The organism is Adhaeribacter arboris, assembly GCF_003023845.1.
In the GTDB taxonomy this organism is placed as follows: Bacteria; Bacteroidota; Bacteroidia; order Cytophagales; family Hymenobacteraceae; genus Adhaeribacter; species Adhaeribacter arboris.
In genome coordinates, this window is record NZ_PYFT01000001.1 from 5,181,128 (window position 1) to 5,238,798 (window position 57,671).

Here is a 57,671-nt window from a genome sequence, read left to right on the forward strand (position 1 = left end):
TATTGAGTCCGGCTTAGATATTCCGAATGCCAATACTATAATAATAAACCGGGCGCACATGTTTGGGCTGAGCGATTTGCATCAGATGCGCGGGCGCGTAGGCCGCTCGAACAAAAAAGCGTATTGCTATTTGCTCACGCCTCCGGTGTCCAGCTTACCTTCCGATGCCCGCAAGCGTTTGAGTACTTTAGAAGAATTTTCGGATTTGGGCGATGGGTTTAAAGTAGCGATGCGCGACTTGGATATTCGGGGGGCAGGTAACTTACTGGGCGGCGAGCAAAGCGGCTTCATCAACGATTTGGGTTTTGAAATGTACCACCAGATTTTGGATGATACGATTAAAGAACTAAAAGAAACTGAATTCCGCGATTTATTCCTGGGTTCTGAAAAAGATTTAAATCAATTCCTGGACGTAGTGCGCGAATGTACCGTGGAAACCGACCTGGAAATACTTATTCCGGATACTTACGTGAGCAATATTTCCGAACGTTTGAATTTATACAGCAAACTCGACCGGGTAAAAGATTTACCGGCTTTAGAAAAAATTCAAAAGGGTATCATCGATCGGTTTGGGCCTTTACCAGAATCGGTAGAAAAATTAATTCAGATTGTAAAGTTACGCTGGAAAGCCCAGGAAATAGGTTTTGAAAAGCTCACGATTAAGCGAGAAGTAATGAAAGGTTATATTCCTTCGGAAAACAACGATACCTATTTTCAGTCGGAAACTTTTGGCCGGATTTTGAAATACGTGCAGCAACACTCCCGCCATTCGCGCCTGAAAGAAAGCAAAGACAAACTGACCGTTATTTTCGACAACATTAAATCGGTAAACGCCGCCTGCGATGTATTTGAGCAGTTAACGGAAGGGTAAATATAAAAAAGAGAAACTATTATTTTTGTGGTTTTTAGCCTTAAGTAAATAGCTAGGATAGATATGGAACTGTAAAAATCATTTTCAGACCTATTTTCTTAAATTTATAGCTATTGACCTTAAAAGTATTCGTAGTCAAACCCACTTAGACAATTTAATCTTAAAAAATGGTAACTATTATAAAAAGAGGCACTGACAAACAAGAGATAGAAAAAATTTTGGCTAATCTGGAAAGCACGAAGAAATTTGATGCTTATAAATATTGCGGAGTAGTTAAGCTAGATAAAGACGCACTGGATATTCAGAAAATAATGAGAGATGAGTGGAAATAGTATTTTTATTGACGCAAATATTATTCTCTATCTGCTTGCGGGAGATACTACCATTGCTACATTACTTCACAACAAAATAATTTTTATTTCATTCATTACCGAATTAGAGCTTTTAGGATACAAGAAATTAAGCGAATAGAAGATTTTCTAACAGAAGTAATAATAATAGATATAAACTCAGAAATTAAGAAGGTAACTATAGGACTGAGAAAGTCTTGTAAACTTAAACTTCCTGATTCCATAGTTGCAGCATCTTCCTATTATTTAAACCTTCCTTTTCTAACAGCAGATAAAGAATTATCTAAATTGTCAGATTTTAATATTCTGCTTTTTGAGAAATAGTAGTTTTAAATAGTTACAGACGACTGTACAGAATTTACAGCAAGTCAATTAATAAAGGTTCAATAGATTATAATAACCTTACCGTGGACAATGGACCATCGTCGATGGACTATGGTCCATCGACTAACTCACACATTTCCCAGCCAAACTTTTGCTTCTTCAATGTCGTCGAAAGTTTGGATGTAATCGGGATGGTGGGCGTGGGTTAAAGTTTTATCCGTGGATAAACGGCTGAGCATACTCGGCGAATAAACCCAGGCAAAAGCCTGCAAGCCATGCGCCCGTAAATCCGGGAACCAAACATCGGCTCCCCATTTGGCGGCCCCAGACCACATGCCTTCTACTAAGGTATTATCGTTTAAAATTTTGGTACAGGCCTCCGAAATCATATATTCCAGTATTTTACCGCAGCCATCTTTCACGGACTGCGTGGTCTGAAAACCAATCCAATTAACGTAAAGCCAGCTGTGATGCGTATCGTAAAAAATTTCGATTTGATCTGTATAGTATAGTTTCTCCATTCCGTAAGAGCGGCTCGCCGGCAAGTTCTCCTAAAGACCTGACGTAGCGTATTATTCGTTAAAAAATTAAGTTAAAGCAAAGGCTAAAAACAGCAAAGTAAGTACGAACCAGCTTTCTGCTCTAGATGAATATCCTTTGTTTTTGTTCACCCGTATTCCTTTACCCGCGCTTATTTTACTCAGGCAAAGTGAGATAGTAAAGATATAATCCGACAGTTAGCAAACTTATTTGTTTCGACGTGGTCAAGCTTGAAAAAAGACTATTTAAATCAATCCTTGTCCACGATAGCCAGCACAATTTTAATTTAAACGGCGGAGGCTGTTATCTGGTTTAAGAAAAAAGAAGCAGGAAAGGACTAAATTTAAATTTTACCTCTATAAAATTATTAGTATTGGCCGTACAGGTAGTTAATTTTTTAATTTAGCGCCATTTCTTTTTTACGAATGATACTTCCTTCAAAATTACCCCAGATTGGCACCAGCATTTTTACGGTAATGTCGCAGTTGGCGCAGCAACACGGCGCTATTAATCTCTCGCAGGGCTTTCCTGATTTTAATTGTCCGCCGGAACTCACCGATTTGGTAAGCTACTACTTGAAACAAGGCTATAATCAATATGCTCCCATGGCTGGAGTTTTAAAATTACGCGAACAGATAAGTAGTAAAACCGAAAAAATGTACGGGTTTTCGCCGAACCCGGATACCGAAATAACCATTACCTCGGGCGCTACCGAAGCCTTATACGCTGCTCTGGCAGCTATTTTACGTTCCGGCGACGAAGTAATTGTACTCGAACCGGCTTACGATTCGTACGTACCGGCTATTTTGCTCAACGGTGGCAAACCCGTTTTTGTACCGCTGCAAGTGCCTTCTTTTAAAATAGATTGGCAATTAGTAAAAGCTGCGATTACGACCCGCACCCGGGCCATTTTACTTAACTCGCCGCATAATCCATCGGGAGCCATTTTAAGCGCTTCGGATTTAACAACTCTGGCCGAGTTGGTAGGTGATACAAATATTGTAATTATCAGCGACGAAGTGTACGAGCACATGGTTTTTGATAGTCAGCCGCACTTAAGTTTGCTCACCCAGCCTGAACTGGCAGGCCGCAGCTTTGTTATTTCTTCGTTCGGCAAAACCTACCATGCTACCGGCTGGAAAGTAGCCTATTGCGTGGCTCCGCCAACCTTCACCACCGAGTTCCGGAAGGTACACCAGTATCTTACTTTTAGCACGGTTACTCCTATTCAATACGCCCTCGCCGATTTTCTGGATAATCAGGAACATTACCTTACTTTACCGGCATTTTACCAGGCTAAACGCGATTTATTTCATCACTTACTACAAGATTCCGGTTTTACTTTAAAGCCTTCGGCGGGGACGTATTTTCAGTTGGTTAGCTACGAAAATATTACTCAGGAAAGTGACCTAGAATTTGCCCGTAGGTTAACTACTGAAGTAGGTGTAGCCGCTATTCCCATTTCGGTGTTTTACCACCAGCAAACCGACCACGGTTTGCTTCGGTTTTGTTTTGCTAAAAATGAAGACACGCTCCAAGCCGCCGCGGAAAAACTATGTCGCTTATAAAGTTTAACCATTCAGTTTTACTGTGCCCAAACTATTTACCTCTTAAACCATGCAGGATCTTACGATCACGTTAATTCAAACGCCCCTTTACTGGCACGAGCGGACCCTGAATCTGGAAATGCTGGCGCATAAAATAGAAGAAATTTCTTCCCCTACGGATTTAATAATTTTGCCGGAAATGTTTACCACTGGTTTTAGCATGCAGGCGCCGGAACTGGCCGAAACTATGTACGGACCAACTTTTCTCTGGCTGCAAAATATGGCGGCAACGGCTAAAGCCGTAATTACCGGCAGTTTCATTATAAAAGAAGAACAGCATTATTATAATCGTTTAATCTGGATGCAGCCCGATGGTACTTACTCTTATTACGACAAAAAACACTTATTTAGAATGGCCGGTGAAATGCAGGTATATGCTGCCGGAACGCGTAAAGTAATCGTTAACTTAAAAGGCTGGAATATTTGTCCTCTGATTTGTTATGACCTGCGCTTTCCGGTTTGGAGCCGTAACGTGCAAAACGAATACGATTTACTGCTCTACGTAGCGAACTGGCCGGCGAAACGAGATATTGCCTGGAAAACAGTATTGCCCGCCCGCGCCATTGAGAACGTTGCCTACGTAGCTGGGGTAAACCGCGTGGGTGAAGATGGCAACGGCCATTTATACAACGGAGATTCGATGGTCGTTAATTTTAAAGGCGATATTTTATTTTCGGCAGAAAGTGATGAAAGTACTCGAACTATTACCCTTAGCCGCCAGGAATTAGCAGAATTTAGGCAAAGTTTTCCAGCTTATTTGGATGCGGATGCTTTTACGATATTGTAATAGCATCGGTAAGATTCAGTTGTTTTTTAAGATCAGTTAATAGCTTAATAACATCTTATCTTTGGAGCCTTTTCCAGTCTCCGGGGATTGGTGCTAATGCGGTGGAAAAGTACCCTGTTTGCCTCCTGGCCGGCGGTCCTCGTTTGGCTCTCTCGGACGGTCTAAGCTTGTTTTCCTCCTACGCCGGAATGCTCCGCACCACAACCTTAGAAGGCTCTCCATCGCCAAACGGGTGTCAATTATTCTTAGGGAGCTATTTTAACCAATAATAAGGTCACTATGGCGCGGATTTACTTCCGTGTCTTGCCCACAACTACCTTTGCTGCTTTGTAAAGTGTTATGATACCAATTTGTCGGCTTTAGAAGGAAAGTCACGGAAGTAAATCCGCGTCATAATGGTTTAAATTTGAAATTAATAGAAAAAGTAAATTTGCCTTACTTAAACCAAATCGCATTTATCAATTGCCATAAGGGGCTGATTAAACCTGGCAGGTTTTGAAAACAGGTTTGTCCGATTTGTTTTCCTTTCTTCCGTCCTCCTGAAAGGACCTAACCGGCACAAAAGAAGAACTGTACAGAAGTACTACCGGTAATTACCTGTTGAAAATAATAAATAACCTTATAGGATGGCCCCAACCGTCGCTTTAAACCAGTTAGATCCTTTCAGGAGGACCGAATAGAGAGTGCTATGAGAGCAGTTGATTGGTTTTGAGCCGGAATTTTATACAATCCTGTTTTGAAAACCTGCCGGGTTTGCTTCCCTTTAGAATGCTGCTAGGATTGTTAGTAAATACTATCTGGTATTATTTACCTTTTGGTATAGCTTTTCGGAACAGAAAACTTGTTTCGCATTTTAAAGCATTAGCTATATAAATCTTTCAGATACTGAAATAACAGTTGTTCTCCGGGATTTTTAAAAAAAGTAAGCTGCGCTCGATTAGAAAACAGCCGTTCTAAGCGTTGGTGCTCGCCATTTAAGATAACCAAGTTCTTTTGTTGACGGCGAATTAGAACTTCGACCAGGCGGATAGTAGAACCTAAAGAAATTTCCGGGTCCGGACTGTTAAAGTAAATGCCGCAACGATCAGCTTGTTCGATCAACTGGCAGGCTTGCGAAACTAAAAATTCTTCGGAATAGGCATCCACATCCAGGGAATTTACTTTTGGAAAACTGCTCTTTATTTTTGTTAAAATTGGTTTTTGATAAGTGTAGGCTGAATCGGGCTGCAACTCCGCGTAAATAAAAACCAACATGTTATTGGCTAATTAATAAGCGGTAACCCGCCGTTTTTCCCGCTGAAGTTTGTACCTGCACGTAATACAAGCCAGCTGCTAAACCCGCTACATTAAACTGATGCTCCCGGGCGTAACCGGAATGGCTGGAACGCACTTTTCTTCCTTCGGAGCTATATAAATTAACTACCATTTTCTCTGGTCCCGTAATGGTTACTTCTTGCGTAGCCGGGTTTGGAAAAACCGAAACTGCTAAAGTTGAGCTAGGTTTCTCCTCGTCTACACCTGTTCCGTTGCGTAACTGTTGGGTCAGGTAAAACAAGCCACCGCCCGAGTTGCCCGCAATAATTTCGGGCTGCTTGTCGCCGTTTAAATCGGCGGCAGCCAATGCTGTGTGAGCCCCCAGACGAGTGGCCACGGCCTGGTTACTGATGGAATTAGCCAGTAATGCCGGAGTTTCCTGAAAGGTAGCATTTAAATCAGCCATAAAATCAGCGTAGATCTTAATCACGCCCCGGTTATCTACGGTTAGTAATTCCGGCGAATTATCATTGTTTAAATCGGTAATAAGGGGATAAAGGGTGCGGATGGCCTCTTCGCTGTACGGAATATTACCAAAACTTTCGTTTGCCAGTGTATACACCGGTTTGGCGGCCGTACCGGTATTGCGGTAAAAAAGCAAAGGTCCGCTGGTTTCTGTAATGGGCAAACTAGCCCCGATTAATACATCCTGGTCGCCGTCGCGGTCTAAGTCGTAAAAAAGAGCAATATCGCCCACATTCTCCCCTATGGACAGGGACTCTACTTTGGCTACATCAAAATTAAAAGCCTGACCCGCCTTCGCTTCATTTAAGATATATTTATTGCTGCCGGTAGGACTGTTTATAACGGTAAAAGTAAGATCCAAAGCATTGTCGCCGTTTACATCGGCAAAACGAGGCTTTATTCCCTGCAAACCCAGCGAGGACAAATTGGCATAATCATCCGATTTAAAACGAAATTCAGGTTCGGTAGCCGTACCCATATTTTCGTACAAACTCACGCTACTAATGGCATTATCGTCGCGCATGGTGGCGTAATTACCCAGTAGCAAATCTAAATCGCCATCGGCATCCACATCGGCAAAAGCCGGCGCACTGTCTTCGCCTACATCCAGAGCGTTATCTTGTAAAAAGTTATTTTGCTCAAACGAAAATACCGGGCGGGCAGTAGCGGTGGCCGTATTGCGGTACAACCACACCGATTGATTCGTGTTAATACCATCGATATTGGCCGGCAGGTACGGCGAAACCAGTAAATCCGGAACGTTATCGAAAGTTACGTCTTCGTAGTACGCGCCCAAAAACTGGCGAAAATTGGCGGGAGTAGTGTTAGATGGAAAAATTTTTGACACCCCGGAACTACTCATTACGGCTTTAGCGGGCGTGCCCTGATTGGTAATCCGGACCAGTTCGCTGCAAGGATCGCCGCCCAGTAAAACGTCTTTATCCCGGTCATTGTCTAAATCAAGGGCCAGAATAGTAGCCGGTACGCTGTGCTTGGTGCCCGTAGTACGGCACGCCGAATTAAAAACGTAATGGCCGCAATCATCTTCGCATTTGGTTAACTTGCCCCACCAGGCATCTTCGAGTTTATACCGTAAACTGTCGGTTGCCAGCTTGTCTTCGGCCTGTAAATTTTTGTACAACTGAATGGTGTGCCCCGAAGCAAAGTCGAAACACAGAATATCTAAATCGCCGTCGTTATCCAGATCTTGAATGCCGGGCAAATCATCCCCGCTTACTTGAATGTTCACGCCATTGTTAAACCGGATAAAATCTTCGGCCAGGGTAAATTGCAGCGTACCGTTCGGGGGAGTAGCATTTCGGTATACTTTTATACCCAAATTAGTTTTAGTAAAAATATCTTTGCGGCCATCCTGGTTGTAATCGCGTAGTACCACCCAATCCTGCAAGCTATCCGGAAACAAAACTTCGTATTCGGGTTGATGTTGCCAGGTCCATTGGCCATTTACCTGGTGCGCCAGATAAGTAGTAATTTTATTTTGGGTCCGGTCGAAAACAAATAAGTCTTCCGTTTCGTCGTGGTTTAAATCAATCTTAGAAAAAACGGCGCTGTTCAGGCCACCCGCCCAAGGGTTAGCAAAAATTTTCGTTCCTACGGTAATCTTTACATTATTTTGGTAACGAAATTCATAATATTGCTGTCCGAAACTTTGGCGGGTAAAAATCCCGAAACTTATTACCAAAAAGCAGAATAAAAACCTTGTCATACAAATAAAGTAACGCTGAAAGCAGTTCAATCTATACAAATATATGGCAGAAACCATACCCTTGCTTTACGAAAAATATCTGGAATGTTCGGCGGTGAGCACCGACTCAAGAGCCAGCCAAGATAACAGCTTATTTTTTGCTTTACCCGGACCCAACTTTAACGGCAACCAATTCGCCGGGCAAGCCTTAGCCAGAGGGGCCCGGTTTGCCGTAGTGGACGATCCAAGCCTGGCCAGTGAGCAGATAATAGCCGTGCCGGACACCTTGCAAGCCTTGCAGGATTTGGCGCGCTTTCACCGGCAAAAGCTCACTATTCCGGTAATTGGCATAACGGGTTCTAACGGTAAAACTACCACCAAAGAATTAATAAATGCGGTTTTAAGCCAACGGTTTAATACGCTATTCACGCAAGGAAATTTAAATAACCACATTGGGGTTCCGCTCACTATCTTAAAGATTAAACCCGAACACCAGATTGCCATAATTGAAATGGGCGCCAACCACATCGGCGAAATTGAACAGCTTTGCCGCATTGCGGAGCCTACCCACGGCATTATCACGAACATTGGCAAGGCCCACTTAGAAGGTTTTGGCAGTTTAGAAGGCGTGGCCCGCGCGAAGAGCGAACTATACATGCACCTTTTGCAAAACCGAGGAACTGCTTTTGTTAATTCGCAGAACGAACATTTACAGCGGATGGGTAGCCGGCTTTTTACCAAAATTACCTACCCGGCTCCCGGCGATTTTTTTCATTGTAAATTAATCTCAGCCTCGCCATATGTGGTTTACGAATCAGAAAACGGTGAAATTATTACTACTCAGATTATTGGCGAATACAATTTTGAAAACATTGCGGCCGCTTCCTGCATTGGCAAATACTTTAATGTACCCATTTCTAAAATCAACGCGGGTGTAGCCAGCTACGTACCGACCAATAACCGCTCCCAAATTATAAAAAAAGGCAGCAATACCATATTGCTCGATGCGTACAATGCCAATCCATCCTCGATGGCTGCTTCGGTAAAAAACTTTGCCCAAGCTGAAGCTACGCACCGGGTAGTAATTCTGGGCGACATGCTGGAACTAGGTACTGCCAGCGCCGAGGAACACGCCCAATTAGGCAAACTGCTAGCTGGTTTACCTTTTGATCAAATACTGCTGTGCGGCCCCGAAATGGAGAACGCCAGCGCCTACGCTCCGGCGGCCTGGCATTTTACTACCAAACCCGAACTGCAGCAATGGCTACAGGAAAATCCGGTACAAAATAGCATTGTTTTAATTAAAGGCTCCCGCGGGATGAGCTTAGAAACTTTAGTAGAAAGCCTTGAAAATTAGATGCAAATTAGAAAGGAGCCACTTTTATTATTTAAAATATTGACCCTGCCGAATATTATTTTCTTCTATTACTGTAAAAGTGTTTTGTAACTTGATTGTATTTTCTTGAACAAGTTGCTGTAATAACTTACCGGCAAAATCGGGAGTTGTACCTTTATATCTAAAGAAAACAACTGCGGGAGGACTACTCAAATTATACTTAAATATCAACTCTCCATAGTTTTTGTCGAAGGTCAAAATAATAAGACTCTCACCTTGCGCTATCTCTATAACTTGCTTGTCAGTAATTCCAGGAGAATCTTCCGTAATGCTTTTCACCAGTAGGCCTGTTGCGCGCAATTCTCTAATGCTTGGCATTGGGAAATTCTCATTAGCAAGAAAGTGCATCAGGCTGATTTTGGTAAAGGGAAAAACAATTCCTGCTGTATACAATCTTTTAGATAAGCAAATACGGTTTTCATACTTTGCTCGGTAAGTTGCGGATAGCTCTCCAGAATTTGTTTTTCGGTCCAGCCACTTGCCAATTCATAATCTAAAAATACGGAGTTAAAGAAAAATAAACCTAAAATTAACCTACAACTTGATTAAGTGCTTAAATGTCTTTTGAGAAAATTACTGTCCACAAAACCTTGGCGAAGTAAATCCATAGGTCAATAATTACAAGAAATCAAGAATACTCTTACCTAGCTATTCCCATTAATTTTATTCTTATATCTAACCTAAAATCCCGAATCTAAGTCCTGTAATCTGGGTAAAATCAGGTCTTTGGGGGAGAGGATGGGGTCTGTTAGATTCCAATTAATATCGAGGGCCGGATCGTTCCAGAGGAGCCCGCCTTCTGCGGCTGGATTATAGTAGTGGCTGCATTTGTATAAAAAAATGGTATTATCGGTTAGAGCAGCAAAACCATGGGCAAATCCTTCCGGAATAAAAAACATATTATTCTTATCGGCGTCGAGTTCACAGGCGATGTGCTGGCCGTAAGTAGGCGAATTTTTGCGAATGTCTACGGCAATATCTAAAGCCCGGCCCGCCGCTACCCGCACGAGTTTGGCTTGAGCATAAGGGGGTTTCTGAAAATGAAGTCCGCGCAAAACGCCCCGCTGCGATACCGATTGGTTATCCTGGACAAATTCGGTGGAGATGCCATTTTCCGCAAAAATACGGTAGCTATACGATTCAAAAAAGTAACCCCGGGCATCTCCCAACCGGCGGGGAATAATTTCCACCGGACCATCCATCAGAAAGCGTTTAAATTCCATAGAGCGTATTGTATGTAAAAATTGGTTTATGCTGTTTTAAAATTTGAAGGAGAAATTACGATTTATTTAAAATTGCTTTAGAAAAGCCTTCTTGGAGAACACTTGTTTCTTCCAAGTTTCCTACTTGCTTATTTTAGTTTACCGGCCTTGGTTGCTACCGTATTAATCACCGCCAGGTATTTATCAATCACAAACTGCTCATCAAATTTGGTTACGGCTAACCGACGACTGGCTTTCCCCATTTGCTGTAATTGATCATCGGCTAAGGAATACACTTGTTCCATTTTAGCCGCTAAATCGGTAGCATTGCGCACTTCGCAAAGATAGCCGTTTTCGCCGTCGATGACTGTTTCTTTGCAACCCGGCACATTGGTGGCTATAATGGGTTTACCCAAAGCCGCCGCTTCCAGTAAGGTTTTGGGAGTACCTTCGCGGTAAGAAGGCAGTACCACACAATCCGATTTTAAAATTACCGCCGCCACATCATCGGTGGTACCTAAATACTCCATAACTCCTTCGGTTACCCAAGCCATAAAGGTAGTTTTTTTAATGCCAATGTTACCCGCTTCGTCCAGCCCGCCTAGCAGTTGGCAGCGTACGTGGGGATATTTTTGTTTTATTATCCGGCTGGCTTCCACATATTCAACCACTCCTTTTTCGTAAAGCACGCGGGCAATCATTAAAAAAGTAAATGCGGGATTGCGCGAAAATACCGGTGCGGGGACAAACTTTTTGGTATCAATGCCCGAACCGGGCAGCACATCCGTTAGGCAAAGCTTCACCAGTTTGTAATGAACAAACAATGCTTGGTCGTCGTGATTCTGGAAAAATACTTTTACAGGAAACCGGAAGGCTAAGCGGTACAAACCTAAAGCTACTTTCGAAACCAGGTTGCGCACAATAAACACCGTACCCAACCCGGACACATTATTGATAGTAGGAATACCCGCTAATTTTGCCGCCAGAGTACCGTAAATGTTAGGTTTGATGGTGTATTGCAAAATTATATCGGGCTGCACTTTTTTATAAATAGAGTAAAACCGTTTTACTAAAAGTGTATCCTGTAGGGGACTGGTGCCTTTATTTTCCATTTGGATAGGAACGTACCGGCAACCAGCCGCTATTAAATAATTGGAATAAGCATCGGGTGGGGCAATGGCTACTACTTCGTGCCTTTCTTGTAAAAGCGCTTGCACCAGGCTCATCCGAAAATTGTAAATATTCCAGGAAGTATTAATAACAATGGCAATCCGCATACCTGCTTTTGTTTGGCCTGTTTTAGCGCGCTGCAAAGATAGAAAGTTCCGGCCAGAGTTTCAGGTAATCCCATGGTTAAACCTTCCGGGTTTTATTATTTTAAAATTGTTCAATAGAAATATCTTGTTTGATTACGGCATTCTCTATTTTCAAATAGAACTGATTCAAAAAAGTGGAAGAGAGACAGAGAGGAATGTTCCGGTAGAATTAGAATTAATTTATCGCCTAAGCTATTTCATGCTAATACTATAAAATTGTTAGCCAGTTAATTAAATCAAGAACTAAAATAGCCCTTAATTTTAAAGTGCAGTTAACCAGCGTAAAATCTGCATAGTACTTACTTTAGTGGCCATTTTCCGAAAATAATCGTACACTTGTTATTTTAGTTTCAGATATTTCTCCATGGCCAAAAAATTACATGATACCGCCAAAGTGCAGGAAACCGCCGTTTTGGTTGCCGTTCCTACTAAAACACAACCCGACGAAAAAACCGAAGAATACTTGCACGAGTTGGCCTTCCTGACGGAAACAGTTGGGGTAGAAGCCATCAAGCGTTTCGTTCAGAAACTCGAAAAGCCCGACATTCGCACGTACGTGGGTAAAGGCAAGCTCGAAGAAATTAAGGCTTTTGTCGAGGAATTTCAAATTGACATGGTGATTTTCGACGACGACCTGACTCCTTCGCAGGTGCGCAACCTGGAAAGTGAGCTGAAGGTAAAAATTGTAGACCGCAGTTTATTAATTCTGGATATTTTCGTGCAACGCGCCAAAACGGCTCAGGCCCGTACGCAGGTAGAAATGGCGCAGTATCAATACTTTCTGCCGCGTTTAACTAACCTCTGGACGCACTTATCGCGGCAGAAAGGGGGCGTGGGCATGCGGGGCCCCGGGGAAACGGAAATTGAAACGGACCGGCGGATTGTGCGGGATAAAATTGCCTTACTCCGCGACAAGCTCGAAAAACTCGACAAGCAAAATTTTCAGCAGCGAAAAGCCCGGGCCGAAATGGTACGCGTGGCGCTGGTAGGTTACACCAACGTGGGTAAATCCACGCTCATGAACTTGCTTTCTAAATCAGATGTTTTTGCCGAAAATAAACTGTTTGCGACCGTAGATGCTACCGTGCGCAAAGTAGTGATTAAGCAGATTCCGTTTTTGTTATCCGATACAGTAGGATTTATCCGCAAATTACCTACCCGCCTCATCGAAAGTTTTAAATCTACCCTGGACGAAATCCGGGAAGCCGATTTGCTGGTGCACGTAGTAGATATTTCGCACCCTTCGTTTGAGGAGCACATTGAGGTAGTAAATAAAACTTTAAAAGAAATTAACTCCGCGGAGAAGCCGGTATTGCTGGTGTTTAACAAAATAGACCAGTACCGTACCCAGGAAGTAGAAGAACTAAACGATATGGGCGAAGGTGCCGAACGCCCCACCATTGATGAACTGCGGCAAACGTACATGGCCAAAATGCACAATCCGGCTATCTTCATTTCGGCCACCGACCGAACTAATATGGCTACCCTCCGCGACGAGTTGTTCGCGCGGGTAGCCGCCATTCATTACGAACGTTACCCCAATGTATCACCTCCCTCCGAAGAAGAACTACACACCCCAGATAGGCATGAAAGGCAGTGATTTAAATTTTTTCGAGGTTTTTATTAGAAATTTTTTCAGGCATCCGGCTAACGGCAATTAAGATTTGTACATAGTACCGATAACCGGAACGAGTTCCGGTTATCGGTTATTTTTTAGGAGGATATATGGAATAACTCCGTATATCCACGAGTTGTGGTACATTAAAATGACAGAAGAACAAAAATATTTACCTTCCGAAATCATAAATAAGTCAACTTTAAACAGTCACGAATATGGCTGGAAAAGAAAAGATTTTAAAGAAGTTGTAGACTACGCTGTAAAAGCTGGACTTGGAGTAGTAGGTGGACAAGTTCAGTTTATGTTTCCTGATGGAACGTGTGAACTGTACTGGCACAAGTATGATACGAAAGAAAAACTAGCAGGTGAAAGTTGGTTAAGTTACTGTGAAAGAACTAAACAGGAATGTCTTGAGCAGTTTGAAGCTCTACCTAATAACCTAAGGTTAATAGAAGAAGGAATAGAAAAATTTAGGTTCTTAAGAGAGAAATCTGAACAAGGAGTAGAACTTGAAAACTACTTGATATTCATTCTTTACTTTGATAACTCTGAAACAGAGATAGCTAAAAAGGAAAAATAACGATACCACAACAACACCTTTACGGTAGCTACGCCACCGCAAAGCCCAGAACGTTAGCGGTTATTTAAATTTAGATAGAATGAAGATTGTTTTAACCTTATTACTCCTATTATCCATTAGTAGTCTGCATGGTCAGGGATTAGATAGTTGTGGGGTTGACAATAAGCCACGTCTAAATCGCTATGAATCTGAGTTATTGAATGAGTATCTAAAGAATCATAAAGGAAACTTCGATTTCACAAATAAGAATGTAGTATTTGTGACTGGTAGCAGCGGTTCCATTATTGCAACCAAGAAATCCTACTTTACCAATATCAAGGACTGGAATAAGAAAAACTCAAGAATTGCTACATCACTAATTGTTTTATCTGAAGAGGAAAAAGTAGAGTCTGGAGGTTATGACGCTATGGTCACTTATTGGGTAAAGGTATTAGGTAGTAAAAGGAAAGTTATAAAGAAAATAAAACAAGCCGCTAACCACACCTAAAGCACACTATGGCGTGCCTTAGCCAAGTACGTTAGGCGTAATAGGAAAAATTTGGGCTGGGAAGGAGTGGCTAAACAACTGAAATATAGCCATAAAAGCAAAAAATTAGGAGTTTCAACCCGTCTTTGACAGCTAGGTCAAAGAAGAAAAAACAGGAAAAAATACCTTCCTTAAAACCGTTTTTAAAGACCGGATTAAAACCGTTTTTAAGGAAGGTATTTTACCTGTTTTTGGTACTTGTTAGAATAACAATACCTGGTTGAAACGAATAAAAAATGGCTTTTATTGCCTGCTAAAAAAAAGTTTAGCCCCGTTTTTACCTCTTTTGGCCAGCCCTTTATGGGTGTTTTATAAAAATAAAGGAGCGGGTGACTTCTCTTAGCCTCGCCTAAATGAAATCATCCCGCCTTTAGTTTTATTTATTCATTTTTAGGAAAACGTTTGTTTCTCTTTAAAAAGCAGAGAAACCTAAAGAAGGGGAAAGCGGTAAATTTTTCCTACTATAAAGGGTAGTTCTTAAAAAATCAGCTACTTTACCTAAAAAAAGAACTACCCCGCCTAACTACACCTAAAAGACACCAAACCCCAGCCAATTGGACAAGGCGTCTTTTAGCCTTGTTCGTTGTGCGTCACTTTTCAAGCCTTCAATTAATGCCAGTTACCCGACAAGACCTTATTCAGATTTGTGACCAGTTTCTAAACGACGAAATCAGTAAAGAACAGATTGAAAATTATGCTTGGACGATAATAACAAGTGAAGGCGAGCTAACAGATGAAATAATTGATGAAACCTTGATTGACTGGGACAATGAGAATATGAATTTTCCTATAAATAAAGCAAATATGCAGCTTTGGAAAAAGCGACTGACTACGGGCATTGACGAACTGCCCCAGCATAACATTTGGAATGTACATATTGACGAGCAGAAGGAGATTTGCAAGAGATATAATTCTAAGTGGACACCTATCAACAACAAACTACTTATAGGCGTTTCAGACAATTTAACTGCGGAGCCAATTCACGGTTTAAGACATCCGAGTGATAAGGGAACAACTGGTTGGTTCATATGGACAGGCGACTACTCGGAAGCAGACGACTTTTTCAAGCCAATGTGTGCAGAACATTTGCTGCAAATCAGACCACAAATCATCAAGTATTTAGGGCTTGACATTGGCTTTCGGTTTCTCGCAGACAGCAACAGCTTCGAAGACATTTGGTATGACGAAACTTTAAAGCAAGTTGACTAAAGCGAACACACAACAGGCGGTTTTGCGTCAGTGGGGGGCGACGAATAAGCCTCGGCTTTTGTTCATCCTTCGACAGCAGTTCCAGCGTGATTGAACTCGCATGGGCTATTGAAAAAGTTCTGTACTTTAGTTTTCCAAGCGGCTTTAGTCCGGGGCTGACGTTTTCCAAATGTCCCGCCGAACGCAAAGCCGGTAGACGTTAGGTGTTATTAAAATAATGAATATACAAGCAGTTAAACATGTAAGATTATTACTTGTCTTGATTTTTGGAGTGGATTTTATATTTAGAATCTTCCATCTTTCTCCTAGTCTCATCACGTTCCTATTGATTCCTCTCATTTATACAATAATCTACTTAAATAAGAGTGTAATCTATTTCAGCATGCTGCAATATATAGATGGTATCCTGATGATACTTTGTATCTGCTTAGTTTTAATTATCCCATTAAAGATATACTTTACTTACTTTAATATTTACCTTTCCATTGTATTGATAAGCCTTTGCATTTATTTTTATAAAGCTTTTTCTTTAAAATTTGAGTCTGATAAGTGGAAGACAACCTTAGTATTGCTAATCACCTTTGATTTAATTTTAATTATAATTCCTAACAATTCTATATTGGCATACTTAAACTTAAAATACAACAGATGGAGCCCAAATTTACAAAAGTAGGATTTTAAGGGTTCCCCAAAAGACAATCAGGTATTTTCGGCCATTATTGATACTGAAATTCTATATAAAGTAAACAAAGCTTATAACTATCCTGCAGGGGCCGTAATCTCCATTATGGATCCTTATAATTCATATGTATTGGAGCAACCTCAAAATATAGGTCCTACCTTAAGGAATTTGGCTGAAAAATATTTATTAAAGCACGAACAAACTCACTTTGACATCACTGAATTTTTTGCTAAAAAGATTAATGAAAAACTAGCTTCTAAATGGTTTTTAAATGAGCAGGAAGCATCCTATATAATAGAACAAGCTACAAAAGAAAATAACAAAACGCATTTACTATATGATTCTTTAACGAACCATGGCAGGGATACTGTTCAACAATCAAAATGGTCACGGGAATACAGAGAAAAATTAAAAATAAATTAACACCACCTAACCACACCTATACGGCAGCTTCGCCACCGCAAAGCTTAATCCGTTAGCGGTCAGCTTAGGACGACACCCACCATGACAATGAAAACAACAGTTGAAGACAAACTTGACAGAATCGCCGACATATAGAATTGTAAGCTTGCCCAAAAATAGAACTGTTTAGAAAGAGAAAACCTCTTAACTTAGAACAGTGTTTATGAAAAGGAAAACCTTCCCAACAAATAGCCCAAATCTTCAAAGAATTTGAGGAAGGCAAAAGTGCGGCGGAAATTAGCCGGGAACACATGGTGTGAGCCAAGGGGCTTTTTACAAATGGCGGCCACGTTACAACGGCATAGATGCCACCGAACTCACCCGGCTCAAAGAACAGGAAGAAGAGAACCGCCGGCTGAAAGCCACGTCTGCGGGTCTGAAAAAAAGCTTTAAAGCCCTGCCAAAAGCGACAGCTAGTGGATGAGGTGTACCAACAACCTCAAGCCAGCATTAACAGAGGTGCCGGGTGTTAAACTTAAGTAAGTCGGTGTATTATTATCAAGCACAGAAAGAGGATCAGGTGGTGGAAGAGGCTCTACGGCAGAAAGCCGAGCAACATCCTCGAGAAGGCTTCTGGAAAGCTTTTAGGCGGTTGCGCCAAGAAGGACAGCCGTGGAATCATAAACGGGTACATCGGCTCTACACCGCCCTGGGTTTAAACCTGCGGCGCAAAGCCAAAAAGCGATTACCGGCGCGTATTCAACAGCCTTTACAGGTGCCGAAAGAGATAAACCATACTTGGTCGATTGACTTCATGAGTGATGCCCTAATGAACGGGAGAAAGTTCCGTTCTTTTCATGTGCTGGATGATTATAACCGGGAAGCGCTGCATATCGAGGTAGATTTTTCCCTAAAGAGCAACCGGGTAGTTTGGGTGCTCAATCATTTAATCCAGCGCCGGGAAAAACCAAAACGCATCCGGAGGGATAATAGACCCGAGTTTATCGCCAGTTTAATGCCGGAATGGAGCCAGATACAGGGCATTGAATTTGCGTATATCCAACCCGGCAAGCCGACCCAAAATGCTTTTGTAGAACGGTTTAATGGTACTTTCCGCCGGCATGTACTGGATGCTTACTTGTTGGACAACCTCCAGGAAGTCCGGGAAATTACTTCTACTTGGTTAGAGGATTACAACCATAAACGACCCCATGATGCTGTAGCTGGAATGGCACCCAGTGAGTACGCCAGAAAAAAACAAGTGGAATATGTATTAACCGCTTAACCAAATTTTATACTTTTACCCAGTTCTAAAAACGGAGAGCCGACACCGGCAGAATGAATTAGAAATCTTTGCCGCTATTACCTATTCATTGAGCTATCATCTTGGATAGTGCCTAGATAAAGTTTTTTAAAAGCAAAAGAGGAATATGATAGGTTCTCGAATCTGCTTCGAGACTTAAAACATCAAAGCTTATCTTCCTATTTTTTTCCGGGCAGAACGTACACCTTACTCAAAAAAGATGGATCCCAAAAAGAAACCGACAACACGGGTTCTAGCAACTTGATGTGAAATAGACTCCTATCTGGTAACTCGCTACTATTCGGGCTTATTTTAACTTTTACAAATAAGCCAGAATAGGTTTTAATTACGATTTTATTTGGGTATGAAATTTCTAACACCCGCCAACCATTTTCATTTATCAGGGTGTTGACTGATGGGTATTTCCCACCGAACAAGTTTTCGTGTGCTCAAATTGGGCATTCCACTCGCATACGGAATTCAATATTGGTAAAAGCGCTAGACCTTTCGCCGTTAAAGAATATTCTACCCGTGGCGGCAGTTCGCTAAACGATTCCCGGAGCAAAATACCATCTTCTTCTAATTCCTTTAATTGCTCGGTTAATACCTTTCGGGTAATTAAAGGTATTAACGCATTTAATTGCCCAAAACGGATTTTTCGGTTATTTATATTATGAATAATAATTGGTTTCCATTTGCTGCCCAGAGTAGCCATGGCCCTCGTCATGGAACAGCTTACTCCTGAAAATCTCTCGTCTCTCATTTCATCTACTTTATTTTATCTAAACTACGGGTAATTAGTCCTAACAAAATCTACTACGCCAGTCAGAAGCTATACGTTGTTTTTAATACTAGCGTATCCTGCTTTTAACTCCATTGCCTGCCCAAGTAGTTACATTTAGGTAACCACTATTTTTAGTAATTAGTTTCTTTTTGAAACTATTGATAGTATCTTTGGGTAACAAATATAATCAGAATCACTGACAACAAAAATAAAGCAATGGAAATGAGTAAAATAAGTCGGATTAGTAACCAGCCTGGCCTAAGGTCCGATGGTTTAGTTGCCGTCAATCAACCCAGTAATTCTAAAAATATTACCTCCATTCTTACTTACAACTTTAACTATTGTTGTCTATTCTAATCGTTACTCCCGCTCATTAATAAAGCAGTTTTTCAAATCTACTATCATGATTTGCCCATTTTATTAGAGATACCTCACGCTCTCTTAATTTCCCGAATTTTTAATTTTTCGCTGCGGAACCACCTGGTTTTCGGATGCGCATCTATTCTATTTTAACGTAACCTTTCTTACCCCGGTTCTCTGTTTTTCAGGCTTCGGGCTTCACTTGGAGTATTCCTCTTTTATAAATTCAACTGCATGGGGCAGTTGAGAAATAGTACATTTTTCATTTATTCTTTTCAATCATGAAAAAACTTAAAAATTTAAATTATACGTCAGCCAGCTATTTTTTGGGGCTACTAGCTGCTTTTATCTTATCCGCCTGTGGTGCGAAAGAAGTTGCCCAAACACCTCCTCCGGTGCCTTCCTTGCCGGTTATCCGCTTAGAAGCCAATACCGTAACCACTTACCAGGAATATCCGGCTACTATTGAAGGATTAACCAATATCGAAATTCGGCCGCAGGTGAGCGGTTACCTGGAAAAAGTTTATGTAGATGAAGGTGCTCTTGTTACAAAAGGCCAGGCTTTGTTTAAAATAAATGATCTGCCTTATAAAGAACAACTGAACAATGCCCAAGCCGGTTTACATGCCGCGGAAGCCGAATTAATAAAAGCGCAACTGGAAGTAGATAAGTTAGAGCCACTGGTCCAAAATAAAGTGGTATCCGACATTCCGCTTAAAACCGCCAAAGCGGCTTATTCACTGGCCAAAGCCAACGTAGAGCAAGCTGCCGCCGCCGTGGCCACTGCCAAAATAAACCTGGGCTATACCGTCGTAAAAGCGCCAGTCAATGGCTATTTGGGTCGGTTGTTACGGAAACAAGGCAGCTTGGTAGCTCCTACCGACGCGCAGGCTTTAACCGAAGTGTCGGATGTGCACCTGTTACACGTTTATTTCTCCCTCGGCGAAAGAGATTTCAATAATTTTAAAAATCAATATCCCGGCCGGAATTTAAACGAAAAGCTCCGCCTTTTGCCGCCCGTTGATTTAGTACTAACCGACCAAAGTACTTTTGCCAACCAAGGTAAAATTGATATGATTGCTGGTCAGTTTGATAAAAATACCGGCGCAATTACCATCAGAGCCAGTTTCCCCAATCCGGAAGGTTTTCTGCGGTCTGGTAATACCGGTAAAATCCGGTTAAGTCTGAACCACAACAATGCCATTCTGGTACCTACTTCGGCTACCGTTGAAATGCAGGATAAAGTTTTTGTTTTTGCCGTCGGCGACAGCAATAAAGTAACCCGTCAATCTATCCAGATAGCCGGAAAAAGCAACAGCGCTTACCTCGTGAAAGAAGGTTTGAAAACCGGCGACCGGATTGTTTTTAATGGCTTTGACCATTTACAGGAAGGCCAGATTATTCAGCCCGAAAAATTAACCGCAGATAGTTTAAACCGCACCTCTTTTATCAGATAATTAGCATGATTAAAAAATTTATTGACCGACCTGTATTAGCTACTGTAATCTCGGTGATTATGGTGCTACTGGGTATTCTGGGTTTAACCCGTTTACCGCTTCAGCAATTTCCGGAAATAGCGCCGCCCGCGGTTCAGGTAATAGCGAACTACCCGGGGGCCAATGCGGAAACCGTATTACGATCCGTGGCGCCTTCGCTCGAAGAATCGATTAACGGGGTGGAAAACATGACTTACATGAGCTCTACTGCCAGCAACGATGGCTCCCTCATCATCACCGTTTATTTTAAACTGGGCACCGACCCCGACCAGGCGGCCGTGGACGTACAAAACCGGGTATCCCAGGCTACCAGCCAATTACCCGGCGAGGTTATTCAACAAGGCATTACTACTTCCAAACAGCAAAATAGCTTAATTATGGTAATAGATATGTTTTCGGAAGACCCCAACACCTACGACCAGACTTTCCTGGCTAATTACGCGCAAATTAACATTCTTCCGGAAATTAAACGGATTCCGGGCGTGGCCCAATCGATTATATTCGGGGGCAATAAAGATTATTCCATGCGGGTTTGGCTAAATCCGGCGCAAATGGCCGCTTACCAGGTAACGCCCAAAGAAGTAATGGCCGCCATTCAGGATAAAAACCTAGAGGCCGCTCCCGGCAAATTCGGGGAAAGCAGCGCCGAATCTTTTGAGTACGTGATTAAATACAAAGGTAAATTAACCCAAACCAGTCAGTACGAAAATATTGCCATCCGGTCGAATGCCGATGGTTCGGTGTTGCGCCTGAAAGATGTAGCCCGCCTGGAATTTGGTTCTTTTAGTTACGGCAATTTTACCCGGGTAAACGGTAAGCCCGGAATTAACATTGCGGTACAACAATTATCGGGTTCCAACTCCAACGACATCCAGATTGCCGTGGCCAAATTAATGGAAAAAGCCGAAAAGGATTTCCCGAAAAATGTAAAATACCTGACCTTATATAATACCAAAGTTTCATTAGATCTCTCCATTAAGCAAGTACAAATTACCCTAATAGAAGCCTTTATTCTGGTATTTATCGTGGTATTCCTGTTTTTACAAGACTGGCGTTCTACTTTAATTCCAGCTATTGCGGTTCCAGTGGCCATTATTGGTACTTTCTTTTTTATGCAGTTGTTTGGGTTCTCCATTAACCTGCTCACCTTGTTTGCCCTGGTATTGGCCATTGGTATTGTGGTGGACGACGCGATTGTAGTGGTGGAAGCGGTGCACGCCAAAATGGAAGCGAAACACCTGGCGCCGAAAGCGGCTACCGTAGAGGCCATGTCGGAAATAACCGGCGCCATTATTTCGATTACACTGGTGATGGCGGCGGTGTTTGTACCGGTAGGTTTCCTGGAAGGTTCGACGGGCGTTTTTTACCGGCAGTTTGCGTATACCCTGGCCATTGCCATTGTCATATCCGCCGTAAATGCCTTAACGCTTACCCCAGCCCTTACCGCTTTATTTTTACGAAATAACCATTCCGCCGGCATCAACGGGCAAAAGAAAAAAAGCTTTAAAGAAAAGTTTTTTACCGGCTTTAATACGAGCTTTGAGGCTCTTACCCAGCGGTATATTGGCAGCATCAAATTTTTACTTCGTACCAAATGGCTCGCTTTAGGCGGCTTGGTTCTGGTCACGCTTTCTACCGCCTGGATGGTGAACCGGACACCCACCGGCTTTATTCCTTCCGAAGATCAGGGCTTTATTGCTATTTCGCTCACCATGCCTTCCGGCGCTTCTTTAGAGCGTACCACGGCTGTGATGGCGCAGCAGGAGGCCTTATTAAACAAGCTGGAATCTAAAAAATACCTGATGGGTTTGTCGGGTTTTAATATCCTGACTCAGTCTTCCAGTCCTTCGTCCGGCATTGCTTTTATTCTTTTAAAACCCACCGAAGAAAGAGGGAAAGTAAAAGATATTAACGCCATTATGAACGAGGTACGGCAAAAGCTTTCCGCGATAAAAGGAGCCGATTTCTTTGTCTTTACTTTCCCTACCGTGCCGGGATTTAGCAACGTGGATGCCTTGGACGTGGTTCTGCAGGATAAGACCGGCGGCCAACTGGATAAGTTTAGCGGTATTTCCCAGAATTTTATCGGGGAGCTGATGAAACAAAATGAAGTAGCGTTTGCCTTTACGGCTTTTAAAGCCGATTATCCGCAGTTTGAACTGGAAATAGACGAAAAGAAAGCCGACCAGTTAGGCGTTAGCTTAAAAGAAGTTTTGGAAACCATGCAGGTTTATTTTGGTAGCGCCCAGGCTTCGGATTTTAACAGCTTTGGCAAGTATTACCGGGTGTTGGTACAAGCCGATAAAACCAACCGGGCCGATCCTGCTTCTATTGACCAGGTATTTGTCAAAAATAAATTAGGCGACATGGTACCGCTCAATACCTTGGTTAAACTTACCCGGGTGTACGGCTCCGAAAACGTGTCGCGGTATAATTTATTTAATTCCATTCAGATTAATGTTATTCCTAAACCTGGTTTTAGTTCGGGTGATGCCATTAACGCTATCCGGAAAGTAGCCGAAAAACAATTGCCGAATGGGTATACCTTTGAATTTTCCGGCCAAACCCGCGAAGAAATTTCTTCGGGCGGTCAATCGGCGGTGGTGTTTATCTTGTGTCTAATATTTGTTTACTTTTTGCTTTCCGCCCAATACGAGAGTTACTTGTTGCCGCTGTCGGTTATTCTTTCCATTCCCACCGGTATTTTCGGCGTGTTTGTGGCCCTCGGTTTCACCGGCATTGCGAACAATATTTATGTACAGGTAGCCTTAATTATGTTGGTGGGCTTGCTGGCTAAAAATGCCATTCTGATTGTAGAATATGCCTTACAGCGGCGCCACGCCGGTCTTTCTTTAGCCAAAGCCGCCATAGAAGCCAGTCGGTTGCGTTTACGGCCCATTATTATGACGTCCCTGGCTTTTGTGGTGGGATTGATACCCATGATGTTTGCTTCTGGTCCTTCGGCCCAAGGGAACCACTCCATCAGTATCGGGGCCGCGGGCGGTATGTTATCCGGCGTTATCCTGGGTTTATTTATTATTCCGGTATTGTTTGTTTTGTTTCAACACTTGCAGGAAAAAATTACCGGCAAACCCGTGCGTATTTTACCGGACCAAACCAAAGAACATATTCCCCTCAATGCCCTGCAATCGGTACACAATTAATAGTAGAGCTTCACAAAATAAGGAAAAGTCCCCCTTTGGAGGGGGTTGGGGGAGGATTAAAGGTATGGTACGTTCTATTTACGCACCCTAAGATAAAATCTAAAACTCCCCTGCACTTTTCAATCATAGGGCTGATTTTATAAAACATTAAGATAATTAGACATGAAAAAATATATAACTGGTTGGCCCGTCTTGCTGGCCGGACTCTTGTTAACTGCCTGCAAGGTATCGGAAGATACAAATAATTCCCTGGCGCCTTTGCCGGAACACTTCCGGAATGCCCCCACCAATGAAACTGCCAGCATTGCCGATTTGGAATGGAAAAGCTTTTTTACCGAAGCTACTCTACAAAATTTGATTGACAGTGCCATTGCGAAAAACTACGACATGCAAGTGGCAGTTAAGAACATCGAGGCGGCCAATCTGCAACTAAAACAAACGCGCTGGAACTATGTACCGGAGATTAATTTGCAGGTAAGCAGCAGCACTAACCGGCCTTCCGGCAATAGTGTGACCGGCTTAAATCTACGCCAGTTCGACCTGGGTACGAAACACATTAACGATTATACCACCGGCGTTGGCTTTTCGTGGGAAGCGGATATCTGGGGTAAAATCCGGAACCAGCAAAAAAGCGCTTTGGCGACGTACCTGCAAACCCAGGAAGCCCGGAAAGCCATCCAAACCAATATTGTGGCGGCGGTTTCCAAAGGATTTTACAACTTGTTAATGCTGGATGCACAATTAAAAATCGCGCAAAAAAACATTGCCTTAAACGATAGCACTTTGGCGATAATTCGCTTGCAATACCAGGCCGGGCAGGTTACCGCCTTGGCCGTGCAACAAGCCGAAGCCCAGCAACAAGCCGCCACTCAGCTCCTGCCGCAGTTCGAACAGAACATGGCTATTCAGGAGAATTTTTTAAAAATTTTAGCCGGAGAACTGCCGGATAAAGTAGAACGCAGTATAACGCTGGAACAATTAACCTTGCCGGAGGAAATAGCCGCCGGCGTACCTTCGGCTCTGGTTAGTCGCCGGCCCGATGTAAAAAGCAACGAATTAGCTTTAACCATAGCAAACGCCAATCTGGGCATTACCAAAGCCAATATGTACCCGGCATTACGCATTACCGCTAACGGGGGCATTAATTCTTTTAGCAGCAGTAACTGGTTTAACGTTCCGGCCTCTTTATTCGGCGTGGTTTCGGGTAGCGTGTTACAGCCGGTCATGCAGTCCAAAAGATTAAGAACGCAATACGAAATAGCCAAAATAGCCCGAGACAAAGCAGTTATTCAATTCCGGCAAGCCGTATTGGTGGCCGTAGGCGAAACTTCGGATGCCTTGGTAAAAATAGAAAAGCTAAAATCGCAGGAAGCTACCGCCAACCAACGCGTGCAAACCTTACGCCAAGCCACCGCCAACGCCAATATGCTATTTAAAAGTGGCTTGGCTAATTACCTGGAAGTAATTACGGCGCAAAGCAATGTGCTGCAAAGTGAACTTACGCTTGCCGCCATCAAAAGGCAAAGACTAGACGCCGTTACGGATTTGTATGCTGCTCTGGGTGGCGGTTGGAAGTAATTTGAAGGAAAACTATTGTACCAAAAAGCCGGTGTTTTTACTAGTAAAAACACTGGCTTTTTGCATTAATTTAATAAAACCTTATCATTAATCTAAGCCAAGATGACCAATTACATAGGTTAAACGTATATTTTTAATATTTTACGCTTCCTTTAGTAAGTTGTTAAGTAGCTTATTTAGAGAAGTGATTTTTCTATTTTTTCATGGTGTTTATTCAGTTGAAGCTCAGTTGATAAGTACAAAACCCTACCTTACATAAGTTTGAATGATAACTAGTTAAATAATTTAGGTATGCCGAAAGAACTATTTGATCAGTCGCCCTTGCTTCTTCAACTGAAAGAGGCACAATATAGGCTAGAAGAGAAAAATAAGCAACTAGAGTTAATCAACCAGGTGGGTATTATGTTAACCTCGGAGCTGGAACTTGATAAACTGGTTCAGAAAGTTACCGATCTTGCTACCCAAATTAGTAAAGCACAATTTGGGGCTTTATTTTACAAAAAAGTAAATGAACAAGGAGAGGAGCACACGCTTTATACCCTTTCCGGTGCCGATAAGGAAGATTTTACGGGGATGCACGCGCTGCGTAATACGCCTTTGCTGGCTCCCACTTTTAATGGTGAAGGCATTATCCGCTCCGATGATATTACCAAGGACCCCCGTTACGGGCAGAACAAGCCGCATCACGGAATGCCCAAAGGGCACTTACCCCTGAAAAGCTATATGGCCTTGCCGGTTATTTCCCGATCGGGAACGGTATTAGGAGGACTATTTTTTGGTCATATTCAGTCCGGCGTTTTTACCCAATACGAAGAAGAACTGCTGAAAGGTATTGCTGCCCAAGCCGCGGTGGCCATTGATAATGCCCGGTTATTTGAATCAAATTTAGAAGCCGAACAGCGCACAAAGCTCGTGCTAGAGTCTATTCCGCTGTTGGCTTGGACAGCTTTACCAAACGGATATATAAATTACTTTAATAAAAGGTGGTATGAGTATAGCGGCCTGCCGGTGGAACCGACGAAAGGCGAAGAGTGGCAAAGTATTATGCACCCGGATGATTTAGAAAATACGGGGAAGATCTGGCAGCAAGCAATGGATACAGGCGAGACTTTTGAAATAGAAATCCGGCTAAAGCGGGCAGCCGATAATAGCTACCGGTGGCATTTAACCCGGGCTACGGTAGTAAAAGATACGGAGGGTAAAATATTATTTTGGGTAGGTACCTGTACCGATGTCGATGACGTGAAGAAAGCGCAGCAAAGCCTTATCAAAAAGAACGAGGAGTTGAGCCGAATTAACCAGGATCTCGACAACTTTGTCTATACTGCTTCCCATGATCTCAAAACGCCGGTCATTCATATTCAGCAACTTATTCAGGTATTACATGAGCAGGCTCAGTTTCAGACGGCTGATGCGGAAATACTACAGGAGCTGCTGGACAAATCATTAAAACAATTACAGCATACCATTCAGGATTTATCTGAAATCGTGAAAGTGCAAAAGAATCAGGAAGCGGCCGTTGAGAAGTTAGAACTGGCTCAGATAATAGAGGAGGTAAAGGTAAGTTTACAGGTAGCCATATCCGAAACTGACGCTAAAATAATTACCCGACTAGAACAATTGCCCATCCTTCCCTTTAGCCGGGTAAACTTAAAAAGTATTCTTTACAATTTAATCAGCAACGGTTTAAAGTACCGCTCAGCTAAACGAACCCCGGAGATAACAGTAACCAGTAGCCTGCAACCTGGGTATTATAAAGTTAGTGTATCGGACAATGGCCTGGGCATGGACTTGGCGCAACGGGGGCATAAATTATTTCAGATGTTCTCCCGCTTTCATGATCACGTACCGGGCTCCGGGATAGGCTTGTACATTGTTAACCGCATCATCAAAAATAATGGCGGCTATATTGAAGTAGAAAGCAAACTTGACGAAGGAACTACTTTTAACCTGTTCTTTAAACACGGGATAGAAACGGAAGAACTTAATTCGTAATATCCCAAGGTAAAGAGGTAAGACGAAAAGTTGTAAAGTCGAAAAGTTATCTCAAACTCCGGAATTAAAACGGATACCCAATCGCAATATTTAAAATAGCTTTCCTGCTGGGCGAAGGGAAAGGTTTTTCGCCGGGTGCTAACTCTTCTGCTGAGCGTGTTGGGATGCGTAACGGAAAGCCCACATCAAACCGCAATACAATTACTTGAGCATCGATTCGGATACCGGGACCGGCGCCTACGGCTAATTGCTCAAAAAATTTGTTGGCTTGGAATTTAGCCCCCGGCTTTTCGAGTTTACCAGTTGCTTCATCGACTGCTTCGCGGGATAACCAAATATTACCGGCGTCTACAAACAAGGCACCTTTCACGTACGGAAATAAATCTACCCGGTATTCCAGGTTGGCTTCAAAGCGAATATCACCCGTTTGGTCGAAGTAACTGGTATTTGAGGAATCGCGGAAAGTACCAGGGCCTATGGCTCGTGAGCGGAAAGCCCGTAAGCTGTTCGGACCGCCAATAAAAAATTGTTTCACGTAGGGTAAAGCGCGCGAGTTTCCGTACGAAAAGCCAACTCCCGTGAGCAGGCGCATGGCAAGCATACTCCCTTTGGTTAATTTTAAATAATAACGCGTATCTAAGTCCAGGCGGGTATATTGCGAATAGGCTTGGTTAAATAAGGTGCCGCTGTTATTTACTAAACTAAACAAATTACCGGAGGCATCCAGGTTGGCATTAAAATAAAAGTGATTGCGTAAATCGGAACGGGCCTGGTCGTTAAAATTAAAATTATAAATCCCGCCCAGAATAAACTGGTTCTGAAAACTTTGCCTTAAGTAAGCACTGGTATCTAAACGCGCCTGAAATTCGGGCGATACTTTCGCCAGGTTCACGTATTGTAAGTTAATCGGCGTAAATTCGTGGGTAACCGTTGCCCGCGGTTTCCAGATGTAACTGTAACTGGCGTTGTAGCCGGTCATCTGGAAAAAGCCTACCCGGTTCGTGTAATTGGCCCCTAAGCGGAACCGGGTTTTAGGTACAAATTCACTCCGTACATTGCGTAAACCTTTAATCGGGCTAATGATCCGGGGAACGTATAAATCGGCGGTAACGCCAATGCTAAACGAATTTAGGGAGGCATTAGCCGTATTGTTGTCGCTGCCGGTTTGTTGTTCGTCTTTTTTACTACCGCCCACTTGGGTTTCTTGGTTGGCATTTAAACTCAATACTAATAATTCGGCTCCGCGCCCTAGGTTGCGGTGCCGGTAATTTAAATTAATTCCCGGGCCGGTAAAGTTGTTACTTTTACTCACGTATTCGGCCTCGGCGCGTAATGATTGGTTTACTACCGGCGTTAAGCGCATTTCGGCGTTTAAAAGATTGGGTTCGGCATCTACCTCAAAAAATTTTAAATCTACAAACTGAAACGTTCCCAGGCCCATTAACCGGCTCAGGGTAAGCGCATGATCGCGACGGGTGTAAAGCGAATCGGGCATTAAAAATACCGAAGGCAGCATCCGTTTGGCTTTTAAGGTTAATTCGTTGGGGTAATATTTATACCCTTGCACCATAACCGGTGGCGTTTTGGGCGGATTTTCGTAACCTATTCTATAATCGGTAAAAATGGAAATTTCGTTCAGGCGGTAAGCACGTTTGGCCCGGGCGGGAGTTTCGGGCTTTAGTTGCACGTATAAATCAATGGTGCGGTCGTGGCGCGTGCTGTCGGCTTTAAAAATAATGACATCCGGCCCAAAGAAGAAAAAGCCCTGGTTTTTTAGTTCCCCGTCAATGCGGGTACGTTCGGCAATAAGGGTATTTAAATTGTATAGGTCGCCTACTTTCAGCAACGACGTTTTTTGCGTGCCCGCCATGGCTCTGGAAGCTTCGCTGATAGAATCACCGGTAGGGAAATGAATAGATTTAATGCGGTAAGGAGTGCTCACCTGGGCGTGGTAAATAACCCGGGCCATTCGTTCTTTTTCTTCTTTAACCTGGTAAGTAACCCGGGAGCCAAAATAACCATTGTTGTTTAATCGGTTATGCATGAGACTCACCACGTTTTTTACTTTTACCGAATCGAGCAATACTGGTTCCTGACCAAATCTTTTTCTGATCCAGTAAGCAATACCTTTCTTTTTATTCGGGTTGCCAATATTGTTAATCCACAAGCCCGGACGAATGCCGAAGAAAGAAGTATTGGGTTTCGGAACAATAACACTTTCGAGCTCCGGCTCCAGTAGCTTTTTAGTCGGAATAATGGTGTCGGATTTAATTTCTAATTTATGCCCTATGTATAATTTCCGGCCAGGGGGTAGAGTTTTGGTGCTACTGCAGCTGCTCAAAACCAATACAAAACCACCGACTGCCAGAACCAGCATCTGCCGAAAAGAGAATAGACGCAAAAAATAAAATCGTATCATTAAATAAGTAAAAAGTTCTAGATTAATAAGGGTTGAACCCGGTAGGTTTTGAAAACTTACCGGGTTTGGAAATTTATTTCTGAGCACTTACGTCATTCGGGTCTTGCTGTTTCGCCTTACGTTGGGCTTTAGATATGCGCCGGAAAAGTTCCGCGAAGCTGTTGTAATCGCGCTGGTAGACAACCGCTCCTCCCGTTTCAATCACCTGCACATCGGTTAAGGTTTCAGAAGCATCTTGTTTAAAGCCCCGCACCCGCAAGCGGCCATCGGGTAATACCAAATATTCTACGGAGAAGTTACCGGCGAAACCGCCGCCGCTGTTTTGTTCACTGCTTTGGCTCCGGCCTTCTAAGCCTACGTTGGTACCTACTCTAAACTGCAGCCGGTCGTTAAAGAACTGACGACGTACAGCTACGTTTAAATCGGTCCGGTTCTGCGAGGACCCGGTTGAATAATCTTCGTAGGTATTTAATCCTAACTCCAGACCTAAGCCGCCGGCGTATCGGTTGGTTAAATTATCTAACTGATCGTTAAGCACATCGCTTAAACTGTTGCGGATAGTACCTTCTAAACCACCGCCTCCGGACGATTGCAGTGGATCAGGCGCCAGGAACCGGTTGAGCACTAACAAGGCAAATACTTGTTTGTTCATTTCCGATGGTTCGCTGCGTAATTGTTGAATGGCGGGGTAGGCGGCGGTAGCTGCCGGCGAAGAGGCGCGTTCCTCTTCCGGAATATCAATATCAAACGTAATATCTGGTTTGAGTAAAGCGTTTTTAACATTTACGTACACCAAAAACGGTACCTTTTGCTTGAATCTTTCATCCTGGCTACCTGGTGTCTGACTGGCTAACAGCTCTCGGGGGCTGTTTCTACCTTGTATACGGCTCTTAAATCAGCGGTAGCTTCTAATGGGTCGCCTAACCAGGTAATGGTACCGCCTTCGGCAAATTCCAGTTCCCGTTTTACGTTTAAGAAACTCAGCCGGTATTTACCTTCTTTTATGGTATAGGTACCCGTTAAATCCATGCTGCCCCCGGATCAATGCCAAAATTGAGCTTGGTATTGCCGCGCACATCCAGGAAGTCGCCGGTAATGGGGTCTACAATAACGGTAAATAAAGTTTTATCCGTTAAATTAATGGTAGCCGCTAATTCAAAGCCACTCATAGCCACATCTTGGGTAGTATCTTCTTCGGTTTCCACTAGCTGGTTCTGTCGGCGGCGCATACTTACAAACTGCACAATACCTTCCTGCGATTGCTCCGTGGCTTCGTTTGGCAATACCATCGTTAACCGGGAACCATCTACCACGGTTACATCGGAATTAATAATAGGCGTGTTGATATCGCCTTGAATCCGGGTGCGGCTATCCAGAATCAGTTTGCCGTAATACAACTGGTAATTCTTTTCGTTGGAATTTATCGCCAGAAAATCATCGGTAGTAGCGGTTAAATCAAAACGATAATACACGTAATCCGGAGTATATACCGCGCCGGAAATAACGGCTTTGTTATTCAGGGAATCGAGAATAGTGAAATTATTAAACCGGATGCCTTCTTCGTTGAAGGAGATAGTTTCGTTAACTAAGCGGTAAGCCGAATTGTACATGGCTACCGTAAACGCGGCATTGTTAAAGGTGGCAGCTCCTCGGATGACCGGTTTACTGGTGCTACCCGTAATGGTAAAATTGCCGCCTACGTTACCCGATACCCGTTTTAACATGCCGGCGCTAAATCCTTCGACCATAGCCATGTTTATGCTGCCAATCGTAGCCGTTAAGTTCAGGGCATTGGTAGTATCCTGCGCCAGGTAATAACCGGTAACGTTGGCGTTGTTGCCATTACCGCTCAAACTGGCGTTTACATTGTAGCGGGTTGTTTCGGGGTTGCTGGCCTGCACGGTAATATTGCCGATGGGAATACCCGTATAGGCTAAATTCGTTACCGAAGCATCGGAGGTAAAGCGTAAAGCTTTCATGATATCCCGTAATACTACGTTCCCGTTCAGCACCCCGGCCACTAATAAAGTATCCGGACTTTGCTGGATGGAGCGCGAAATGTAACCTAAGTCGAAATTTCCGAAATTAACCTCCAAGGGAGCGTTTACGGTATTGGTGCCCTGGCTATTGATGGACAGCGAACTGTTACCGTAGGATAGGCGCACATTGCGGGCAAAAATATTGTTGTCCTGGTATTGAATGTAGTTATCCGGCGCTACGGTCCATTTTTCGCTGTTAATAATTAATTCGTCGGGCGCAAAACTAAACCGGTAACCTTTGGCAATGGTAGAAAGTAATCCTCCTAAAGCAAACCTCGCCTGACCGTTATTATTCGAAATCTGAGCGTGCGTGCGCAGCGTGTTATTTTGTAAATCGGTCGTTAAAGCAATGTTGCGCACCTGCATCGACGAATCCGCCAGTTCCATTACGTTCATAGCAAAGGAAATTTTGTTGGGGTCGCTGTTAACATTTACCCGGGCGGTATCAATGTTGTAACTCAGGTACTTCAGGCCGGGGACGTTGGCATTTATTCGTAAATTTTGACCAGCGCTGGCGTAGGAGCCGGCGAAAGTGCTGGGCCGTAACCGTTTTAAATCCGGTACGAAGGCCCGGATAACCCGCGACCGCCGCAGCTTAAAGTTAAACTCAAAATCCTGTAAGTTGACGGGCGAGGTAAAAGGCGCTTCCTGAATATCGAAATAGCCATCGATAAACTTCTGCAAGGCCACCGGCAAATCGGTTAAGCTGTTGTTACCCCGGAAAAAACCCGAAAGAATACTCGACTGCAACCGGATATCGGTACGGCCAATGGCATTATTTAACTGCATCTGTAAGGTATCAATCGGGTAATTGCGTTTGTTCTGGCGCATCAGTAAATTGCTAATACCCAAGGTTCCTTTCATTTCGTCCGGCGTTGCTCCACTTAAATCGGCGCTTATTAAGCCGCGTAAGGTAAAATCGGTAGCATAGAAATGCAGCGCCTTTAGATTAGCATTATCTATATTTAAGTTAGCGCGGTAAACGGGTACTTTCTCGTTGCGTAAATCAAAATTTCCATCCAGATTAAAGGCTAAATTCGAATCTTTCATATTACCGGTTACCGCGTACACGTTCCGGTCGATGTTGCCTTTCAGGTTCACATCTTTGTATTGGTATTTATTGTAGAAAGCTTCCTGCACGGTAGCCGTAAAATCGGCCTGCATTTTTTCCGGACTGAAACCACTTCCGGCGGCTGTAGCCGTTGCCGTAACAGTACCCAGCGTAGGTTCTTGTTTTAGTAAACGGCCAACGTTAAACCGGATTAAGCGAGCAGTAGCGTTAAAGCGTTCTCCGGGTTGAAGTTGCGCTTCTACGCGGCCATTGCCAAAGGAGGTAACAATATTGGCATTGGTAATAAAGTTTTCGAGCGAGCCGTTGAAGCTGCCAGCAAGTTTTAGATTTTCCGGTAATCGGATAGTAGTAGGTATAGTGCCTTTGGGTAGTAAATTCACCAAGGCCGTGCGTGAGGTAGAAAAGTTCGCAATTTGTAAATTCATCCGCAGCCGGTCCGGATCAGTGGCATTGTGAATAGTTCCGCTGGCCGCCAAAGCTGTACCCCCGGCAGCAGTAACCCGAAGATTGTTCAGAGCAAGATTTTTTAGGGTACCTCGTACTCCTCCCGAAAGAGCAATACTACTGGGCAAAGAAATATCTTTCGGCATGGTGCCGGGCGGTAGTAGGGCTAATACATCGGTGCGCGTAGTTCTAAATTCGTTTACGCGTAAATCCAAAGCGCCTTTATTCACGAAATCCAGCATTTGCTTCAGGTTACCGGTCAGGTTGATGGCCGTGCCCGTCAGGCCTTGCAGCCGGAATTTATCGGCATTTAAATTATCCAAACGGCCAAACAAGCGACCATCCAACGTGATGGAGCGGTTGGTAATTTTCCGGAAAGAAGGATTTTCGGCCAGAGTAGGAGCAAAATATAACACATCCTGTAAGCCAATAATTGAGTTTTCCAGGTCGGCATCAATCCGCAGTTGGTTGATATCTTCCCCGATTGTGGTTAAAGACGGATACCCTAAAGCGAAGCTCGGGCGTAAGTGACTTTCGCCGGTTTGCAGGTCCAGGTTGGTTAAAGACGCACGGGTAGAATCGACGTTAATGTTGGCCGCGAAATTATTTAACCGGAAACCGCTTTTTTCCTGTAAGGTTAACTGGTTTAAATCGGCAGTAATTCGGTCGGTGCTGTAATACAGGTCATTTAGATCGAGGTTGATATTTTTAAAAGCCAGGTGGTTAAAGTCCATGCCGGTCTTTTGTTCGGGCGTGTTATAATTGCCAAAATCAACGTTTAAATTACCCACGTTTAAATCGCCGAGCGTGACTACCCAGTTTAAGGTATCTCCGGCTGTTGCTTCGGCGGCACTGTCAATTTTTGCCGCGGTTTTGGCCGGGTTAATCGCTAGTGAGTCGGGAGAGGTATTTTTATCCTGGAAGTAAGCAAAATAAGCATTATTCAGATCAAAGCGTTTTAAATCGATCCGGGCATTTTTCAGGTCAATTTTATCCGCAGCCAGTTCCGATTTTTTTACGTCCAGAATAATCCGTTGCGCGGCTACCTTGTTATTAAAATTAAATTTAATGTTCTCGAGGTTTACTTTCCGGAGGCCAATATCTAAAGTAGTAGAATCGGTAGTGGTGGTATCGGGGACAACCTTGCTCTGGGTAATGTTGGCGTAGCTGTTGCGGAGCGTTACTTCCCCAATATGGTACAACGATTTCTCGGGGTTAAATTCGTCCATGTTTGCCGAAGCAAAGCCTATCCGGGTGCGAATGTCATTGCCACCCACTTCGTCGGCCATGGTAAAGAAAATATTGTTCAGTTGCAGGGTACCCACTTTGTACTCCCAAGGCGTACCGGCGGCGGTATCTACGGGAGCGGCGGTAGTATCGCCGGCAAAAGCCGCGATAATAAAGTCGTAGTTGGTGGCGCTATCGGGCATGGTAGAACTAATGTGCACCGTGGCTTCGTCGAGCTTCACCGAACTAACGTTGATCTGGTTTTTAAGTAATCCGAAAATATTAATGTCTACTCCCAGCCGGCCGGCATAGAGCAGTGTATCGCGCTTTTGATCTTCGAGATAAAATTCTTTTAAAACCAAACTATTGCGCCAATCGGTAGTGAAACCGCCGATAGTTACTTTGGTATGTAAAGTTTTAGCCAGGTAACTAGCGCCTTTTTGAGCGGCAAAACGCTGTACACCCGGAATCTGGAGAGCAATAACGATCAGGAGAACCAGGGCCAGCGGCACACCGATAATCCATAGTAAGGCTTTTAAAAGCCGACGCGGAGTTCTACTTAAAGGTGAAATATGTTTAATAATTAAATTTAACAGGACGAAATCAAGCTTTCTACGGATTAATTTAAAGAAAGGTGCTATTTTGTTAAATCAAAGCTAAAAGATGAATCCCCTTAGCTAAATGGAGCGGGAGTATTATACGTATTTAGAAGCTTAATTCCGGTAAAAGGAAGAGTTTTGGGACAGTAAGATTCTAATTTTTAAATTTATTGGATGCCTAAACTTATAATTAGGTTACATAAGGAAATACATTTCGCTGTTTCCAGTTGGCAACCGGCGAAAACTGGTCTTTTATTTCTTTTCTGAACATTTATAATAACTGCCACGGTCCATTGGCACGGGCAGTTCCTTGCGCATACGGGAGGGTAGTATCCCCGAAGGTTAGTTAATGGAAGTTTATTAGATCTACCCATGCGCCCGGGAATAGACTGACTGGTAAGCTAATCTATTTAGGAGAAATTACCGCAAAAATTACGTACTACAGCCGCAACGGAAAGGACGGATAAAGATATAAATAACCCCCAAAATTTAGAAGCTTACTGAGTCTGGTATATTTCCTTCCGCAATGTTATTGAATGCAATAGTAGAATGAAAAAATAGGTTTTACTGACTTTGCGGAAAGCTGTTTGGAACTGGTAAAACGTTGCTTTAGCCGGGTACTTCTTCTATAACAGATAATTATTTATTTTAACGCAGGTTTACTTTTAGTCATTCTACTGGGATAGGTGCTTATCGCTTTTTAATATTTTAAGCTGATGGCGACCAATTATTTGGTTTTAGGCGATTGTATGGTGTCACTTATTGTTGTATTCAAGCGGATTATGCCCACTGCTTCGCTCACGGGTTCGGCAACCAGATTCGCTTTTAACGTGTAAGGGCCCGATAAATTGCTTGTTTGATTTAAAGAATCTGCCGGTACTCGTTCGATTGCAGTAGCGGAGGGCAGAGAAAGAGAAGTTACCTGCTGCGCTTTTACCCGTAAATCTTTCGGCAGACTTCCGGCCGCGGCCAGATAGGTTTTTAATTGCACATTTACTTTCAAATCGCGGAGGTAAAAATCAAAATTATTTGGATTGGTAATAGCCAAGGTTAAAATTAGCCGCTGGTGCCGAAAACCAATGTCCTCGGTTTTTACTGCCGTAATTCGGGGTGCCGATAGCACGGGTAGAACAATCGGTAACTTTCTGGTTACGTTAAAAGTCCGGCGACCCAGTAAAGGTAAGTTGCAGTGAACCTGGAACCGGGCTTCTACCGAATCTTGGCGGGCTATCTGTTGCTGCACCAAATTGCCTGTTTGTTTAAACTGAAGGCTTACCGGCAGGGTGATGCGTTGGATTTTTCCGGTTTGGCTATTTTGCTTTAAATTTTGCTCCCCAAACGTAATACTTTGGCCGTAAAGCCGGAAATCATACTTTAGACGATAGATAAACACCGGAACTATTTTAGAAGTAGCATCGAATTGTACCTTCATGGTAGCTTTTTGGTTGGTAAGGTAAACATCAGTTACCCGAATGTTATTTATTTCTGGAACTACGTAGGTGAGTAGTTTTTCGCGGGGAGTAAAAGCATATACCACTACTCCGACTATGAAAAGTAAACCCACCAAAATGCCCGTTATTTGCAGAAATCGTTTCATTGGCTTATAGGCAGCTTCAACATGTTACTTTCCAGATTACTCTTTCGGCCGCAAAATGTTGAAGAGATTGGAACAAGTGATTGGTATACGCCAAATTAGAATCTGAGACCGGGTAATAACGTAGTGTTTTAGAAGAATAAAAATAAGGAAAGTCTGGTTTAAATATAGATTTGGATAAGAATGCCTTTCCGTTTGGGAATACAGTTACTAGTACCCGTAACATTCGCTAATAATGAAAAACGAAAAAGCCGGTAATTCTTTGGTTCTACCAACAATTACCGGCTTTATAATTATACAGAACGTGGTTTAAGCTACCATTTTGCCCGTTTTTTTCAGGTACTTTACAAAAAGATAAATTATTAATAATACCGGTAAAATAACAAAAAGCAAATTATTGCGGGTGTCTTCGCTGGAGTTGGTTAACTGCGGATACTTAAACAAAAGAATTAAAGTAATACCCACCAACCATACAAATTGGGTGTTGTATTCTTTTAAAATCCAGCGGTTCGCGTTAAAATGCATGCCTTCAAAGGTTTTGCTTATTCCATTTAAGTTGGGAATCCAGCGGTTTACGCGCTGGCAATAAGCATCAAACTGCGCCCCGAATTTATTACGTAAGAAATTTTCTTCGGCCAGCACAATGGCCTGATAAATAAACAGGAAAAGCGGAATAAGAATACCCACGTAAATAAGCGAGTTCGATAAAATGCCTACCCCAAGCAGCATTAGAATATTGCCTACGTAAAGCGGGTTGCGGCAATGGTTAAAAATACCTTCGGTAACCAACTTTTCGGCGTACACTTTTTTGTCTTTTCCGCCCCGGATTATGTACGCTAAACCAATGGTAGCTCCCCGGATAGCCTGACCGGTTATTGTCACCACTAAGCCAATAATAATGGGCCACCAATAATAATTCTCGCCGAAATTTTCCGGGGTAAAAATATCCGGCGACGGAATAAACAGCGCTAAATACAGAAAAATAAAAAGCAGGTTACGGTACTTAAAAAAGAAATTACCTATGGTTACCATATTTTTTAATTTTTTACGGCAATTAAGCCCGAGAAATTATACCATTTAAAAAATACTTCGCAATGGCCGAAGCCAGCGTCGCGCAGCATGTGGATATTTTCGGATAGTTTGTAAGGAATTAATACATTTTCTAAAGCTTCGCGTTTCTGCGAAATCTCTAACTCACTATATTGGTTACGGCGTTTGTGATTATAATAATACTTGATAAACTCGCGGTTAAATACGCTATCTTCGGCCAGAATTTTTTCTACCAGAATTAAAACGCCGCCGGGTACTAAGCCCGATAGAATGGTTTTTACCAGTTTTTCCCGGAAAATAGGCCGCACAAACTGCAAAGTTAAACACAGCACAACTACCGAAGCATTCTGAATATCTACGTTTACGTTTAAATCGGCTACCTGCAAATCATAAGGCCGCTCAAAGCCGGCTTCTTTTAATTTAGAGTCGCATTTTTCCAGCATTTCTACCGCATCATCCACCCCAATAAATTTAATATCCGGCGGTATTAACGTGTTCATGCCAATCATGGTGGTACCGGTAGAACAACCTAAATCGTAGACATTGGTACCGGGTTGCACAAAGTCGGCGGCAAGTTCGGCAATCATGCGCTGCATTTCGCCGTAAAACGGCACCGACCGGTTTACCATATCATCGAATACGCCGGCCACTTTTGCGCTGAATTTAAAGTCAGAAACTTTATTAATCTCTTCTTTAAAAACTTCGTCCTTTTCTTTTTTACTTCTGAATCCATGTAAAATTAAGTGCTGGAAATAATGGAATAAAAGCCGCTTTTTGCGTTACTAAAGAATTAATTTTAAAAATCTTAAATAAATTGGGTGGTATTAAGAAGCTAGCCAATTTATTTGAATTAGTAACAAAACAAGCCTTTAACGGGGCAATTTAATTAAATTTTGTATTTGCTCCGTTTAATACCTTAAAATATTGTTGGTGCGTGCAGACTGATTACTTCTCTTTTAAAAGTTCGTATTGAGGCTGTAATAGTGAATCACACTTTCTTTGGTGCTGGCAATTTCACCGTAGGTAAGAGTGATATTTTCGCCGTTCCATTCCAATACATTATCAAAGGATTCTACCCAGGGATACAGCCGTTCGCCCTCGCCGTATAAGCTTTCGAGCAAGTTCACAAATTTGCGGCTGTTTTCTACGCCATTAAGCGTAATAAAAATGTGGCTGAGTCGGTCTTTATAAAAGGCATAGGTAATATCGGCAAATTCTACGCCTTTCATGGTTAATACGTCGGTTTTACGGCGGTAATATTTGGTATTACCTTCGGTTTCGGTGAGCACCAGGTTCCGGAAAGATTTAACGGAAGCTCCTAAGCGAGCATCGCGGAATCCATTGCGTTTTTCGAGCTGAGCAATGCTTTGACCATAAGAAGAAAAAGAAACAAGGAAACTAAAAAATAAAATAAATCTGAATAATCGAATCATCCCGGATAGCTTTCGTCGTATTTCCGGCAAAATTAATTATTATTTTTTACTCTGAAACGGTTTAAAAATTAAGGTAAGAATTAGTTAAACGAATTATAAAATAATTTTAAATTTTATTACAGTACTGGGAATTTTTTGGAAACCTTTTAAGTTAAAAATCAAATTGTTATTACTTTATTAATTTATTGTTGTTTTATTTTTACCTTTGTAAAAAAACGATAACGAAAACCCGAGCACTAACTATAAAAGAATACCTATCTAATTTAACTAAACTATGACTAATCTTTCAACAACTGACGCGAAGAAGATGGTAAAAACAGTTAGAAACAATTGGCTTTTTGTTCAGGAAAACGAAGCACTTTCAGCGGGGTCTGGTTGGAACGAAGGTTATCAGTCTTCTAATAAATTTTTATATTTTTCAGAAGCTGTTTCCACCTTACCGGAAAAAGAACTTACAAAACGAATTAGCTTAATTAATTAGAAAATAGATTAGTCTGTTAATTTTAACAAAAGCCCCGCGCCCGATAAAAATTATCGGGCGCGGGGCTTTTGTTATTTAGGGAAAAATTTACTTTCGTTATCAGGTTAGATTTTTCTCTGCTTAATATATCCAAAAAATGACTTGCAGCATACTTGTAAAGCTACCCGGCATTCTTTTCAACGGGCGACTTATTAGAAAATGGTTTTGGGAGCAAAGGAACGGAAGAATTTTAATGAACGACCGGAATTTCTTTAAACTGCTTCCGGAAAATATAATACACCGGCACACCTAAACCAACCAGAATTAAACCGGCCCCCGCATACGCCGGCTGAAACAATAATAACACCAGGCAAATGCCGGAAGTAAGAACCACGTAAATAGCCGGAAGAACGGGATAACCCAAAGCCCGGTAAGGCCGGGGTCGCTCAGGTTGCGTCCGGCGCAGAATAAAAATACCGATAATGGTAATAATGTAAAAAAGCAGCACCGCAAACATGACGTAATTTAACATGTCGCCGTACTTGCCCGAAACGCACAATAAACAGGCCCAGGCGGTTTGGCAATGCAAGGCTACGGCCGGTACGCCGTTTTTATTTAAACGGGCTAACTGCGGAAAAAACAAACCATCGCGGGCAATGGTGTAATAAACGCGGGCTCCGGAAAGCATAACGGTATTGATGCAGCCAAACGTAGAGACCATTATTAAAAAAGCAATGAACAAGGTAGCTTTAGGCCCGCCTACCGCTTCGGCGACGGCCGTTCCTACCCGGTCGTCGGCAGCAAACTGAATGCCGCGGCTTAGTACGGTAGCGCCTTCCGGCGAGCCTTGCAAGGGCAATACCAACAAGTAAACTACATTTACCAGGGCGTACAATACCGTTACGACAATGGTACCGATTACCATACTCAGCACAATAGTACGCTTGGGATTTACAATTTCATCGCCCGAAAAACCAATCACGTTCCAGCAATCGCTCGAGAACATAGAACCAATCATGGCCAGGCCAATGGCAATTAATAAACCGGAGCCGGCTAAAGGTAGGGGAGCGGTAGAGTTGGCGGTTACTTGTTGCGCCTGCCAAAAATTACTGAAATTAGCCTGTACTACGTCGGCATTCATGCCAAACGCAACGCCTAAAACAATCAGGGCCAGCAAAGCCAGAATTTTAGTACTACTGAAAATATTAGCAATCCATTTCCCACTTTTTACGCCGCGCGCATTTATAAAATTAAGCAACAGCAACACGCTAACCGCTAATAATTGCACGGTGGTAAACGAAAAACTACCCACGGTAAATAAAACATTCGTTTCCGAAAACCAAGGTAAGAATACCCCTGTGAAACGGGCAAAAGCCATGGCGACCGCTGCAATTACTCCCGTTTGAATTACCAGAAAAAGAGTCCAGCCGTAGAGGAAAGCTACCATTTTGTTGTAGGCTTCGCGCAGGTACACGTACTGTCCGCCCACATTCGGGAACATAGACGAAAGCTCGCCGTAACTCAGGGCCGCAATAATGGTAATAAAACCGGACAGCAGCCAAACTAACAATAACCAACCCGCCGAACCTACCAGCCGCGCAATGTCGGCGCTAACAATAAAAATTCCGGAGCCAATCATGCCCCCGGTTACTATCATAATTGCGTCGAATAATTTTATTTCTCTTTTAAAACCTGTCGTGTTTTCTGCCATTAATCTAAAAATAAAGGGAAGATGTTGTGCGTACCTACGGAAAAGGAAAGATACACTGATTTTTTTTAAGGAAAAATTCCATCTACGTGTCTAGTCACGCGCGGTAAGTTGTTTTAATGAACGGCTTTTAAGTTCTTTCCATTCTCCTGGCTAATATATCTATTACAAATAATGTTTTTGTAAATAAATGATACCGGCCCTGAATACGGGTTTTTTAGATGTTCTAAAGAAATTCTTCCACCGCCAGCCCTAACTTACCGAAGGCAATTTTAGCAATGGCAGTTTTGAAAAATAAGTAAGGTAAATAGCCCGGATAAATGCAAATTCTGAAACTCCGGTTAAGGTTCATACGCCAAAAATGAATAAGTTTGCGGCAGATTTTTGACGGTTACCCGAAGCCATTAAAAATTGGGATACAGTTAGGGTGAACACCTGCGTTCTGAAAGAGAGTCAGTCTAAGATCGGGCGAAAAAAATAGCGTTTATACCGGAATTCATGATCAGAAGCTTTTATATCCAGGACAACGAACTACATTGGGAGAAAAACCCGACTAAGTTTTTGCCAGACGGAGACAAACAAATTATTTGGGTTGATTTGCAGTCGCCGTCGGCGGAAGAAATGAAACACGTAGAAAAGCATTTCGGCATCGAGTTCTTTACCGCTCAGGAAGCGGCCGAAATTGAAAGCAGCTCGCGTTATTTCGAAGACAGCAGTGGGTTCGAAGCCAATAGTGCTTTTGTGGTGTACGAGAGCGCTTCTTATACCACCCGCCAGATATCTTTTATTTTAAAGGACGACTTGCTTTTTACCCTGCGGCGCGCCGACCTGAAATCGTTTGCCGAAACGGTCCGGAAAATCAAAACTTTTAAAAAAGGCACTACTACCAAAGCCATTCAGATTTGGATCTTGCTCCTCGAAACGCAGATCGATTACGATGCCGACTTTATCGAATATTTAACCCGCACCACCAATACGGTTAGTAAAAAGCTGGTAAAGGAAAAATCTATTCAGGAAGAAAACCTGCTGCGCATTACCGAATTGCAGGAAAATACCATTCTTATTCGCGAAAGTATCGTGGATAAACAGCGCCTGGTATCGTCGATGTTAAAAAGTTTTCAGGTAGAAGAGCCGGAAAAAGAGCGTTTACGGATTATCATTAAAGACATAAACTCGTTGCTGCAGCACACGCAGTTTAGCTTTGAGCGCCTCGAATATCTGCAAAATACCTTCCTGGGTCTGGTAAATATTGAACAAAACCAGGTAATTAAAATATTTACGGTAGTTACCGTGGTTTTTATGCCACCCACGCTTATTGCCAGTATCTACGGGATGAACTTTAAATACATGCCCGAATTAAATTGGTGGGCGGGTTACCCCCTGGCCTTAGCTTTAATGGTATTTTCGTCGCTGGCTTTTTTGTGGTATTTTAAACGCAAAAAGTGGCTGTAATACTTTAGATGCTAGACTCTAGACGTTAGACACTAGATGTTAAATCAATCTCACCAATATATTATTTCGTTACCTACAATCAGATAATTCAAAAAAAAGTCTAATATCTAGCATCTAAAGTCTAGCGTCTTTTTACTTACGAGTCGCTTTTACTTGCCACAGCATACTGCGGTTCTGGTAAAGAACGGTATTCTGCGCTTCCAGTTTACTGCCTTGTATGGTCCCCTTCATAGTGAAAGGAATGTCGCCGTTCGGCGCTTTTAACCTACCTTCATAAATAAAGTTCGAGCCATTTAATTGGGCTTTGGTAATATCCGTATCGCTGTCTAAACTGATTTCGTTCGAGGTGATATGGCCCGTGTAGCCGGCGTTGCCACCTCTTTGGATGGTTAATACTCCCGTAATGGTTTCTTGCTGTTCGTTCGTCATGACGTAATCCCAGGAACCGCTCAGATCGGCGTGTTCGGCGGGTTGACTATTGGTAGATGCCGGAGAGATAGAATTGCTGCTACTGTTGTTAACCGATGCCGAAGTCGGTTTCTGACTGGCGCAGCCGCTTAGTAAACTAATACTTACTGCTAAACCTACAAACCAGGTGCGTACAGGTGTTTCCATGAAGAGATGGTATTTTTTGGTAATATATTAATTTCTAATTTATTTTTATCTGCTTACTCTATAAATCCTAAGTATATATCCGGCAGCTGTTTACCGCTTTAACTAGTGGTTCCGCCAGCAGCCGGCGCTATATTCACAGGTTCCGGCTCCGACCAGGCCGGTAAATTTTAAAAACTTTCTGCGGTTATTATTTATTTTACACTAAATCAAATTCCTGGGTGCGCTTTTAAATACCTGAAGTCCAAATTTTTATCTATTTTCAGATTCGTTTTAAGCTTTGAGCCAGCGGTCGAACCAGGCAAACGCTTCTTTTTGCATAGTTGCATCAAACTTGTGCGGCCCGGGGTGAAAAGAACATTTATAATGCTCACTAGCACCGGCTTTCTGGTAAATTTCGGTTAGTATTTTATCGGCTCGCTGCATTTCCGGTAGGGTAAATAAAGTGTCGTGGGTATTGTTTAAGACTAAAGTGGGCAGCGGGGTTCGTAATCCTAAAATCTCCGGGAAATCTAATTCGTTAGGCAGCAGGGGAACATAGGTCATCCAGGTGTGCGTAAACGATTTATGCAGCACTAAATCCTGCCAAGTAGTCATAAACCCAATCGGTACCGCGCATTTAATTCGGGAGTCCAGGCCGCCCATCATCACGGTGCGCAAACCTCCCCCGGACAAACCGCCGCAGCCAATCTGGTTAACATTCACCTCCTGGCGGGCACATAATATGTCCAGCGCAATCTGATCTTCGGCAAAAAATACCCCCGGCCAGGTAGTGCCGGCGCTAAATAACGATTTGGCCATTACATGTTCGTGCTCTCCCGCCCATTGGTTATAAGCGGCAATATTTTTAGCATTTTCCGGTTCCTGATCGGTCAAACCTTGGCGCATGGATTCCGGAACATCTTGCAGCATTACTCTCCGGCTGGCAAAGGTGAAAGCATCGGGCACCAAAACTACGTAGCCGCGTTTAGCTAGCTCGTTAGCCCAGGCAAAACCACTGTAATATCGTTGCTGGTGTTCGGTCATTAAAGCATGGGGCTGATCATTGGTACGGGTAATTTTGCGGGTGCCAAAGTATTTATTTCCACCGTGGTCGTGAAAAGCCAGAATACCGGGTAAAGGTTTTTTTGCTTGCTGTGGTTTGAGTAAAATAGCTTCTGTAGGGCGGCCATAAGGTAATTGCCAGCTTAGTTCCTCTACCTGCAAGCCATCATACGTATATTGTTTATTTATTTTAACCTCGGGTAATTTACGAATATGGGGAATGGCTAAACGTTCCGTTAAACGTTTTAAAGCCGTTTTTCGCCAGCTATTTAGGTTTACCCATTCTTTATTGCGAAAAGAAAAGGCCGGCAGTTTACTTTCCATTTGGGCAGCTACCCAAGGGCCGTATAAGCCGATAATACTTAAATCCGGCGCATCGGAAGGAGTAGGAGGAAAAGACTTTTCCGTAAATAGACTGGTTGCCTCGGAAGCAGCGGCCACTTCGGACAAAAAACCAGAACCTACTAAGCCCAGACCCGCCAGGCCAGTTGATTTTAAAAATTCTCTCCGTCTGTTTTTCATTTTTTAGAAAAGTGCTGATAGATCTGGATTTGGCTTGTTTAGTAAAGTTCAAAGGAAAGCTTTCGAAGCTAAAGGAAAATAGAATAAGGTTCCTGAATTAAAAAGATGGAAACATATTTTTAAATATAATCTTTTCTATTTCTTAATGGGGATAATATCGTAACCTTTTAGTATATTTTTCTGGTTTCCGAAGAAAAAACCTTCTCCAACCACTCATTGGCTTTTCCGGGTAAATAAACCGGATTAAATACTGGATATAACTCATTTTTTGCTTTTAAAACAGTTGTTTACCCGTGTATCTTTTTCTCCTAAATAGAAAATTCAGTTGGTTAAATTGCTAAGATTGAGGCAGGTATCCGGTAGGTCGCTAAGTAAGGAATTCTGATTGTTTATATCTTTTGCTTACCTTTTAATACATATTTTGCATGAAAATACGCTATTCTTACCCGCCTCTTCCCTGGTTAGTGTATTTGCTAATAGCACTTTGGGGAGGCACCATCCTACAGTGTAAACAGCAAAACAATGCTGCTCCAACGGGCGGAGTACCCCCAGAAAAGGCCCTGAGTACTTTTGAACTGGAACCCGGTTTTAAAATAGAGTTAGTGGCTGCCGAGCCATTAGTAGCCGATCCGGTGGCCATGGAGATCGATGAAAACGGCCGGATGTACGTGGTGGAAATGCACGGTTACCCGCTGGATAAAAGCGGCAGCGGCAAAATAAAATTACTAACCGATACGAATGGTGATGGCCGAATGGATAAAAGTACCACTTTTGCCGAAGGATTGATGCTGCCCACGGGAATTATGCGCTGGAAAAAAGGAGTATTGGTAACCGATCCTCCCACTGTTTTATACCTGGAAGATACTGACGGTGATAACCAGGCCGATGTGAAAAAAACAGTACTAACCGGTTTTGCCGTTTCCAATCCGCAGCATAATTTAAATAACCCTTTATTGGGATTAGATAACTGGATTTACGTAGGCCACGAATCGGCGGTAACGGCTAAAATTTACCAAGATGAATTTGGTGACGCTGGAAAAGATATCCTCTATCCGGATAAACCGAATGGTCCTCGCCTGATTAATAATGCCAGCGGCCGCAGTGTGCGCTTTCGGCCCGATGAGTATGCTTTGGAAATAACTTCCGGTGATACTCAGTTTGGTCATACTTTCGATACTTGGGGACGGCACTTTTTGGTTTCTAATGCCAATCATATTTTTCAGGAAGTAATTGCTGAGCCGTACCTCCGCCGTAATCCAGATTTACTCGTAACTGATGCCACTCAATCTTTATCAGATCACGAAAACGCCGCGGAGGTTTTTCCGATTACGAAAAATCCGGAGAACCAACTCTTAACCGATGTAGGGGTAATTACTTCGGCTTGTGCGATTACCTCTTACCAGGGCGGGGCCTTTCCGGAAGATTTTAATAGTAACGTAACGTTTGTGGCGGAGCCGGTTAGTAACTTGGTGCACGTAGACCGGCTGAAACCTAAAGGAGCCAGTTTTACGGCCAGTAGGTTGCGGCCCCATAAAGAATTTCTGGCTTCTACGGATGCCTGGTTTCGACCGGTAAATATGTATACTGGGCCGGATGGCGCGCTTTACCTGGTAGATTACTACCGGCAAATAATTGAGCATCCCGAATGGATGGCCGAAGACGTAGTTAAATCGGGGGCGCTTTACAATGGAACAGATAAAGGCCGTATTTACCGCATTAGTGCCGCCGATGCTAAACCTGTTGCCTGGACCAAAGAATTAAACCTGGGGAATGCTACCGATGAACAATTAGTTGCTAAGCTGGCCGAACCTAACATTTGGTGGCGGCGAAATGCCCAACGCTTACTCGTAGATAGAAAAAGTGAAAAAGTAATACCGGCTTTAAGGCAGATGGCGCAAAATAAAGCTGCTGCTCTCGGCCGGTTACACGCTTTATGGACTTTGGAAGGCATGCATCAACTCTCTCCCGATTTAATTATACAAGCTTTACAGGATTCGGAACCGGGTATCCGGGAGAACGCCATTAAGCTGGCAGAATTACACCTGAAAGAGGCACCGGACCTGGCGGCAAAACTTCTTTCCCTGCAAAACGATTCAGATGCTAAAGTACGCTACCAACTGCTCTGTACCTTAGGCTTTATCAATACGCCGCAGGTTAACCAGGTGAGGCAACAAATTTTATTTAAAGATCTAGCCGACGAATGGATACAGGTGGCGGCGCTTTCGGCTTCCTCCGGGCAAAATGCTGCTTTATTAGAAGCCGTGCTGGCCCAGTATAAACCGGGTAATCCGGCTTATGCTTCATTGGTGCAGCGTTTAAGTGCCCTGGTGGGGGCTAGGCAAGAGCCCCAAGCTATTCGCCAACTGCTGCAAAAAGCAACCACGACCATAGCGGAAGGACAAGAAGCTTGGCGAGCGCCGGTGCTAATGGGGTTAGCCCAAGGACTTAAAAACAGAAAAAGCTTACCGGCGGAACTGCAAACAGCACGGAATATACTTATCCAAACTTGCCTGGAACACCCCTCAGCATCGGTTCGGGAAGGTGCTCTTAAAATATTGCAAGTAACCAAACTGCCGGCTGGAACACTCACCCAGAAAGCCCGGCAGCAAGCCCAGCAAATAGCCAAAAACAAAAAGCTCCCAGAAGACCAAAGGGCTCTTGCTGTTGAATTTTTGGCCTTGGCGAACCCAAAACCTTATACTACTTTTTTAACGAATATAATTAATCCTCGCGAACCCTTGCCCGTGCAATTGGCCGCTTTACACACGCTAAGTGTTATTCCGGATCTTACGGTGAGCCGCTACGTTATGCAAAAATGGTCTACGCTTACCCCGGAAATAAGAGATGCTGCCATAAACACTTTTATGAAGAACCCGCAACGAATTAGCTTACTGCTCGATGCCTTGGAAACGAATAAAATTCAGGCGGCTACCATTGGCTGGCCCCGCAGTGTAAGTTTGATGGCCCAGGAAGACGAAAAACTTAGAAACCGCGCCCGGGCTTTACTAACTAAAAAAGAAAACAAACGCCAGGAGGTAATTCAGGAATATCAAACCGCTTTAAATTTGCAGGGAGATCGGGTTCAGGGCAAAGCCGTATTTCAAGGTAATTGCTCCGTTTGCCACCAAATGAGAGGAAGCCAAGGCGTAGCTTTTGGCCCGGATTTAGGAACCGTGCATAATTGGCAGCCAGCCGGTATCATGACCAATATTTTAGATCCCAATCAGTCTATCTCGGATGGCTACGATATGTGGGAGGTCGCCCTTATAAACGGTAAATCCATACAAGGAATTATTGCCACGGAATCGCCTAATGCGCTGACGTTGCGCAATGCGGGCGGCCAGGTGACAACCATTGCCCGCCCGGATATTAAAGCTTTAAAAGCGTTAGGTCTGTCGGCGATGCCAACCGGGTTGGAAAAGAAAATTAATCAGCAGCAAATGGCCGATCTTTTGGCTTACCTCCGGCAGGTAGACTAGTTTTTATGAGTTTTAGAGCAAATAAATTAAATTTCTAAACTGGATTGCCTTATTCTTTCAGCATGAAATCAATTCCATTCATCTACCCAACAAAAAACGTAATCAAATATTCTCTATTTTTTCTTTTTCAACTTCTATTCTTCGGTAATGTAAGCTATGCGCAAGAGGCAAAACCTGCTTTTTCCTGGCCGGCCGGAAAAAAGGTGGCGGTGAGTCTCAGTTTTGATGATGCCCGCCCGAGCCAGGTAGAGGTTGGTACGGCGCTACTCGACCGCTATGGGGTAAAAGCAACTTTTTACCTGGTGCCCGGCACCGTAGAACAGCAGTTGGAGGGATGGAAGAAAGCCGCGGCTAACGGCCACGAAATGGGCAATCATTCGCTTAACCATCCTTGCACCGGTAATTTCCCTTGGGCCCGGCAAAAAGCCCTGGAAGATTATAACTTGGAGAAAATGCGTCAGGAATTAACAGAATGTAATAAGCGGATTCAGAAGTTACTGGGCGTGAAAACGGAAGTTTTTGCCTACCCGTGCGGGCAGAAATTTGTCGACCGCGGGCGCAACACCAAAAGCTTTGTCCCGCTAGTGGCCGAATTATTTATTTCGGGACGTGGTTGGCTAGACGAAGGGCCGAACGATCCTCTTTTCTGTGATCCGGCGCAATTAACGGGTATGGAAATGGACGGAAAGGATTTCGAAGAAATTCTACCGTTGCTTCTGCAAGCTCAAAAATCCGGTCAATGGCTAGTGCTGGCCGGCCATGAAATGGGAGAGCAAGGGCCACAAACTACCCGCCTGAGTATGCTGCAAAAGTTGATAGAATATGCGCAAAATCCGGCTAATGGCGTTTGGCTCGCTCCGGTGGGTACAGTAGGTAAATACATACAAGAACATAGAAAATGAAAAAGAATTTACCTTTTTTTGCCGGTAAAATAAGAAACCCTCCTGGCCATTTACCAAGAGGGTTTCTTATTTACCATTTAAGATAAGCGCTACCTAATTTATTTTTCCATTCCAGAGATTCGAATAAATTTTTCTCGAGCATGGATACGGATGAGACGCGTTTCCATGAATGCATTTTGCTACATTATTTCTCTATAGAGGAATGACCAAAGTTAGATTTAACTAGGCTCTATCGCGAAATGCTTGGCAGCTTTTGGTTTTTTATCCGTTATTGTTGGTTCTTGTCCCCCGGAGACTTCCGCGTCCTGTTTTCCGCCGATACTTTTTAGAGTATTCGTAAAATTGTCGATTATTTCGCGGCCTTTATCCGTACCAAAAACAGAAGCCAGCGCTACTCCTACTCCTGCCGCCCCCAGAATGGAGTACAGCACCCGGTTGTCCTTAATGTAAGGTTTAACTGCTTTGTAAAAAGTACTATTCTTTTTACCTTTTTTCTTGTTCTTTCCCATGGTATTTCGTTCAGACGACGGTTATAAGTTAGATAATAAATCGGTTAGTATGTATTATACATACGTAGCGACTTGGTACCAGTTTAAAAGATTAGTTAAAAAGTAATAAACGAAGCAGCCGTTCGCCAATTGAATTTACGCGGCGAATCCGGTAAAAATCAGACTAATTAAATTGTTTTTAGTGCCGGACGAATTGACTATTTAGGCGAAAAAGGAATTTTGGAAATTTCAGTAGAAATGGCCTTGCTCTTCTTCAACAGTTGGCTAAACTGCTTAACAGAAAATACGCTGATTCCTTGCTTATCTACCAGCCAGTAGTTGTTCTTGGTATCTGATTGAAAAATCACGGATTGAGAAAAATCAATATTAGTATGGGGTAAAGTAATAGAATGCAAAATTTGTTTATTCTCTACAATATCGGTGGTCGAAGACTGTTCTAAACCGGTTAAAGCGTCGGAGTGGCTTTCCGGTAAAAACAGCAAGCCCAGCCCGGTAGCAAATACGTAGCCTTGCTGTTTCAGGTAGCTAACGCTGTAAATGGCGTTCTGAGGTTTGCCAATAAATTTAACCGCGGGAATATGTTCGGAACGCTCCTTCGCGTGCGGCTTGGTTTCCAACACGGCAACGCCTTCGGGCATTATTACCCATAAATTGTTATTATTATCGGTATACAGGCTGGTAACAATATTATCCGGAATTTCAAAATTAGTTACTCCTTCTTCGTTGTAGCGTATCCACTGTTTATCTTTCCAGCGGTATAATCCGGTGTTGGTACCTATCCAAACAGAATTCTCGCCGGTTGCCGCGCCCGCGTTAACCGGAAAGGCGCCCAGTACTTTTTCAAATCCAGTATCGGTTAATTTAAATACGCCATAAGCTTCCGCGCCCACCCAAATCTGGCCCATACTATCTTTTACGATAGTGGTAATAAGGGGCTGGGTTTCGGAAAGCGGGAGCGTTATTGGTACAGCCGAAAAAGTTTTTTTGTTTACCCGCTGTAATCCTTTTTGCGTACCCAGCCAAAACGCGGAATCCTCTTCCAGAGCGCAGGTAATAATAGCCGAAGCAGTATATCGGGTCACCAATGTTTTCCCTGCTTGTTGATAAATACCCTTCTGAGCTATTAAGAATTTGTTTTTCGCGGTATTAAATAAGGCTACGGGAACTGCCGGATCAGGTAAAGAATAATAAGTGCTTTTCAAACGCGGGTTAACTTGTCCGTTTACCGGTGCCGCTAAAGTTAAAAGCCAACCAGTAAAACTTAAGAAAAAAGTAAGGGTCCGATTAATAAAAAGAGGGTAAGCCCAACCAAGAAATAGCATAGTAACGAAGCAAAAAAACAGAGTGAATGAAATAGTAATTTACGCACAAGATAGGTCGGGAGAAAATAATTTCATGTCAAATAATTGTTAAATGTTTTCTCTAAAAAGTCACAATTTGATAATCGGTAAAAATTGCCCATAAAAATAGTTGCCCGTACTATTGAACTAAAATAGAAAGTACTCGTTTCTCGCTGCTCCCAAGTTTAGCACCATCCATCATTCTTTTTTATTTGGTATAAAGCCTTTTTAGCCGCAAACCAAATATTAAAAAAGTAAGCCCATTAAAATTTAATGGATTTTACTTCTAGGAAACATTCACCCTTTATCGCTTCGGGTTTTAAGTACCTGCAAAAGAGAATTTACTTTTTACTTCTTAATTATTCCCAACCAACAAACTACTAAAATGAAAACTAAACTTTTACTCGTAAGCGTATTCTTGCTTTCGTGCAGCGGCGTTTTTGCGCAAAAAAACGCCCGAACCAACACCAGTAGCGCGCGTAACGTTATTATTTACATTGGCGATGGCTTCGGGCTGGCGCCTAAAACCGCCGCTCGCATGGCCATGGGGCAAGGCCGGGATGGCCGCCGGTATACTTCTGATCCTAACTTTCAAACGTTAGCTCTGGATAATCTTAAATACAGCGCTACGGTTACCACGCATTCGCTTAATTCCTGGATTACGGATTCCGCTCCCGGAGCTTCGGTGTACGCGGCTGGCAAAAGCGGTAAGCAGGATAACGAAGTAATTGCCCTGGACCCCTCCAGCGGCGAACCCATTGAAACAATTCTGGAAAATGCTAAAAAACAAGGGTATGCCGTTGGCTTGGTAACTACTACCCGGGTAACCCACGCTACTCCGGCCGCTTTTGCCAGCCATATTTGGTACCGCGACCTGGAAAGTTACATTGCCGCCCAATACATTGCTTCCTCGCAAGACGAGTACAAAGCAATTTTCAATGCTAGTCCTACGGCTGCTTACCGGTACAATGCTAGTCGTGATTGGGTACTGCCGGCTCCGAAGGTAGGCGTGGAATTAGATGTGATTTTGGGCGGTGGTTCCCGTTTCTTTTTGCCGCGTAATGTAGCCAGTTCTAATGCTGCGGTGGTCGATGCCCAAGGGAAGCCCATTAAAAATCCGGCTACTGGCGCGGAAGTAACGCTGGGTTCCGGCAGCCGGGCTGATGATGTAGACCTGATAGAATTTGCTAAAAAAAATAAGAACTACCAGTTCGTGAATAGCCGCGATGCGCTGATGAGAGTAGATATGTCGCAATTTAAGCCGGGCAGTGAAAGTAAGTTGCTAGGCCTTTTCCATAGTTCGCACGTAAATTATGAGCAAGATAGACAAACCAGCGCTCCTTGGGAACCTTCCTTATCGGACATGACGGAAATGGCCATTAAAGTGTTAAAAGCGAAAGGTGGCGAAAAAGGCTTCTTTTTGATTGTAGAAGGTGGCCGGATAGATCACCTGGAGCACGCCAATGCCGGTGGTATTTCTGTGATTGCGGGGGCCAATGGTAACCAATACAGCGTAGATGCCGACAAACCAGCCTATGTGGGCGGCGGCGAAGCGGTTTATACGGCTACTCCTTCTACTGCCCGTACAGCCAATGTGTACGCTTCCGATTACATGATTAAAGAAGTGTTGGCTTTTGATTACGCCGTAGCCGAAGGCAGAAACTTTATGAACGTACCCGTAAACGGCAAAACTTTATTATTTACCACTTCCGACCATGAGTGCGGGGGCTTTGCGGTAACCGGTTTGCACGACGAAGCGGATGCGCAAGGGAATGGCACCAAAATCAGAACCTACGCCGGCCAGATTGGTAAATCTAATCAAACCGAAGCCGGCTATGCCACTCCTACCAATTTAGTGCGGGGCGATGGCGGCGACGAAGGCTGGTTCCCCGAATATTCACTCAAAATGTTTCAGAATAAGTATTACCCCGAAGCGGCTTCCCCTACGGCCCGCCGGATAGTAGTAGCTTACGGCTCTAACCCCGTTACCAATGGCAACGGCAACAAAGCGGGCGGAACGCCCGGTAACCATACGCCGCAGGATATTTGGGTAGGCGCCGAAGATAATACCGGTTCTCACGCCGTGCAGATAACCGGCCGAGGTTTATTAGATAATACCGCTCTTACGCCTATTATGGCTGATTTTTTAAAGCTAACCGAATTTAAAGATAATTTAGGCAAACCCGCTTACCGGGTAGGCGCCGAGTTGAGCGCCGAAGGAATTAATGTGAGCCCCGTACCGGTGGTAAACCAGAGCAGCGTATCGTTTGAGGTAAAAAAACTGGCCGAAGTAAGCGTAGATGTATTTGACTTAGCCGGTACTAAAATTAAAACCGTAGTTGGTACCCAAAAGTATCAGGCCGGCAAACATTCACTACCCATTAAAGGCTCCGAATTAAAGGCCGGCATGTACGTAGTGGTAGTAAATATTGACGGGGTGATTCAATCGAAAAAAATTATTAAAGTTCAGTAAGAAGAAGATTTGATAAAACAGCAGTAGCCTTAAGGCAATTTTACAACAAAAAAGGAGCAAATCTATTGCTCCTTTTTTATTGTTGGGACTTTGCGGAATGGCTTTTATCTGGTTAAAAAACCCCAATAGGATATAACTAAAATTAACTTTAATGTTCCGGGATTCAGAGGGAGAGCCTGATACCAACTTGTATTGCCTTGTTTGCCTAGAGGTGTTTTAAAGGAGAAGCTGAACCCAGTAGGTTTAGAAAACAGGCTTGTCTGAAACCCAGGCTTTGGCTATGCCCATTAAACTTTTCCGTCCTGCTGGCAGGATCTAAGCGGTAGAAAAGAAGAACTTAAGCGAAGTAGGACCGGTGATTCCCTGCGGAAATGAAAAAATTGTCTGAGTTCCGCCCCAGCCCTCGCTTTAAACCGGTTAGATCCTTGCAGGAGTTCTCGTAAGAATAGGAGAGGTTGTATTCTACTTGTTTTAAACCCACCTTCCGAACAATCTTGTTTAATGTTCTTACCGGGTTTATAAAGCAGATTCACTTAAGTTCTAGCTCATTCTTTATTCTGGCTGAACAACAAGCGCGTTGCCATAATCTTCTAAGTCATCTAATATTACTTCTGGTTTTCCGGAGCCATCTATTTTTCCCCGCATTAATTTATTGGTACTGCTGCCACTGTTTATGGTATTACTGATCCAGTAAATAAAACTATTTTTCAGGTCTAAATCTAGGGCGTATACGGCTGCTACGCCGTCGCCTGCCTCAAATAATACGGTTAAACCACCGGTGCCATTTAAATTACCCATCAGAATACGGTCGGTGGGAGCCACTCCTCCCAGAGTTGGGCTGTCGGCTACGTATAATTTACCTGAAGCAGCATTTAGTTTTAAGCCTAAAGGATACCGTAAATTGTCATCCGGGCCGAACACTTCTTCGGGGTTGCCCGTGCCATCGATATTGCCGCGGCGTATTTGGTAGCTGCCCACTTCCGTCCAGTATAATTTATTTCCCACTACTTCCATCTCTACGTCTTGCGCGTAGTTGATACCTTCGTTTTCGGCATCGAAAAGTATTTCTGGGGAACTACCATCCAGGTTGGCCCGGGCAATGTTCGAGGTGCCCTGGTTGGCCCAGTAAATCTTATTGTTCGCAAGGGCTAAGCCTACCGGGTAATTAATTTCAGCTTCAGAATTTTCATTAAATAGGGATTTAGGAGTGCCCGTGCCATCTAAATTTCCCGCCATAATTTGGTTGTTCAGCGCATCCGTCCAATAAATCTTCTTGCCCGCTTTATCTATTACCAGATCACTCACATCATCTAAATTGGTAAACAAAGGGGTATGAACAACCGTTACTTTGCCGTCTTTCTCGGTAATACTGGCCCGGAGGATAGCGGTACGCTGACCATAGTAAATGTATTGATTAGCTACGGGTGGCGCGGTTACTTTAAACTTGTTTTTGCTGGTTACTTTTTTATCTCTAACGGTAACTACAAAGGCATAACTGCCGGGCGGTATACCCACCGGAATAGTAACTTTAATTTGAGTTTCACTCCGGCTGGTAATAGTGAGGGGAATAGTATTCAGCGTTACCTGAATTTCGTTGGCGGAACTAACGCCTAAATTGCTACCGTTGATGGTTACGGGCGTGCCTTCGGGGCCACTAGCAGGCGTGAAAGAAGTAATTACGGGCAAAGGCGCCGTCAGGGTGAAAGTATCGGTTTCCAGTACGATTCCGTTTTTTAAATTTAAACTTACCGGCCCGGTCTGGGCCTCGTCGGGTACAATTACTTGTAATTGGGTAGCCGTTGGGTTTAAGATGGATTCGGGTGCTAAAGCCGTCGTGCCGTTAAACATAACCGTAGAAGTGCCCGCCGTAAAATCGGCCGGTACAATGCCCGTACCGGTAATGGTAACGGTATCCCCAAAATAACCACTTTTAGGCGAAAGGCCGGTAATAGTAGTCGGAACCACGGTTAAAATTTTAAAATTTACTCTGGGGCTGGTTTGCTCGGCAATAGTTACCGTAACCGGACCCGAAGTAGCGCCTTTCGGCACTTTTACCCGCATCGAGGTGGGGCTCGCCTGTATAATATTAAATGCCTCTATCCCGCTAAACATAACCGACATGTTAAAAAAATCCGGGTCGAAGTTGGTGCCGTTAATGGTAATGGTATCGTTTACGTAAGCGCTATCGGGCACAATAGAAGTAATCGTAGGCGGAAGCGGCTTTGAACTTGAATCATCGTCCCGGCAAGCTGAAAAAGAGGCGATCCATAACCAGCCAAGGGCAACAAAGTAGCGGTAAAAAGTATTTGCTGCAGTTGGGAGTAATTTATTTTGCATTGTAAAAGTAAGTAGAGTTGGGAGTAACAGGTTTTTGTAAAATGGCGCCTGGGCTGTATAAAAACTTCAAGCGATTCGGCAACCAGATGGTGCCAGAACCGCTTGAAGCCCTTCAATTTAGGAGTAAGAAGCAGTTGGTAAAACTGCTGTTTCGTTTCACCAGCCGGTTAGTGGGCTTAGTACTGAGAGTAACCTTCGCTCGGGAAGCTTAACCAGTCGAAACCAGAATTTTCGGAACGTAAATCCCAGTTATTGTTATTGGCAGCATTGGCGCTGAAGGCACCGCGGTAATTTGTTGAAACAAAGCCAACGCCCGGCGCAGTAGTGCCGGTAACATCCGAGCTTGGAATCAATTTAGGGCCGGCGCCGGAAGCAATAGAAGAAGCCGTGCTGTAAGTAGGAATGGGACAAGCATTAAATCTAGGTCCGTAGCTGAAACGAGCTACTCCGCCCAGCGGCGAAGGCGACAGTACGCCGTTGTTGTACACGGTAACGGTTTTCAGATCCACGCCCGGCGAACCCACCGCCGAAGGAGCCTGAACGGTAATGGCATTTCCCCAGTTCGCGATAACGGAGTTGTATAAATCCAATTGGGAATTACGACGCAGTAACAAACCTTGACCGAATACAGCTGGATCGGTACCGGCACATTGGCCTAATAAGGTTACGTTCGCAAAACGAGGATTCGTGCGGGGAGTAGCCGTAGTACCGGTAGCATCGTTATCGGATTCAAAACCGTTAGAAGCGCCGGTGCCGGGCTCCGAAGAAGTAGTTTTTACGCCTACCGCAAACTGTACTTTACCTACATAACCAAAGTCCGTATCAAAGTCATCGTCGGAATTACCAAAAGCGTACAAATAACGTGGATTTACCGCGCCACCAAAAAATTCGAAAGCATCGTCCTGGCTGTATAAAACCTGTACGTGGTCGATAAGGGTACCGCTGCCCACGCCGCCTAAAGTTAAACCATTAATTTCGTTACCTTCTGATACTTCGGTACCGGGGTATTCAATGCGCACGTACTGGAATTTACCGGAATTATCCGCGTTGTTCGTTCCGCCGTAATAGCCGTAAGTAGTACCAGAGGCAAAAGCAAGACCTTCCACTGGTACGTTGGTGCCTTGGTTAACAATACCTCTGCCCAAAATAATAACTCCGCCCCAGTAGCCGCGGGTTTTTTTATTAACGGCTTGGTTAGAAGTAAATACAATTGGTTTAGAGGCAGTACCTACCGCGCTAACTTTAGCGCCTCGTTCAATAATCAGGCTCGCGCCGCATTCACCTTTAATAATGGTTCCTGGCTGGATCGTTAAAGTAGCCGGCGAAATAATCCGGATGTTTCCTTTGATAACGTAAGAATTGCTGCTGGACCAGGTAGTATT

Annotated in this window: 43 protein-coding genes and 1 pseudogene (2 of these 44 running past the window's edge); 21 read left to right on the forward strand and 23 right to left on the reverse strand. The window is 43.5% G+C overall.

Translation table 11 applies throughout. The features are described from left to right. Window positions 1-871, forward strand: the 3' end of a protein-coding gene (gene mfd / locus AHMF7605_RS21055; protein ID WP_106931984.1) for a transcription-repair coupling factor. 2,492 nt of this gene lie to the left of the window's left edge; 871 of the gene's 3,363 nt are visible here — the last part of the coding sequence; the start codon falls outside the window, past its left edge; it ends in the stop codon at window positions 869-871. 167 nt (window positions 872-1,038) lie between these two features. Beyond that, complete coding sequence (locus AHMF7605_RS29865) at window positions 1,039-1,203, forward strand: hypothetical protein (protein ID WP_158267573.1); 165 nt, start codon at window positions 1,039-1,041, stop codon at window positions 1,201-1,203. Window positions 1,204-1,673: 470 nt separating this feature from the next. On the opposite strand, the gene AHMF7605_RS21060 is transcribed toward AHMF7605_RS29865, so the two are convergent. Next, window positions 1,674-2,066 carry a hypothetical protein gene (locus tag AHMF7605_RS21060; protein ID WP_146153636.1) on the reverse strand — a complete coding sequence of 131 codons (393 nt, stop codon included), beginning with the start codon at window positions 2,064-2,066 and terminating at the stop codon, window positions 1,674-1,676. A 444-nt stretch (window positions 2,067-2,510) separates the two neighbouring features. Between AHMF7605_RS21060 and AHMF7605_RS21065 the strand changes: the two genes are divergently transcribed. Together AHMF7605_RS21065 and AHMF7605_RS21070 are read left to right on the forward strand one after the other, a co-directional pair. Then, a complete protein-coding gene (locus tag AHMF7605_RS21065; RefSeq protein ID WP_106931986.1) occupies window positions 2,511-3,653 on the forward strand; it encodes a methionine aminotransferase in 1,143 nt (380 codons plus the stop codon). A 49-nt stretch (window positions 3,654-3,702) separates the two neighbouring features. Beyond that, window positions 3,703-4,479, forward strand: coding sequence for an amidohydrolase (locus tag AHMF7605_RS21070; RefSeq protein ID WP_106931987.1), 777 nt, complete (start codon window positions 3,703-3,705; stop codon window positions 4,477-4,479). A gap of 861 nt (window positions 4,480-5,340) precedes the next feature. Here the strand turns inward: AHMF7605_RS21070 and AHMF7605_RS21075 are convergent. Together AHMF7605_RS21075 and AHMF7605_RS21080 are read right to left on the reverse strand one after the other, a co-directional pair. Next, window positions 5,341-5,733: a hypothetical protein gene (locus AHMF7605_RS21075; RefSeq protein ID WP_106931988.1), complete on the reverse strand. Its 393-nt coding sequence runs from the start codon at window positions 5,731-5,733 to the stop codon at window positions 5,341-5,343. A gap of 1 nt (window position 5,734) precedes the next feature. Then, on the reverse strand, window positions 5,735-7,984 hold the full coding sequence (locus tag AHMF7605_RS21080) for an FG-GAP-like repeat-containing protein (protein WP_158267574.1): 2,250 nt from the start codon (window positions 7,982-7,984) through the stop codon (window positions 5,735-5,737). A 43-nt stretch (window positions 7,985-8,027) separates the two neighbouring features. Here AHMF7605_RS21080 and AHMF7605_RS21085 point away from each other — a divergent pair, with 43 nt between their 5' ends. Then, the gene (locus AHMF7605_RS21085) at window positions 8,028-9,320 is read left to right on the forward strand and encodes a UDP-N-acetylmuramoyl-tripeptide--D-alanyl-D-alanine ligase (RefSeq protein WP_106931990.1); all 1,293 of its coding nucleotides are present in this window, start codon (window positions 8,028-8,030) and stop codon (window positions 9,318-9,320) included. Window positions 9,321-9,347: 27 nt separating this feature from the next. Here the strand turns inward: AHMF7605_RS21085 and AHMF7605_RS21090 are convergent, their stop codons facing one another. The 4 genes from AHMF7605_RS21090 to AHMF7605_RS21105 form a co-directional block, all read right to left on the reverse strand. Next, complete coding sequence (locus AHMF7605_RS21090; RefSeq protein ID WP_146153637.1) at window positions 9,348-9,752, reverse strand: DUF5615 family PIN-like protein; 405 nt, start codon at window positions 9,750-9,752, stop codon at window positions 9,348-9,350. After that, window positions 9,707-9,844 carry a DUF433 domain-containing protein gene (locus tag AHMF7605_RS31160; RefSeq protein WP_158267575.1) on the reverse strand — a complete coding sequence of 46 codons (138 nt, stop codon included), beginning with the start codon at window positions 9,842-9,844 and terminating at the stop codon, window positions 9,707-9,709. The genes AHMF7605_RS21090 and AHMF7605_RS31160 overlap by 46 nt, the downstream gene beginning before the upstream one ends. A gap of 195 nt (window positions 9,845-10,039) precedes the next feature. After that, a complete protein-coding gene (gene rfbC, locus AHMF7605_RS21100) occupies window positions 10,040-10,582 on the reverse strand; it encodes a dTDP-4-dehydrorhamnose 3,5-epimerase (RefSeq protein WP_106931993.1) in 543 nt (180 codons plus the stop codon). Between the two features lie 128 nt (window positions 10,583-10,710). Continuing rightward, a complete protein-coding gene (locus AHMF7605_RS21105; protein WP_106931994.1) occupies window positions 10,711-11,838 on the reverse strand; it encodes a glycosyltransferase family 4 protein in 1,128 nt (375 codons plus the stop codon). Between AHMF7605_RS21105 and AHMF7605_RS29870 the strand changes: the two genes are divergently transcribed. From AHMF7605_RS29870 to AHMF7605_RS21145, 7 genes and pseudogenes are all read left to right on the forward strand, one after another. Then, on the forward strand, window positions 11,825-12,091 hold the full coding sequence (locus tag AHMF7605_RS29870) for a hypothetical protein (protein WP_158267576.1): 267 nt from the start codon (window positions 11,825-11,827) through the stop codon (window positions 12,089-12,091). The genes AHMF7605_RS21105 and AHMF7605_RS29870 overlap by 14 nt on opposite strands. Window positions 12,092-12,241: 150 nt before the next feature. After that, window positions 12,242-13,477 carry a GTPase HflX gene (hflX, locus tag AHMF7605_RS21110; protein ID WP_106931995.1) on the forward strand — a complete coding sequence of 412 codons (1,236 nt, stop codon included), beginning with the start codon at window positions 12,242-12,244 and terminating at the stop codon, window positions 13,475-13,477. A gap of 166 nt (window positions 13,478-13,643) precedes the next feature. After that, complete coding sequence (locus AHMF7605_RS21115) at window positions 13,644-14,075, forward strand: hypothetical protein (RefSeq protein WP_106925405.1); 432 nt, start codon at window positions 13,644-13,646, stop codon at window positions 14,073-14,075. A 79-nt stretch (window positions 14,076-14,154) separates the two neighbouring features. After that, complete coding sequence (locus tag AHMF7605_RS21120; RefSeq protein WP_106931996.1) at window positions 14,155-14,562, forward strand: hypothetical protein; 408 nt, start codon at window positions 14,155-14,157, stop codon at window positions 14,560-14,562. A gap of 651 nt (window positions 14,563-15,213) precedes the next feature. Beyond that, on the forward strand, window positions 15,214-15,810 hold the full coding sequence (locus tag AHMF7605_RS21125) for an immunity protein Imm33 domain-containing protein (RefSeq protein WP_106931997.1): 597 nt from the start codon (window positions 15,214-15,216) through the stop codon (window positions 15,808-15,810). A gap of 787 nt (window positions 15,811-16,597) precedes the next feature. Continuing rightward, window positions 16,598-16,915 carry a hypothetical protein gene (locus tag AHMF7605_RS21135; RefSeq protein WP_106931999.1) on the forward strand — a complete coding sequence of 106 codons (318 nt, stop codon included), beginning with the start codon at window positions 16,598-16,600 and terminating at the stop codon, window positions 16,913-16,915. A 227-nt stretch (window positions 16,916-17,142) separates the two neighbouring features. Beyond that, window positions 17,143-18,146, forward strand: a pseudogene (locus AHMF7605_RS21145) (IS3 family transposase); the annotation flags it as partial. A gap of 451 nt (window positions 18,147-18,597) precedes the next feature. On the opposite strand, the gene AHMF7605_RS21150 reads toward AHMF7605_RS21145, so the two are convergent. Continuing rightward, the gene (locus tag AHMF7605_RS21150) at window positions 18,598-18,960 is read right to left on the reverse strand and encodes a winged helix-turn-helix transcriptional regulator (protein ID WP_199200284.1); all 363 of its coding nucleotides are present in this window, start codon (window positions 18,958-18,960) and stop codon (window positions 18,598-18,600) included. 662 nt (window positions 18,961-19,622) lie between these two features. Here AHMF7605_RS21150 and AHMF7605_RS21155 point away from each other — a divergent pair. The 4 genes from AHMF7605_RS21155 (at window position 19,623) to AHMF7605_RS21170 (ending at window position 27,574) form a co-directional block, all read left to right on the forward strand. After that, on the forward strand, window positions 19,623-20,798 hold the full coding sequence (locus AHMF7605_RS21155; protein WP_106932003.1) for an efflux RND transporter periplasmic adaptor subunit: 1,176 nt from the start codon (window positions 19,623-19,625) through the stop codon (window positions 20,796-20,798). Window positions 20,799-20,803: 5 nt separating this feature from the next. Further along, the gene (locus tag AHMF7605_RS21160) at window positions 20,804-24,001 is read left to right on the forward strand and encodes an efflux RND transporter permease subunit (protein ID WP_106932004.1); all 3,198 of its coding nucleotides are present in this window, start codon (window positions 20,804-20,806) and stop codon (window positions 23,999-24,001) included. Window positions 24,002-24,163: 162 nt separating this feature from the next. After that, window positions 24,164-25,579, forward strand: coding sequence for an efflux transporter outer membrane subunit (locus AHMF7605_RS21165; protein ID WP_106932005.1), 1,416 nt, complete (start codon window positions 24,164-24,166; stop codon window positions 25,577-25,579). A gap of 291 nt (window positions 25,580-25,870) precedes the next feature. Further along, window positions 25,871-27,574 carry an ATP-binding protein gene (locus tag AHMF7605_RS21170; RefSeq protein ID WP_106932006.1) on the forward strand — a complete coding sequence of 568 codons (1,704 nt, stop codon included), beginning with the start codon at window positions 25,871-25,873 and terminating at the stop codon, window positions 27,572-27,574. 64 nt (window positions 27,575-27,638) lie between these two features. Here AHMF7605_RS21170 and tamL read toward each other — a convergent pair whose 3' ends face one another. The 8 genes from tamL to AHMF7605_RS21210 all read right to left on the reverse strand — a co-directional run bounded on the left by tamL (window position 27,639) and on the right by AHMF7605_RS21210 (window position 39,451). Then, window positions 27,639-29,993, reverse strand: coding sequence for a translocation and assembly module lipoprotein TamL (tamL, locus tag AHMF7605_RS21175; protein ID WP_146153638.1), 2,355 nt, complete (start codon window positions 29,991-29,993; stop codon window positions 27,639-27,641). Window positions 29,994-30,066: 73 nt separating this feature from the next. After that, window positions 30,067-30,876, reverse strand: a complete 810-nt coding sequence (locus AHMF7605_RS21180) for a translocation/assembly module TamB domain-containing protein (protein ID WP_106932008.1) — start codon at window positions 30,874-30,876, stop codon at window positions 30,067-30,069. Then, window positions 30,843-31,022 carry a translocation/assembly module TamB domain-containing protein gene (locus tag AHMF7605_RS21185; RefSeq protein ID WP_106932009.1) on the reverse strand — a complete coding sequence of 60 codons (180 nt, stop codon included), beginning with the start codon at window positions 31,020-31,022 and terminating at the stop codon, window positions 30,843-30,845. Before AHMF7605_RS21185 ends, AHMF7605_RS21180 begins: the two co-directional genes overlap by 34 nt. Beyond that, window positions 31,013-35,287, reverse strand: a complete 4,275-nt coding sequence (locus tag AHMF7605_RS21190) for a translocation/assembly module TamB domain-containing protein (RefSeq protein ID WP_106932010.1) — start codon at window positions 35,285-35,287, stop codon at window positions 31,013-31,015. The genes AHMF7605_RS21185 and AHMF7605_RS21190 overlap by 10 nt, the downstream gene beginning before the upstream one ends. Before the next feature lie 814 nt (window positions 35,288-36,101). Then, on the reverse strand, window positions 36,102-36,971 hold the full coding sequence (locus AHMF7605_RS21195) for an NDR1/HIN1-like protein (protein ID WP_106932011.1): 870 nt from the start codon (window positions 36,969-36,971) through the stop codon (window positions 36,102-36,104). Between the two features lie 306 nt (window positions 36,972-37,277). Further along, a complete protein-coding gene (locus tag AHMF7605_RS21200; protein ID WP_106932012.1) occupies window positions 37,278-38,000 on the reverse strand; it encodes a methyltransferase family protein in 723 nt (240 codons plus the stop codon). Between the two features lie 5 nt (window positions 38,001-38,005). Continuing rightward, window positions 38,006-38,758 carry a carboxy-S-adenosyl-L-methionine synthase CmoA gene (cmoA, locus tag AHMF7605_RS21205; protein ID WP_106932013.1) on the reverse strand — a complete coding sequence of 251 codons (753 nt, stop codon included), beginning with the start codon at window positions 38,756-38,758 and terminating at the stop codon, window positions 38,006-38,008. A gap of 216 nt (window positions 38,759-38,974) precedes the next feature. Further along, window positions 38,975-39,451: a hypothetical protein gene (locus tag AHMF7605_RS21210; RefSeq protein WP_106932014.1), complete on the reverse strand. Its 477-nt coding sequence runs from the start codon at window positions 39,449-39,451 to the stop codon at window positions 38,975-38,977. Between the two features lie 274 nt (window positions 39,452-39,725). On the opposite strand from AHMF7605_RS21210, the gene AHMF7605_RS21215 reads away from it, so the two are divergent. Further along, window positions 39,726-39,932 carry a hypothetical protein gene (locus AHMF7605_RS21215; protein ID WP_106932015.1) on the forward strand — a complete coding sequence of 69 codons (207 nt, stop codon included), beginning with the start codon at window positions 39,726-39,728 and terminating at the stop codon, window positions 39,930-39,932. Between the two features lie 229 nt (window positions 39,933-40,161). Here the strand turns inward: AHMF7605_RS21215 and AHMF7605_RS21220 are convergent, their stop codons facing one another. Then, window positions 40,162-41,622 carry an APC family permease gene (locus AHMF7605_RS21220; protein WP_106932016.1) on the reverse strand — a complete coding sequence of 487 codons (1,461 nt, stop codon included), beginning with the start codon at window positions 41,620-41,622 and terminating at the stop codon, window positions 40,162-40,164. Window positions 41,623-42,117: 495 nt separating this feature from the next. Between AHMF7605_RS21220 and corA the strand changes: the two genes are divergently transcribed. Further along, the gene (gene corA / locus AHMF7605_RS21225; RefSeq protein WP_106932017.1) at window positions 42,118-43,071 is read left to right on the forward strand and encodes a magnesium/cobalt transporter CorA; all 954 of its coding nucleotides are present in this window, start codon (window positions 42,118-42,120) and stop codon (window positions 43,069-43,071) included. A gap of 132 nt (window positions 43,072-43,203) precedes the next feature. On the opposite strand, the gene AHMF7605_RS21230 is transcribed toward corA, so the two are convergent. Next, window positions 43,204-43,686 carry a hypothetical protein gene (locus AHMF7605_RS21230; protein ID WP_106932018.1) on the reverse strand — a complete coding sequence of 161 codons (483 nt, stop codon included), beginning with the start codon at window positions 43,684-43,686 and terminating at the stop codon, window positions 43,204-43,206. Between the two features lie 270 nt (window positions 43,687-43,956). Next, window positions 43,957-45,249: a dienelactone hydrolase family protein gene (locus tag AHMF7605_RS21240; protein WP_158267577.1), complete on the reverse strand. Its 1,293-nt coding sequence runs from the start codon at window positions 45,247-45,249 to the stop codon at window positions 43,957-43,959. A 425-nt stretch (window positions 45,250-45,674) separates the two neighbouring features. Here AHMF7605_RS21240 and AHMF7605_RS21245 point away from each other — a divergent pair, with 425 nt between their 5' ends. After that, on the forward strand, window positions 45,675-48,728 hold the full coding sequence (locus tag AHMF7605_RS21245; protein ID WP_106932019.1) for a PVC-type heme-binding CxxCH protein: 3,054 nt from the start codon (window positions 45,675-45,677) through the stop codon (window positions 48,726-48,728). Window positions 48,729-48,790: 62 nt separating this feature from the next. Next, on the forward strand, window positions 48,791-49,630 hold the full coding sequence (locus AHMF7605_RS21250; protein WP_106932020.1) for a polysaccharide deacetylase family protein: 840 nt from the start codon (window positions 48,791-48,793) through the stop codon (window positions 49,628-49,630). 218 nt (window positions 49,631-49,848) lie between these two features. Here the strand turns inward: AHMF7605_RS21250 and AHMF7605_RS21255 are convergent, their stop codons facing one another. Further along, a complete protein-coding gene (locus AHMF7605_RS21255; protein ID WP_106932021.1) occupies window positions 49,849-50,139 on the reverse strand; it encodes a hypothetical protein in 291 nt (96 codons plus the stop codon). 197 nt (window positions 50,140-50,336) lie between these two features. Continuing rightward, window positions 50,337-51,461 (reverse strand): two-component regulator propeller domain-containing protein, encoded by a 1,125-nt coding sequence (locus AHMF7605_RS21260; RefSeq protein WP_106932022.1) that lies wholly within the window; start codon window positions 51,459-51,461, stop codon window positions 50,337-50,339. A 403-nt stretch (window positions 51,462-51,864) separates the two neighbouring features. On the opposite strand from AHMF7605_RS21260, the gene AHMF7605_RS21265 reads away from it, so the two are divergent. Continuing rightward, window positions 51,865-53,952 (forward strand): alkaline phosphatase, encoded by a 2,088-nt coding sequence (locus AHMF7605_RS21265; RefSeq protein ID WP_158267578.1) that lies wholly within the window; start codon window positions 51,865-51,867, stop codon window positions 53,950-53,952. A gap of 552 nt (window positions 53,953-54,504) precedes the next feature. Here the strand turns inward: AHMF7605_RS21265 and AHMF7605_RS21270 are convergent. Further along, complete coding sequence (locus tag AHMF7605_RS21270) at window positions 54,505-56,289, reverse strand: IPT/TIG domain-containing protein (protein ID WP_106932023.1); 1,785 nt, start codon at window positions 56,287-56,289, stop codon at window positions 54,505-54,507. Window positions 56,290-56,465: 176 nt separating this feature from the next. After that, window positions 56,466-57,671, reverse strand: the 3' portion of a protein-coding gene (locus AHMF7605_RS21275; RefSeq protein WP_106932024.1) for a hypothetical protein. It continues 183 nt past the right edge of the window; the window shows 1,206 of its 1,389 coding nt (coding positions 184-1,389); its start codon lies beyond the right edge, outside the window; it ends in the stop codon at window positions 56,466-56,468.

Excerpts from the sequence above, each read along its gene's own strand:
- AHMF7605_RS21185 (WP_106932009.1), bottom strand. The coding sequence starts at position 31,022 with ATGGATTTAACGGGTACCTATACCATAAAAGAAGGTAAATACCGGCTG.
- AHMF7605_RS21080 (WP_158267574.1), bottom strand. The coding sequence starts at position 7,984 with ATGACAAGGTTTTTATTCTGCTTTTTGGTAATAAGTTTCGGGATTTTT.
- AHMF7605_RS21155 (WP_106932003.1), top strand. The coding sequence starts at position 19,623 with ATGAAAAAACTTAAAAATTTAAATTATACGTCAGCCAGCTATTTTTTG.
- AHMF7605_RS29865 (WP_158267573.1), top strand. The coding sequence starts at position 1,039 with ATGGTAACTATTATAAAAAGAGGCACTGACAAACAAGAGATAGAAAAA.
- AHMF7605_RS21265 (WP_158267578.1), top strand. The coding sequence starts at position 51,865 with ATGAAAACTAAACTTTTACTCGTAAGCGTATTCTTGCTTTCGTGCAGC.
- AHMF7605_RS21170 (WP_106932006.1), top strand. The coding sequence starts at position 25,871 with ATGCCGAAAGAACTATTTGATCAGTCGCCCTTGCTTCTTCAACTGAAA.
- AHMF7605_RS21105 (WP_106931994.1), bottom strand. The coding sequence starts at position 11,838 with ATGCGGATTGCCATTGTTATTAATACTTCCTGGAATATTTACAATTTT.
- AHMF7605_RS21125 (WP_106931997.1), top strand. The coding sequence starts at position 15,214 with ATGCCAGTTACCCGACAAGACCTTATTCAGATTTGTGACCAGTTTCTA.
- AHMF7605_RS21210 (WP_106932014.1), bottom strand. The coding sequence starts at position 39,451 with ATGATTCGATTATTCAGATTTATTTTATTTTTTAGTTTCCTTGTTTCT.
- AHMF7605_RS21070 (WP_106931987.1), top strand. The coding sequence starts at position 3,703 with ATGCAGGATCTTACGATCACGTTAATTCAAACGCCCCTTTACTGGCAC.
- AHMF7605_RS21230 (WP_106932018.1), bottom strand. The coding sequence starts at position 43,686 with ATGGAAACACCTGTACGCACCTGGTTTGTAGGTTTAGCAGTAAGTATT.
- AHMF7605_RS21255 (WP_106932021.1), bottom strand. The coding sequence starts at position 50,139 with ATGGGAAAGAACAAGAAAAAAGGTAAAAAGAATAGTACTTTTTACAAA.
- AHMF7605_RS21060 (WP_146153636.1), bottom strand. The coding sequence starts at position 2,066 with ATGGAGAAACTATACTATACAGATCAAATCGAAATTTTTTACGATACG.
- AHMF7605_RS21165 (WP_106932005.1), top strand. The coding sequence starts at position 24,164 with ATGAAAAAATATATAACTGGTTGGCCCGTCTTGCTGGCCGGACTCTTG.
- corA (WP_106932017.1), top strand. The coding sequence starts at position 42,118 with ATGATCAGAAGCTTTTATATCCAGGACAACGAACTACATTGGGAGAAA.
- AHMF7605_RS21160 (WP_106932004.1), top strand. The coding sequence starts at position 20,804 with ATGATTAAAAAATTTATTGACCGACCTGTATTAGCTACTGTAATCTCG.
- AHMF7605_RS29870 (WP_158267576.1), top strand. The coding sequence starts at position 11,825 with ATGGCAATCCGCATACCTGCTTTTGTTTGGCCTGTTTTAGCGCGCTGC.
- AHMF7605_RS21215 (WP_106932015.1), top strand. The coding sequence starts at position 39,726 with ATGACTAATCTTTCAACAACTGACGCGAAGAAGATGGTAAAAACAGTT.
- AHMF7605_RS21135 (WP_106931999.1), top strand. The coding sequence starts at position 16,598 with ATGGATCCTTATAATTCATATGTATTGGAGCAACCTCAAAATATAGGT.
- AHMF7605_RS21085 (WP_106931990.1), top strand. The coding sequence starts at position 8,028 with ATGGCAGAAACCATACCCTTGCTTTACGAAAAATATCTGGAATGTTCG.
- AHMF7605_RS21240 (WP_158267577.1), bottom strand. The coding sequence starts at position 45,249 with ATGAAAAACAGACGGAGAGAATTTTTAAAATCAACTGGCCTGGCGGGT.
- AHMF7605_RS21220 (WP_106932016.1), bottom strand. The coding sequence starts at position 41,622 with ATGGCAGAAAACACGACAGGTTTTAAAAGAGAAATAAAATTATTCGAC.
- AHMF7605_RS21200 (WP_106932012.1), bottom strand. The coding sequence starts at position 38,000 with ATGGTAACCATAGGTAATTTCTTTTTTAAGTACCGTAACCTGCTTTTT.
- rfbC (WP_106931993.1), bottom strand. The coding sequence starts at position 10,582 with ATGGAATTTAAACGCTTTCTGATGGATGGTCCGGTGGAAATTATTCCC.
- AHMF7605_RS21075 (WP_106931988.1), bottom strand. The coding sequence starts at position 5,733 with ATGTTGGTTTTTATTTACGCGGAGTTGCAGCCCGATTCAGCCTACACT.
- AHMF7605_RS21115 (WP_106925405.1), top strand. The coding sequence starts at position 13,644 with ATGACAGAAGAACAAAAATATTTACCTTCCGAAATCATAAATAAGTCA.
- AHMF7605_RS21270 (WP_106932023.1), bottom strand. The coding sequence starts at position 56,289 with ATGCAAAATAAATTACTCCCAACTGCAGCAAATACTTTTTACCGCTAC.
- AHMF7605_RS21260 (WP_106932022.1), bottom strand. The coding sequence starts at position 51,461 with ATGCTATTTCTTGGTTGGGCTTACCCTCTTTTTATTAATCGGACCCTT.
- AHMF7605_RS21195 (WP_106932011.1), bottom strand. The coding sequence starts at position 36,971 with ATGAAACGATTTCTGCAAATAACGGGCATTTTGGTGGGTTTACTTTTC.
- AHMF7605_RS21120 (WP_106931996.1), top strand. The coding sequence starts at position 14,155 with ATGAAGATTGTTTTAACCTTATTACTCCTATTATCCATTAGTAGTCTG.
- tamL (WP_146153638.1), bottom strand. The coding sequence starts at position 29,993 with ATGATACGATTTTATTTTTTGCGTCTATTCTCTTTTCGGCAGATGCTG.
- AHMF7605_RS21150 (WP_199200284.1), bottom strand. The coding sequence starts at position 18,960 with ATGAGAGACGAGAGATTTTCAGGAGTAAGCTGTTCCATGACGAGGGCC.
- AHMF7605_RS21250 (WP_106932020.1), top strand. The coding sequence starts at position 48,791 with ATGAAATCAATTCCATTCATCTACCCAACAAAAAACGTAATCAAATAT.
- AHMF7605_RS21245 (WP_106932019.1), top strand. The coding sequence starts at position 45,675 with ATGAAAATACGCTATTCTTACCCGCCTCTTCCCTGGTTAGTGTATTTG.
- hflX (WP_106931995.1), top strand. The coding sequence starts at position 12,242 with ATGGCCAAAAAATTACATGATACCGCCAAAGTGCAGGAAACCGCCGTT.
- AHMF7605_RS21065 (WP_106931986.1), top strand. The coding sequence starts at position 2,511 with ATGATACTTCCTTCAAAATTACCCCAGATTGGCACCAGCATTTTTACG.